Here is a 57671-nt window from a genome sequence, read left to right as displayed (position 1 = left end):
CGGTCCGGCCACCGTGCATCGCCTTGGCGTCCAGGAGTGCGCCCATTTCCCGCAGCGGGGCCTGGACGTGGTCGTACGGGCGGCCGTTGACCGTGACGTTGCCCCCGGTCGGCGTGTCAAGGCCGAGGATCATCCGCATGGTGGTCGATTTGCCGGCCCCGTTGGGGCCGAGGAAGCCGGTCACCGAGCCCGGACGCACTTGGAAGGAAAGCTGATCCACCGCCAGCTTGTTTCCGTAGCGTTTGGTGAGCCCTCTTGCTTCGATCATCTGTTGCCGCACTCCCAGGAAGACTTCGGGGGGATGGTGCCGGACCGACTCTGGTGCCGACCGGGCTTCGAGCTTAGGCCCGAACCCCCGCTGCCGACGGCCGCCGTACGACGGGCCCGCGCTGGGACATGGGTTCGAGGGAAGTCCCGCAAGTCATCCCAGAGGACGATTGACAAGCTCAGGCCTGGTTCTGGCGAGGCGTGACCACTTCGCGCAGAATGAGCAGAACGGCCGCCGCGATCGGAATCGCGAGCAGCGCCCCGGTCACCCCGAGCAGCGCGCCGCCCACCAGAGCCGCGATCACGGTGATCGCCGGCGGCACGTTCACCGCGCGGTTCATCACGCGCGGATAGATCAGATAGTTCTCGAACTGCTGGTAGGCCAGGAAGAAGATCACGCAGGTGAGCGCCTTGCCGGGGGAGTCGAAGAAGACCACCACCGACACCACCGCCGCGCCCACCGTGGCGCCGATCATCGGGATCAGGTCGGTGATCGCGATCACCAGGGCCAGCGGCAGCGCGTAGTCGTTGCCCAGGATCATCAGGAAGATGAACGAGGACAGGCCCGCGCAGGTGGCCACGATCAGCGCGCCGTTCACGTAGCCGCCGATCCCGGACAGGATCTCGTCGCCGAGCAGCCGCACCCGGGCCCGGCGCGACCTCGGGAACAGGTTGTACAGGTGCTCCTTGATGCTGGGCAGCGCGCCCAGGAAGTACAGCGTCAGGACGATCACGGTGAGCGTGTCGAACACCGACGTCAGCACCATCTTCCCGAAGCCCCACAAACCGCCCGCCACGTTCTCCGCCGTGTTGGCGTTGGCGGCCCAGTCCTTGGCCCGGTTCACCAGGTCGTACTTCTCGTCCAGCTGCCGGAATCTCTCGTTGTTGCGCAGCTCGGTGAGGCTGTCGGGAATCGAGTTGATCAGGCTCGACGTCTGCTCGACCAGCGGCTGGGCGATCGCGGTGACGAAGGCCGCGGCGAAGACGACGAACCCGAACGCGACGGTGCACACCGCCCAGCGTCGGGGCATGCCGCGCTTTTCGAGGCGTTCGACGAACGGGTTCAGCCCCGCGGCCAGGAAGAACGAGATCAGGATGATGATCAGGACGTGCTGAATGCCCATCACGGCCCGGGCCAGGAACCACGCGGTGATCAGGCCGAGTCCGCCGATGAAGCCGATGTAGAACGGCGAGGAACGGTGCAGCGGGCGACCCGGCTCGCCGAACCGCGAGCCGACGCCGGTCCACGGCTGGACCCGGGTGGGGGCCTTGGCGTCGTCGGGGACGGGGGAGGGTACGCCGGGGGCGGTCGGCGCGCCGGGTTCGGCCGCCGGGCCGGGTTCGGCCGTCGCGATCTGGGCGGGCACCCGGGCGGGGGCGGCGTCGGTGCTCTTGCCGGCCGGTTGGTCGCCGACCGACGCGTCGCCGGAGGCCGGCGCCCCCGCCGGGTCGGCGGTGCCGGTTGTACGCCCCGCGTCTGTCGTCGTGTCGACCGTGCCGCCGGTACCGCCCCCACCCGGGGTCGCTACGTCGGCCGCCGTGCCTGCGGTACCGCTCGGGCGCGGTGCGGTCGTCCCGTCGATGGTGCCGCCGCTGTCGCTACCGCCCGGGGTTGCCTCGTCCGCCGTGCTCCCCGTTGGCGTGCCGCCCGGGGTCGGTGCGGCGGCTGTCGTGCCCCCGTCCGCGCTCGGCGCGGTCGCCGGCGATCCCGTGGATGTTCCGTCCCCGGCCGGTGTCGGCTTCCCCGGTCTGCGGCGCGGTCGGATGTTGCCCAGTCGACCCATGGCCCCGTACTCCTCGTCCCCTGCCCGGGCCGTCGGCGGCCCGGATCCGGATGTGCCCTGCCGACGCGTCCGGGATCACGTCATGAAAAATGCGGCCGGGCGGCGGACGGGTCCCCATGGAACCCGTCCGCCGCCCGGCCGCCGAAGCCGGCCGAAATACCAGTTGCCGATGCCCCGCCGAGGCGCGTCAGCGGCTCTGCTGAGCCGGCACACCCGGCATCTTGTCGTCGTCGTCATCGATGCTGACACCCGCGGCGGCGACGGCCGCGCCGGTGAGCGTGGCCAGCATCTCCCGCACGTTGGTCAGCTGCGCGTTGATGCTGTCGCGGCGGTGGGTCAGCGCGGCCAGCTCGCGCTCGGACTCCGAGCGGATCCGGTCGGCCTTGGCCCGCGCGTCGGCCACGATGTCGTCGGCCTGGCGCTGCGCGGTCTCGATCGTCTGACGCGAGCGGCGCTCGGCGTCGGTACGCAGCTTCTCGGCCTCCAGGCGCAGCTGTTCGGCCCGGTGCTCGACCTCGGACAGCCGCTTCTCGGCCTTGGCCTGACGGGCCGCCAGGTCGCGCTCGGACTGCTCGCGGCGCTTGGCCAGGTTCGTCTCGAAGTCGGCGGCGGCCTGGGCGGCCTTGGCCCGGGTCTCCTCGAAGAGGGCCTCGGCCTCCTCGCGCTTGGCCGACGCGTCCTTGGCCGCCTCGCCACGCAGCTGCGCGGCGTCGCTCTTGGCCTTGTCGAGGATCCGCGAACCCTCGTCCTCGGCCTTGGCCTTGCGCTCCTTGCCGTACTGCTCGGCGTCGGAACGGACCTGCTGCGCGGCGGCCTCGGCCAACTCGCGGTGCTGATCGGCGGCGCGGCGGGCCTCCTCGCGCAGGTCCTTGGCCTCTTCCTCGGCGAGGCGGAGGATCTTCTCCACCCGTGCGCCGAGGCCCGCGTAGGACGGTTCGGCGTCGGCGAGTTGGGCCTGCGCGTTCTGGCTTTCGAGGTGCAGTTCCTCGATCCGCTTCTCCAGCGCCGAGATCCTCGCGAGCGCGCTGTCACGGTCCGACACGAGCTTCGTGATGCGGTCGTCGACCTGCGAACGCTCGTACCCACGACGGACGATGTCGAAGCCGTGCGGAGAGTTAGTGTCGCTCATGGGGTTCCTGTCGTATGACGGGTGCGGTGAATGAGGTGACGGGTGGAATCCTGGCACGAATCGGGCGGAGCATCGACCTGACCGGGAGATAAGAACCGGCCGGCATCGCTCAATCGGATGACGACGAACCGGAGCCCTTCGCCGCGGGGCCCTTGCCCGACGAGGAGTTGCCCTTGCCGGCCCCGAGGCCCGCGGGCGCGGCGAGCGCGTCCAATACGCCCTGCACGCGCGACATCTCGGCGGTGATGTCCTTGCGTCTGCGGTTCAACTCGTCGAGTTTGCGCTGTCCGTCGGCGCGGTGACGGTCGGCTTCCTTACGCGCCTCGGTGCGCAGTCGCTCCGCCTCCTTCCGCGCCTCGTCGAGAACCTTCTCGGCGTCCGCGGCGGTCTTGCGACGGACCGCCTGCGCCTCCCGCTGGGCGGCGGCCACCTGTTCGGCCACCTTCGCCCGCAGGTCGTCCGCGCCCTTCTGGGCGTCGGCGAGCCGCTGTTCCGCTTCCGAGAGCAGCGCCTCGGCCTTCTTCACCGCGGCAATACGTACCCTATCCGCCTCGGAACCGGCCTTGTCGCGAATCCGCTCGGCTTCCTCGGCCGCGGCCACCTTCATCTTCTCGGCGTCCACGCGGGCCTCGCTCACCTGTTCCTCCGCGGCGGCCACCAGGTCGTCGACCCGCTTGCCCGCCTGCTTCAGACCCTCCGCGGCCTGCCGGCGGGCACGTTCGACGACCTGCTCGGCCTCGCGGTCGGAACGCTCGCGCGTGGCGGTGGTGTCGCGCCGGGTCTCGCCGATCATCGCGTCGGAGTCCTGGCGCGCCTTCTCTATCACCGCGGTCGCCTCGGCGCGCAGGCGTTCGTCCTCCGCCTCGGCCTCGGCGATCAGCAGGTTCGCCGCCTCGGTCGCCTCGGCGACGCGCTTCTCGGCCTTGCGCTCGGCGGTGCCGACGATCTCGGTGGCCCGGCCCTTGGCCCGAACCAGCAGCTCCTCGGCGTCGTTCGTGGCCCGCTCCAGCTCGGCGCGGGCCTGCTCGCGCAGTTGCGCCGCGGCCTCCTCGGCCTCGCGCAGCTCCTTGTTCGCCGCCTCGCGGCCGGCCGTACGGGTCTTCTCCGCCTCGCGGTCGGAGTCGGACTTCATCCGGTCGGCGTGCTTGCGCGCGGCGGTGACCGTGGCGTCGGCCTCCGCGCGGGCCCGGACCAGCGTGGTCTCCGCGTCGTCGCGGGCCTTGGCCAGGTCGCGTTCGGCGAGCGCGGTGAGCCGGTCCGACTCCTCCCGGGCGGCGTCCTCGATGCCCACCACCGCGGCGCGTACCGCCTCGGCCTCGGCCTGCGCCTCGGCGACCGCGCGGGCCGCGTCCTCCTTGGCCAACCGGGCCTGGGTGGTGGCGCTCTCCAGCAGGTCGGTGCCCCGCGCCTCGGCCTTCTCCAGCAACTCGCGGGCCCGCGCCTTGGTGCGATCGCGCAATTCGGCCGCCTCGTCGCGCGCCTCCTCCAGCGCCTGGGCGCCCTGGGTACGCAGCCGGAGCGCCTCGGCCTCGGCCTCCTCGCGCAACCGCGTGGCCTCGGTGTCGGCCTGCTCCAGCCGGCTCAGCGCGGCCGTCTCGGCCTCGTCGCGCATCCGCTCCGCGTCCGCGGTCGCCGCCTCCAGCGCGGCGGCGGCCTCCTCGCGCAGCGTGGTCGCCTCGGCGTTCGCCGAGGCCAGCGTCGCGGTCGCCTCGGTGTGCAGGCGCTGCGCCTCGCTGCGCGCCGCCTCCAGCGCCTCGGCGGCCTCCCGGCGCAGCGTCCCGGCCGCCTGCTCGGCGTCGGCGCGCACCTGTTCGGCATCGCGCTCTGCACGCTCCAACAGCGCGCGGGCGGCGGTCTGCGCCTCGGACCGGGCCCGGTCCGCGTCGGTCTCGCCCTGGGTGCGCATCGTGTCCGCGTCGGCCTTGGCCGCGGCCAGCGCGGCGGTGGCCTCCTGGCGCAGCGCGCGCGCCTCGCCGTCGGCCTGCTCCAGGATGCCGAGCGCGGTCTCCTCGCCCTCGGCCCGCATCCGCGCGGCGTCCTTCTCGGCCTTGTCCAGCGCGGCGCGCACGGTCGCGGCGGTCTCGGTGCGCAGCGTGTGCGCGGCGGCCTCCGCCTCGGTGCGCATGCGCTCGGCCTCGGCGTCGGCCTGCTCAAGCACCGAACGCGCGGTCTCGGTGGTCTCCTCGCGCAGCGTGCGGGCGGCCGTCTCGGCCTCCGTGCGCATGCGCTCGGCCTCCTCGTCGGCCTGCTCCAGGACCGAACGCGCGGTCTCGGTGGTCTTCTCGCGCAGCGCCTGAGCGGCGGCCTCCGCCTCGGTGCGCATCCGGGTCGCGTCGGTGTCGGCCGCGGCCAACCGGGCACGGGCCTGCTCGGTGCTCTCCTCGCGCAGGGCCGCCGCCGCGCTCTCCGAACTCTCGCGCAGCGCTCGCGCGGTCTGCTCGGTCTCCTCGCGCAACGCGCGGGTCTCGGCTTCCGTCCGCTCGCGCAGCGCATGGGTCTCGGCCTCGGTCCGCTCGCGCAGCGCGCGGGTCTCGGCCTCCGCCTCCTCGCGCATCGAGGACGCGTCGCGGCGCGCGGCCGAACGCATCTGGTCGGCCTCCTCGCGCGAGTCGGCGAGGGTCTTCTCCGCCTCGGTACGCGCGTCGGTGAGCGCCTTGTCGGCCTCGCGGCGCGAGTCGGTGCGGACCTTCTCGGCCTCTTCCCGGGCCTTGCCGATCAGTTCGTCGGCCTTGACCGCGGCCGACTGGGTACGGGCGCCCGCCTCGGCGCGAGCGCGCTCCATCGTGGCCTCGGCGTCGGCCCGGGCCCGATCCAGCGCGGCCTCGGCATCGGCGGCCGACTGCTCGGCCCGGGCCCGCAGTTCCTCGGTCCGGGTGTGCAACTCGGCGGCCTGCCGCTCCGCTTCGGCGCGCATCGCCTCGGCCCGGGCCTGGGCCTGATCGCGCAGCTCGGCCGCGGCCAGCTCGGCGGAGCGGATCAGCTCCTCGGCGGCGCGGTTCGCGTCGGCGCCCGCCTTCTGCGCCTCCGCCCGGGCCTTGGCCACCAGTTCCTCGGCCTCGGCGTGCGAACGACCGGCGTTCTCGGCGGCCTCGGTACGCACCCGCTCGGCCTCGGCGCGAGCCGCCTCGACCCGCTCCGCCGCCTGCGCCGCGGACTCCTCGCGCAGCTGCTCGGCGGCGGCCGCGGCCTCGCTGCGCAGGGTCTGCGCCTCGATCCGGGCGCGCTCCAACTCCTCGGCGGCCTCGGCCTGTTGGAGCTTGGTCATCTCGCGCAGGCGATGTGTGTCCGCGATCGCCTTCTCGCGCAGCTTGCCGGAGTCGGCGCGGGCCGCCTCGAGCAGTTCCTCCGCACTCTCGGCCGCCTGGGCACGCACCTGCTCGGCGTATTCGCGCGCCTCGTGCGCCAACCGGTCACTGGACACGCGGGTGCGCGTCTCGACCGCCTCGGCGTCGGTTTGGGCCCGGGCGCGCAACTCGTCGGCCTCGGTGCGGGCCTCGCTCTGTACCCGCTCGGCCTCGGATCGGGACTTGGCCATCAGGTCGTCGGCGGCCCGCGCGGCGGTCTCCAGGCGCTCGGCCGCGCCGGCCTCGGCGTTGGTGAGCAACTGCTGTGCCTCGGCCCGCAGTCGGTCCACCTCCTGCCGGCGGCGCTCGATCTCCGCGCGCGCCCCGGCCTCCAACTCGTCGACCCGGGCCAGGGTTTCCTCGCGGGCGGTGTCCAACTCGGCGCGGGTGTCGGTACGCAGTGCCTCGGCCTCGGCACGGGCCTCGTCGCGCAGCCGGTCCGCCTCGGCGATCGCCTCGGCGCGCAGCCGCTCGGCGGCGCCGCGGGCCTCGGCGGTGAGCTTGTCCGCCTCGGCGCGGGCCTTGGCCAGATGTGCCTCGGCGTCGGTCGCGGCCTTGCCGAGCTTCTCGCCCGCCTCGGCCTCGGCGCCCTGGAGCAGTCGTTGGGCCTCCGCCTGGCGGCGGTCCGCCTCGCCGGCCGCCTCGGCCCGCAGCCGTTCGATCTCGAACTGGGCAGATTCGAGCAGTTTCGCGGTGTTCTCGGACGCGCCCTGGGCGCGGGCGCCGGCCTCGCCGGTGACCCGCTCGGCCTCGGCCCGGGCCTCGCCGATGATTCGGGCGGCCTCCACCCGGGCGTCGCCGACCAGGCTCTCCGCGCGGGTGCGGGTCTCGGTGCGCAACTGCTCGGACTGGTCCACGGCCGCGCTCGCCCGGGCCTTGGCCTCGGCGACCACCCGATCCGCGTCGCTCTGCGCACGCGAGAGCAGCGACTCGACCTCGGCGCGCGTGCTCTCGTTGGTGCCCGCCGCCTGCTCGCGGGCGGCGGCGGCCACCCGCTCGGCCTCGGCGCGGGCGTTGTCCAGGAGTTGGCGGGCGCGCTCCTCGGCCTGGGCGCGCAACTGCTCGGCCCACGCGACGTTCTCGTTGACCCGGGCCTCGGTGGCCTGGCGTGCCTGGGCCAGTTCCTCGTCCAGGCGCCGGCGGCGCTCCATGACCTCGGCCTGCCACTCGGCTTCGAGCCGGGCGGAGCGGGCGGCGGCCTCCTGGAGCAGGCGCTGGGTGGTCGCGCGCGACTCCTGCAACTCGCGCTCGGCATCGGCGCGGACCTGGTCGGCCTGCAGTTGCGCGTTGCGCAACATCTGCTCGGCCTGGCCGCCGATGCTGTCGAATCGGGGTGTGGCGAGCTGGCGGCGAAGGTCATGCAGCTTCGCGCGGAGAACCTCGACCTGATAGCCGAGGTCCTCCGCGTGGGCGACGGTGTCGTCGCGCTCCTTCTTCAGCCGCTTGATCTCGTCGTCGAGCTGTTCGAGGTGCTCGTCGACTTGGTAGCGGTCGTAGCCCCGCACTGTGGGGTCCCACTCCATCCCCTGGCCGCGTACGTTTCAGTACTGCAAATCGGCCGTTTCCGACCGGTTGGTGACGAAACGACCCCGACAACCATCCGGAACCGCCCGTACCGCATTGACTACCAGGGAGAATGGTCTCAGATCCAGGGACCGCCGTCAGACGTTACGAAAGCGGTTGATGGCGTCGATATGCCGCGCGCGCATCTCGACGTCCCGAACCCCCAGGCCCTCCTCCGGTGCGAGACACAGTACGCCCACCTTGCCCTGGTGCAGGTTCCGGTGGACGTCCCGGGCCGCCTGACCCGTCTCTTCCAGAGCGTAGGTGCGCGACAACGTCGGGTGAATCCTACCCTTCGCCACGAGCCGGTTGGCCTCCCATGCCTCCCGATAGTTGGCGAAGTGCGAGCCGACGATCCGCTTCAGGCTCATCCACAGATAGCGGTTGTCGTATTCGTGCATGTAGCCCGACGTCGAGGCGCAGGTCACGATGGTGCCGCCCTTGCGGGTGACATAGACCGAGGCGCCGAACGTCTCGCGGCCCGGGTGCTCGAAGACGATGTCCACGTCCTCGCCGCCGGTGAGTTCGCGGATGCGCTTGCCGAACCGGTTCCACTCGCGGGTGTCCTGGGTGTGCTCGTCCTTCCAGAAGCGGAAGTCCTCGGCCCGCCGGTCGATCACCAACTCGGCGCCCATGTCCCGGCACAGCTGCGCCTTGTCCTCGGAGGACACCACGCAGATCGGCGTCGCGCCGCCGGCCAGGGCGAACTGGGTCGCGTACGAGCCCAGGCCGCCGGAGGCGCCCCAGATGAGCACGTTGTCGCCCTGCTTCATGCCCGCGCCGTTGCGTGAGACGAGCTGGCGGTACGCCGTCGAGTTGACCAGGCCCGGCGAGGCGGCCTCTTCCCACGACAGGTGCGCCGGCTTCGGCATCAGCTGGTTGCTCTTGACCAGGGCGATCTGGGCGAGGCCGCCGAAGTTGGTCTCGAAGCCCCAGATCCGCTGCTCGGGGTCGAGCATGGTGTCGGCGTGCCCGTCGGGGCTCTCCAACTCGACGGACAGGCAGTGCGCGACCACCTCGTCGCCGGGCTTCCAGGCGTTGACGCCCGCGCCGGTGCGCAGGACCACGCCCGCGAGGTCGGAGCCGACCACGTGGTACGGCAGATCGTGCCGCTTGGACAGGTCGGATGCGCGGCCGTACTTCTCCAGGAAACGGAACGTGGAGACCGGCTCGAAGAGCGAGGTCCACACGGTGTTGTAGTTGATCGCACTGGCCATCACGGCGACGAGGGCTTCGCCGGGGCCGAGTTCGGGCAGCGGCACGTCGTCGACGTGCAGCGACTGGCGCGGATCCTTGTCCCGCGATTCCACGCCCTCGAACATCGTCTCCTCGTCCTTGTGGACGGTGACGGCGCGGTACGAGTCGGGAAGCGGGAGCGCTGCGTACGCCTCCTTGGGGGTGTCCCCCGCGAGGATGGCGTCGAGGATCTCCTTCATCGTCGGCCTCCATGGGTCGGCGGTTGAAGCATGAGAAACATGAGGGATTGCCGAGCTTCGCTGAACTTACTCGCTGGTAACGCTAGGCGTTCGGCATAAAAGCGACAAGGGGCGAAGTCACAGGAACTGCGCCGCCGCTTTGACGATCTGTCTGTTGACGAGCCGCCGGCTCCGCGGGATGGCGCGGCCGGTCGGGCGCCGCCGCGGGATGCCGCAGGTCGGCGCGCTGTCGTGCGCTGTCACGTATGGTCGCGCGCGGTCGCGCGCTGTGTGCGAGTGGCCGCGTGATGTCGCGGGCCGGATGCCGGGCCCGGTGGTCGACGCCGGGCCCGGTGGCTCAGTGCTCCGTGTCGGGCGCGGCCGAGGTCACCAGCTCGGTGAGCACGCCGTGACAGTCCTTGGGGTGCAGGAACGTGATGCGCGAACCCATCGAACCACGCCGGGGCTCGTCGTACAGCACCCGGACGCCCTTGGCTCCGATCGCCGCCGCGTCCCCGTCCACGTCGGCGGTGCCGAACGCGATGTGGTGCACACCCTCGCCGTTCTTGGCCAGCCACTTGCCGACCGCGGAGTCCTCGCGGATCGGCTCCAGGAGCTGGAGGTAGGACGCGCCGCCGTCCGAGGTCTCGTTGATCTTGAGCATCGCCTCGCGGACGCCCTGCTCCTCGTTGATCTCGGTGTGGAACACCTCGAATCCGTAGGTCGTTGTGTAGAAGTCCACCGTCTCGTCGAGGTTGTGACAGGCGATGCCGATGTGATCGATACGCGTGAGCACCATGGCCTCCCGAGGCCGTCGAGAAATGCGGGTTACCTGCGAGTAGATACCCGACCCTTCGTCACGAGACTATGGGCGAGAGCACACCCGATTCGTGCCGGGCGTGAGGGTGGGTTCCGTCACATCGGGGCCCCCTGCACCGGTCGGCGCCCTTCCGGGTAGGTTCCGGAACAACTTCACGTCCGTCGCGGGGATGCCGCACGTCGCCCGGCCCGCCCGGCGATGGCACCCCGACCATAAAGTTGTGGAGGCCACCCTCATGGCCGGTTCTGTCATCGTCGCCGGGGCCCGTACCCCCGTGGGTCGACTGCTCGGCTCCCTCAAGGGCTTCTCCGGCACCGACCTCGGCGCCATCGCGATCAAGTCCGCGCTCGAGCGCGCGGGCGTCACCGGGGACCAGGTCCAGTACGTGATCATGGGCCAGGTGCTCCAGGCGGGCGCCGGTCAGATGCCGGCCCGACAGGCGTCGGTCAAGGCCGGCATCCCGATGAACGTGCCCTCCCTCACCGTCAACAAGGTCTGTCTCTCCGGCCTGGACGCGATCGCGCTGGCCGACCAGCTGATCCGCGCGGGCGAGTTCGACATCGTGGTCGCGGGCGGCATGGAGTCGATGACCAACGCCCCGCACCTGCTGCCCAAGTCGCGCGAGGGCTTCAAGTACGGCGCGGTGGAGATGCTCGACGCCATGGCCTACGACGGCCTCACCGACGCGTTCGACAACATCCCGATGGGCGAGTCGACCGAGCACCACAACACGAAGCTGGACATCTCGCGCGAGGAGCAGGACGCGGTGGGCGCGCTCTCCCACCAGCGCGCCGCTGCCGCCGCGAAGAACGGGATCTTCGACGCCGAGATCGTGCCGGTGGAGATTCCGCAGCGCCGGGGCGAGCCGGTCGTGTTCGCCGCCGACGAGGGCATCCGCCCGGACACCACCGCCGAGTCGCTGGGCAAGCTGCGTCCGGCGTTCAGCAAGGACGGCACGATCACCGCGGGTACGTCCTCGCAGATCTCCGACGGCGCCGCCGCGGTCGTGGTGATGAGCAAGGCCAAGGCCGAGGAGCTGGGCCTGGAGTGGCTGGCCGAGATCGGCGCGCACGGCAACGTGGCGGGCCCGGACAACTCGCTCCAGTCGCAGCCCTCGAACGCGATCAAGCACGCGCTGGGCAAGCAGGGCCTGACCGTCGACGACCTGGATCTGATCGAGATCAACGAGGCTTTCGCGGCGGTGGCCGTGCAGTCGATGCGCGACCTCGGGGTGAGCACGGACAAGGTCAACGTCAACGGCGGCGCGATCGCGCTCGGCCACCCGATCGGCATGTCCGGCGCCCGCGTGGTGCTGCACCTGGCGCTGGAGCTCAAGCGCCGCGGCGGCGGCACGGGTGCGGCGGCGCTGTGCGGTGGCGGTGGCCAGGGCGACGCGCTGATCCTCACCGTCCCGGGCGCCTGAGCCGGTTCGGTTCGGACCGGTCCACAAGCGTGAACCGGTCCGGATCGTACGGCTGAGCGACCGTACGGTTTCGTGTGATCGATCCACCTGAAACGATCTCGCAGTCGCGGGGCGCGCACTGCGGTGTGACGGCTCGCCGACTGCGGGGTCGTTTCGGCATATCCGAGCAGGGAAGCGGTGGCGCATGAGGTCGGGGATGGATGTCGCGACGTTGGTGGCCCAGGCCCGGGAGGGCAAGCCGCGGGCGGTGGCCCGGTTGATCTCGATGGTCGAGGACGCCTCGCCGCGGCTGCGTGAGGTGATGGCCGCGCTCGCGCCGCTGACCGGCAACGCCTACGTGATCGGGCTGACCGGCTCGCCCGGGGTGGGCAAGTCGACCTCCACGACCGCGCTGGTGAGCGCGTACCGCCGGCTGGGTCGGCGGGTCGGCGTGCTCGCGGTGGACCCGTCCTCGCCGTTCTCGGGCGGCGCGCTGCTCGGGGACCGGGTGCGGATGCAGGACCATGCGACCGACCCGGGCGTATACATCCGCTCGATGGCCTCGCGCGGGCACCTCGGCGGGCTGGCCTGGTCCACGCCGCAGGCGCTGCGCGTGCTGGACGCGGCGGGGTGCGACGTGGTGATCGTGGAGACGGTGGGGGTCGGCCAGTCGGAGGTGGAGATCGCCTCGATGGCGGACAGCACCGTGGTGCTGTTGGCGCCGGGCATGGGCGACGGGATCCAGGCGGCCAAGGCCGGGATCCTGGAGATCGGCGACCTGTACGTGGTGAACAAGGCGGACCGGGACGGTGCGGCGACGACCGCGCGTGAACTCGGCCACATGCTCTCGCTCGGCCAGGCGCGGGGGCCGGGGGACTGGCGTCCGCCGATCGTCAAGACCGTGGCCTCGCGCGGGGAGGGTGTGGACGAGGTGGTCGAGGCGCTGGAGAAGCACCGGGCCTGGATGGAGGCGGGCGGCGAACTGCGGCTGCGGCGTCGGCGGCGGGTGGCGGACGAGGTGGAGGCGATCGCGGTCACCGCACTGCGGGCTCGGATCGGCGACCTGCGGGGTGGGCGGCGGTTGGAGGAACTGGCCGACCACGTGCTGTCCGGGTCCATGGACCCGTATTCGGCCGCGGACGAACTGATCACGGGGCTGGGAGCCTAGCGGCTTCGCTGTTCGCGTGGTGGGCCCGGTTCGACTTGCCGTCCTCAAACGCCGGACGGGCTGGGTTGCTTCGGTCCGGCGCGCGGGCTGCGGTTTCGCTGTTCGCGTGGTGGGCCCGGTCCGGCTCGCCGTCCTCGAACGCCGGACGGGCTGGGGTTGCTTCGGTCCGGCGCGCGGGCTGCGGTTTCGCTGTTCGCGTCGTGGGCCCGGGTCGGCTTGCCGTCCTCGAACGCCGGACGGGCTGGGGTGGTCGGGCGGGCTCGTGGGCTGCGGTGCGGTTGACCGCAGCTCAAGCAGGGGAGCCGAGCAAATTCAGCCCGTCCGGCGTTTGAGGACGGTCGGCCGAGTTGGGTCGACACAGGCGTCAGCCTGTCCCGCGTTTGAGGACGGTCGGCACGAGTGCGTCGACACAGGCGTCAGCCTGTCCCGCATTCTTCTGTGGAGGGGCAGACCGCGGCGCGGGCGGCGGGGCGCAGGTGTGCGGCCACCGCGCCGAACGCTTCGCCGACCACCTGTTTTTGGGCGGGCGTCATGACGTCCATCAGGTGCTCGCGGACGCTCTCGACGTGCGTGGGCGCGGCGGCCCGGAGCGCGTCCCAGCCCTCCTCGGTGAGCACCGCGTAGGCCCCGCGACGGTCCGTCGGGCAGTTGCGGCGCGCGACCAGGCCCGCGTTCTCCATCCGGGTCATCTGGTGCGAGAGCCGGCTCTTGGACTGCTGGGTCGCCTCGGCCAGATCGCTCAGCCGCACCTCCTGCCGCGGGTGCTCCGAGATCTGCACCAGGATCTGGTAGTCGTGCAGGGACAGGCCGTGCGTGCGCTGGAGTTCGCGTTCCAGCCGCGCCGGCAGCATGTTGATCACGGCGATGATCTGGCGCCAGACGTGCTGGTCTTCATCGCTCAGCCATCTGGGCTCGGCATCGGTCATGAACCAAGAATACCGGAGTTAGTTGAAACTTGAATGACCCTTTGGTTGCCGCGCGTCGTGCACACGCTGTGAGACGGCCACGTGACCGATCGGTAACCTCCACTACGCTCGGCGCGTGCCGAAGCCACTGAACCTTCCCTTCGATCCGATCACGCGTGCCGACGAGCACTGGCGAGAGCACTGGGGCGAGTGCCCGCCGATGGTCGCCATTACCTCGATCATGCGTGCCCAGCAGATTCTGCTCGCGGGCGCCGACGCGGTGCTCAAGCCGTACGGCCTGACTTTCGCCCGCTATGAGGCCCTGGTCCTGCTCACCTTCAGTCGGACCGGCTCGCTGCCGCTGTCCCGGATCGGCGAGCGCCTGATGGTGCACCCGACGAGTGTGACCAACACGATCGACCGCCTGGAGCAGGCCGAGTTGGTCGCGCGTCGGCCGAACCCGCGCGACGGTCGGGGCGTACTCGCGGTGATCACGGACAAGGGCCGCGACGTCACCGAGCGGGCCACCCGGGACCTGACCGCGCGCGAGTTCGGGCTCGGCGCGTACACCGCCGAGCAGTGCGCCCAGCTGTTCGACCTGCTACGGGTGTTGCGGGTGGACGCCGGCGACTTCGTGGTCGAGGCGGAGGCGAAGGACGAGGCAAAGGACGAGGGCACGACGGGGGAGGGGGCGGATTCGGGGACCCCGGTGCCGGCGACGTAAGCTGCATGCGCCATTGTGAAAAGCGGTCGACGACCACGTCGAGCCCGCCGTTACCGAAGGTGCTGCCGTGAAGCCTGCCGTATTGACCCGCTACCGAGTGATGGCCTGGATCACCGGGTGCATGCTCCTGGTCCTGTGCCTGTGCATGGTCCTGAAGTACGGGTTCGACACCGGCGAGAAGGCGACGCTCTACGTCAGCCAGGCACACGGTCTGTTCTACATGATCTACCTCGTCGTAACCTTCGACCTCAGCAGCAAGATGAAGTGGAAGTTCGAGCGCATGCTGCTGATGATGCTCGCAGGCACCGTTCCGCTCGCGTCGTTCTACGCCGAGCGCAAGGCCGTCGAGGCGGTCCACGAGCGCGGCCTCGCCACCGCTCCCGCCGGCGCCTGAGCCGCTCGCAGTCAGCCCGTTCCGTACCCGCTTCCCCCCGAGGATCCCCATGCTTTCCACCGCCTCCGGCCGCTTCAAGGTGATCTCGATCGCCGAGGGTTGTTCGTTCCTGATCCTGCTCGTCTTCGGCTCGCTGCTGAGCCGGATCTCGGACATCAACCTCGTCATGCCGCTGGGCCTGCTGCACGCGGTCCTGTTCATCCTGTACCTGCTGGCCATGATGGACGTGCGCACCAAGCTGTCGTGGGACAACAAGACCACGCTGCTCGCGTTCGTCGCCGCGATCCCGCCGTTCGGCCCGTTCGTCTTCGACTACAAGATGAAGCACAAGCTGGTCGAGCCGACCGCGGCGCCGGCCACCGCCTGACCGGTCGCCGCCGCGCTCGCGGCACCGCCCACGAAGCCCCCGACACCTCGTCGGGGGCTTCGGCGTTATCGGGGGCGTGGGCATGTTTTCGGGGGTGCTTGGACATTTACTAGGACGTCCTAGTAATTTTTCCGGTGCCGCGCGGGAATGGGTCCTACGACGACGGCATCGGACGGGAGCCACGTGAACACCGAGGACATCGAAGAGGGTCGGCGGCGCTGGCAGGACCGCTACGACAAGGTCCGCAACGACGGCATGCGCCGCACCACGCTTTCCGAACTCGAGGTCGAGCCGGTCTACGGCCCGCCCGCGGACCAGCCCTACGCCGGCTTCGAGCGGATCGGCTGGCCGGGCGAATTTCCGTACACCCGCGGCCTGTACGCGACCGGCTACCGAGGCCGGGCGTGGACCATCCGGCAGTTCGCCGGCTTCGGCAACGCGGAACAGACCAACGAGCGCTACCGGATGATCCTGGCGGCCGGCGGCGGCGGGCTCTCCGTCGCCTTCGACATGCCGACCCTGATGGGCCGGGACAGCGACGACGAGCGCTCGCTCGGCGAGGTCGGGCACTGCGGCGTCGCGGTGGACTCGGCGGCCGACATGGACGTGCTCTTCCGTGACATCCCGCTGGGCGACGTGACCACGTCGATGACCATTTCCGGGCCGGCGGTGCCCGCGTTTTGCATGTACCTGGTCGCGGCCGAGCGGCAGGGCGTGGACATCGGCACGCTCAACGGCACGCTGCAGACCGACATCTACAAGGAATACATCGCGCAGAAGGAGTGGCTGTTCGCGCCCGAGCCGCACCTGCGGTTGATCGGCGACCTGATGGAGTACTGCGCCGAGAAGATCCCGGCGTACAAGCCGCTGTCGGTGTCCGGGTACCACATCCGCGAGGCGGGGGCGACGGCTGCGCAGGAGCTGGCGTACACGCTGGCCAACGGGTTCGGCTACGTGGAACTCGGGCTGTCGCGCGGGATGGACGTGGACGTCTTCGGTCCCGGGTTGTCGTTCTTCTTCGACGCGCATGTGGACTTCTTCGAGGAGATCGCCAAGTTCCGCGCGGCGCGTCGGATCTGGGCGCGGTGGATGCGCGACGTGTACGGCGCGAAGACCGCGAAGGCGCAGTGGCTGCGCTTCCACACCCAGACGGCGGGCGTGTCGCTGACCGCGCAGCAGCCGTACAACAACGTGGTGCGCACCGCGGTTGAGGCGCTCGCGGCGGTGCTCGGCGGAACGAACTCGCTGCACACGAACGCGCTGGACGAGACGCTGGCGTTGCCGAGCGCGCAGGCCGCGGAGATCGCGCTGCGCACCCAGCAGGTGCTGATGGAGGAGACCGGCGTCGCGGCGGTGGCCGACCCGCTGGGTGGGTCGTGGTACGTGGAGGCGTTGACGGATCGGCTGGAGGCCGAGGCGGAGGCGACGTTCGCGAAGATCCGCGAGTTGGGCGAGAGTTCGCCGCACCCGATCGGGCCGATGACGTCGGGCATCCTGCGCGGCATCGAGGACGGGTGGTTCACCGGGGAGATCGCCGAGTCGGCGTTCCGCTACCAGCGGGCGGTGGAGAAGGGCGACAAGCGGGTCGTCGGGGTCAACTGCCACGAGGGGTCGGTGACGGGGGACCTGGAGATCATGCGGGTCAGCCACGAGGTCGAGCGGGACCAGGTGGCGATGCTCGGGAAGCGGCGGGGCGCGCGGGATCAGGCTGCGGTGGACTCGGCGCTGGGTGCGATGCGGGATGTTGCGCGGGGGTCGGGGAACCTGGTGCCGCCGATGTTGGCGGCGGCTCGGGTGGAGGCGACGCTCGGGGAGATCTGTGACGTTCTCCGGGAGGAGTGGGGCACGTACACGGAGCCCGCGCGGTTCTGAGCCCGAGCCGGGTGGCCTCAAGCGCCGGCCGGGCTGGGTTTGGCCTCAAACGCCGGCCGGGCTGGGTTTGGTTGGGTGGCCGGGTGGGCTCCTGCGGGAGTCGACCCGGCCTTCGGCCGAGGTGGCCTCAAGCGCCGGCCGGGCTGGGTTTGGTTGGGTTGGCCGGGTGGGCTCCTGGGGGAGTCGACCCGGCCTTCGGCCGAGGTGGCCTCAAGCGCCGGCCGGGCTGGAATTGCTTGGGTGGGTTCCTGGGGGAGTCGACCCGGTCTTGGGTTGGGTTCGGGGGCGGTGGGCTTACGTGGTGGCTGGGAGTAGGCCGGTTACTACGAATGTGGTGAAGCGTTGGACCCAGTTGTCGGAGGCGGGTTCGGCGCTTACCAGGATGTGTTGGACCACCGTGCCGGCGATTACGTCGAAGATCAGGTCTACGTCTATGTCGCCCGGGGCGGTGATTTCGCCTCTGGCTTCGGCTCGGGCCCTGCCTTCTGTGACCAGGCGTTTTTGGGGGTCGACGATCTCTTCGCGGATGCGGCGCCGTAGGGCCGGGTCGCTGGTGGAGTCGGCTACCAGGCCCATCAGGGCCGTGCGCATCTCGGGGCGGCCGAGGAGTGCGGCGAAGCGGCGGACCACATCCTCGATGTCCGCGCGTAGATCGGGGCCTCGATCCGGCAGGTGCAGCGTGTCCAGCATCTCCGCGACGGCGGCGATGGCCAAGTCGTGCTTGGAGTGCCAGCGGCGGTACAGCGTGGTCTTGGCCACGCCCGCGCGCGTGGCGACGTCGCCCATGGCCAGCCCCGCCCAGCCGCCCTCGGCGAGGAGTGCGCGCGCCGCGGCCAGGATCGCGTCGTCCGCGGTGGTGCTGCGGGGGCGCCCGATGCGCTGTGGGGGCGCGCCGATCACCCGTCGTTCCGCCGGTTCCGCCGATTCGTCGTGCACGGGCGGTCATGTTACCGGCTGGTACGGTTCCCGGCCGTGATCCGCTTCGGTGGCGCAACTCACATCCGCCATTCGGGATCCTACGGTCGCATTCCGCCCGGCGCTCCCCTTACGCTACGAGCCGTAGCGAATCGCGGTGCCTGGATGGGGATTCGAGCACACGATCGCGACTGACGACCTGTCAAGGGTCGTCGTCCGTCCCGGGGCCCGCATCCTGCGGGGACCGGGACGCGACGGGAACTCGTGCGTGTGCCGGTGGGTCGCCCCGTGCATCGTTCGCCTTGCTCTCGGGGGAAGATGTCTACATGCAGCCACGGAACATGTCCATGCGCGGAGTAGTCGATCTCGGGGCGGTCAAGGCCGCCGCCGACAATGCCGCCAAGCGTGCGGCCGCCCCGGCCGGGAAGCCCGCCGCCGCGGCCGGTGGCCAACGGGTCGTCATCGACGTCACCGAGGCCACCTTCGAGACCGATGTGCTCGCGCTCTCCCAGCAGGCACCCGTCGTGATCGACTTCTGGGCCGAGTGGTGCCAGCCGTGCAAGCAGCTGAGCCCGCTCCTGGAGCGGTTGGCCGAGGAGTACGCCGGCCGCTTCGTGCTCGCCAAGATCGACGTCGACGCCAACCCGCGCCTGGCCCAGGAGTTCGGGATCCAGGGCATCCCCGCCGTGATGGCGGTGCTCGGCGGCCAGCTCGCCCCGCTGTTCCAGGGCGTGGTGCCCGAGCAGCAGGCGCGCCAGGTGCTCGATCAGCTCGTCCAGCTCGGCGAGGAGCGCTTCGGGCTGACCGGCGTGGTGGTCGACGGCGCACCGGCCGAGGCTCCCGACGACGCCGAGTCCGAGGAGGAGCCCCCCGGCGACCCGCTGCTTGCGCCCGCCGACGAGGCGCTGGAGGCCGGCGATCTGGACGGCGCGGCCCAGGCGTTCCGCAACGTGCTCTCCGACCACCCCGCGCACGCCGAGGCCAAGCTCGGCCTGATCAACACCGAACTCCTGCTGCGCACCCAGGGTGTGGACGCGGACAAGGCCCGGGCGGACGCCGCCGAGCACCCGGACGACGTCGCCGTACAGACCCTCGCCGCCGACGTGGACATCCTGGACGGCCGCGCCGACGAGGCGTTCGCCCGACTCGTGGAGACCGTGCGGCGGACCTCGGGCGACGAGCGGAACAAGGCGCGGTTGCACCTGCTGGAGCTGTTCGAGATCGTCGGCGCCGACGACCCCCGGGTGCCGAAGGCGCGCATGGCCCTTGCGGGCGTGCTTTTCTGAGTCTGCGTCAGCGCCGCGGTCCGGCTCCGAGCGCCGCGGTCCGGCTCCGTCGGACACCGGTCCGAGCGGCGTTTCGAGCGCCGTTCCGGCCGCCGGCCGCACTCGCTCGCTTTGTCGATGAAGCCCCGGTCGTTCTCGATTCCGAGAGCGGCCGGGGCGTTGTCTTTACCCATCTTTGACTATGGGTCATTTCCCTCGCCCTGCGTGTCTTTTGGTGACCTCCCGGTGATCCGTTAACGGACTTATCCCGCGAAATCGGATCGGCGGACATGCGTCTCGATACCGCGCTGTGATCCGGTGGCGAGCGGCGTTCGACGGTCCGCGTTACCCGCCGGTAACGAACCTCTTGTGTGCCGACCCGGTCGTGAAAGATGATCGGGCCGCTCGATCCGTGTCCCATTCGCCCCGGCAGCCGGTCGGTGGCGCGGACGCGGACCTCCCCATCCAGGCCGCGCCGGTCCTTCCCGGGACAGGCAGGCCCTCCCTCCATGCCCCGCCACGTGCGGCCCTGGTCCGCATGAGGAGGGGACTCTGTCCCGAGGAGGACCATGGACAAGAAGGTTCAGACGGGTAGCGGCAAGACCCGCTGGAAGCGATTCGGCATCGTGCTCCTGCCGGTCGCGGCGATGACCGTGGGTATGTTCGCGGGCGTCGCGAACGGTGTGGTCCCGGTGAACATCACCGTGGGCGGCGGCAACTTCAAGGTCCGCGCCGACAAGATGGAGGCGACGGACTTCTCCCAGTTCGGGGACTTCCTCAAGCGGAACAAGGGCGCCGACGTGCCGGTCGCGACCGCCGCGATCGGACACGCCGACATCACCAACCTCTGTCAGTCGGTCAAGGGGCCGTTCGGCATCGTGCTTCGGATCGAGGCCGGCGGCAAGGGCACCAAGGCCGAGGCCGACAACATGACCCTCTCGATGGACGGCCTCGACGGCGACGCGGTGTTCGAGAACATCGACATCGGCGTCGACGCGTCGACCATGGCCAAGGGCTCGGGGGGCAAGGGTCCGGCCACCATCGGCAACGGCCACCCCACGATGTTCGGCCAGCAGGCCAACAAGGCGACGTTCACCGACGTCAAGCAGTCGGCCTGGCTCGTGCAGGCGGGCCGGTTCTACCTCAAGGACCTCCACCTGGAGGTCGGCGGCGGTAGCAAGGAGTGCTTCTGACGTTCCGTCGGCTGTGGGCGCCTCGTCGTCCACAGCCGGTCAGTCGTATCGAGGCGGCATTCCAGGGAGTTGAACAGTGACCGCAGAACAGCGGCATCCCCATGCGGTCGTGCGCTGCCGGCGCGCGTTTCGGGAGTGGCGATCGGCCCGGCCGTTCTGGGCCGGACTCTTCACCATCCTGGCTGCCGGACCCATCCTGTGGGCCCCGTACGCATCCGTCAGCGCGGGTGACGTCACGGTCAGGCTGACGCAGTTCGGCGGCGTCTCGGCGCTGTTCATCGGCGCCATCCTGATCATGTGTGGAATCGCGCTCTGGTTGACCCCGGCGGCGCGGGTCTACCTCGGGATCTTCGTGATCCTCGTATCGCTCGTGTCCTTCATCGTGGCGACCTTCGGCGGCTTCGGCGTGGGCATGTTGCTCGGCCTCGTCGGTGGCATGCTCGCGACCTCCTGGACGTACAACGAGCCGTCGGACGACGAGGACGACGAGCGCCCCGGTGACGACGACGCCGGCGACGGACACGACGGCAGCGCCGACTTCGACGACACGCTCGTCGAGGACGGCTTCCTGGCCGACGCGTTGAGCGGGAAGGCCCCCGATGCCTCGGGGGAAGCGTCGACCGGGTCGGAGACCGACCGGCCCGGTGACAAGGCGGCGGGAACGGCCGCACCCAGGGTCACGCTCGCGGTGATCGTGGCCGCGATGGCAGGCGTGGTCGGACTGGTCGGGATCGCGAGCGCGTCGCCCAGCGACCCACTGCCCGAGAACCCGTACGCGGACGGCCCGTGCGCCTCCGCGAGTCCCACCACATCGGCGGGTTCGGCGTCGGCCGCGCCGAGCACGTCGAGCGCGGCGCCGAGCAGTACGGCCGCCACGTCCGCGGGTTCGACCCCCGCCGGCAAGGCGCCGCAGACGCGGTCCGCGGCGGGGCAACCCACTGCGGCGCAGAGCCCGGCGGCCGACCCGAGGGCCGGCACGTCCAAGGCGCCGGAAAGCAGGGAACCGGCTTTCAAGCTGCCCGAGTTGAAGCTGCCGGAGTTGAAACTGCCCGAGTTGACGCTGCCCGGCCTGCCCGGCCTGCCCGGGCTCGGCCTGCCCGGGATCAAGCCGTCCGCGCCGGCGTCGTCCGCGCCGGCGTCGACGGCACCCGCCGCACCCGCCGCGCCGTTGGCGGCCTCGGGCGGCTCGACCTCGGCCTCGGCCACGCCGCCGGCGGCCAAGTCGACGCCCTCCGCTTCGGCGTCGGGCAAACCCTCGACCAAGCCCACGACGACGTCGGCCAAGCCGTCGGCCACGTCGTCGTCGGCCGCGCCGAAGGACGGCAAGTCGCCCTTCCCATGCCCGGTCCAGGGTCCCGTGAACGCCAAGAGCGGCAACGGGATCCCGCCGGTCGCGGTGGACCCCCTCGTCCTCAAGTCCAGCCTGCTGGCCATGGCCGGGCTGAACTACGAGGGCGTGGTCAAGGTCAAAACGCTCACCGGGGTCGAGGAGAACGCGCTCAAGTTCACCGTGTCCAAGGGCATCGACATCTGGAACATGTCCATGACGGTGAAGGAGGAGGGCGGCAAGGACGTCGTCATCTCGTCCGACGAGGGCAGCAAGTCCTGGATGGACGCGGACATCGCGACGACGATGTACGTGAAGTACCTCAAGGGCAACATCTTCGGGATCATCCCGATCACCTTCACGCCCGAGAGCCCGCCGCCGATCAACGTGCCGATCGTCTTCTTCACGAACGTTGAGAGTTCGATGTACGCCCAACTGGGCGGCAAGTTGCACATCCCCGGCTACGGCCTCAACAAGGTCAACGTGAAGTAGTCGGGTCGAGTCGATACGAGCGGTCGACGCACCGAACCACCGATGCGCCCCGGAACCCACGCGGTTCCGGGGCGCATCGGCGTGCGGGCCGGTTGATGCCGGGTGCTACGCGTCCACGTGGCGTTCGCGGAACAGGGCCAGGATGTTCTCGGCGGGCAGGCTCGGCCACAGGGTCACCCGGCCGTTGCGGCGGTCGATGATCCACTGGCCGGCGCCGACGTTGGCCATCGGGTCGGGGTCGGCGAAGATCGGCTGGACCAGCCAGCCGTACTCGAACTCGCTCATCACGAAGTCGACCGGCGCGTGCGGACCGCCGCCGACCACGTGCCGTCGAGCCTTGTCCCGGGCCTCGCGCTCGTCGATCGGCTTCGGGGGCAGCGGCTCCCGGGCGGGCGTCAGGTTCAGGCGGGTGGGCCGCCGGCCCTCGATCAGCGCGATCAGCGCGCCGTCGAACGTGTCGGCCACATGCCACAGGTCGCCCCACCACAGGTACACCGCGCCGCGCGGATCCATCGCCAACCGGCCGCGTCCCAGGTCGTATTCGCCGACCGGGGTGAGCGGCCGGCCCAGCGCCGCGCCGTACGCCGCGAGCACGTCGCCCGCGTACAGCCCGACCAGCGGGTCGATCCGGAACGGCATCCGGGACATGTCCGTGCCGGGCCCGTACTGATGCACCGTCATCCCGCCGAACTCCCACAGTGCCTTGATCGCGCTCGGCGGGACATCGATCCCGGCAGTGCCCAACGCCCGGTACCAGCGCAGCAGTTCCTCTTCCGGGATGTGGATGCCGGGCTGCCGGCCGGTGGCCGTCAGCACCTGGGCCACGGCCTCGGGAAAACGATCGCTCATGACGCGGGCACCTCCAGGATCGTCACGCCCAGATCGGCCAGCGCGGGCGCGCAGGACGAACACGGCGGGATCGGCCGCTCGTGCGCGGGGTCGTTCGGCTCGCGCAGCAGGATCGCGGCCAGCGCCGCGCCGCGCAGCAGGTGCCGCATCCGGTCGAGCACCGCCTCGTGGTCGGGGTCGTGCACACCCTCGGCGGCCAACGACGCCTCCGCCTCGACCGCGACCTCGGACAACAACGCCGCGTCCGGGCAACGCCCGTGGAACACCGAGCGCATCGCGGGCTCGGTACGGTCCAGGAGCGCGGTCACGGCCGGGTGCAGGTCCACGAGCGTGGTGTGCGCGCTCACCGCCGTCATCGGCTCCCGGCCGGGGCGCTGCAACGCCGCACCGACGCCGGGCGGCAGCTGATTGTCGAACATCGGTCTCGTCCGTTCCCTTCGTGATGCCGCGTCAGGGACGCAGGTCGGCGGGCAGGCCCGCGCCCGCGTGGTCGACGACGATCGGCCGGTAGTGGCCGCCGGCGGCCCCGGTGCGGGCGATCTCGTCGAGTTCGCCGGGCACTTGGACCAACGCGTCGGCCAACAGCGTGCCGACGTCGTCGGCGAGCCGGGACAGCAGCGCGACGGTCGCCTCCGGGGTGTCGCCCTGTCGGGCGTAGCGGTCGTCGTTGTCCCAATACCAGACCGAACCGGCGTCCTGCCCCTGGGTCTTGAGCACCAGCGCGCCGCCCTGGACCCACGCGACGGCCAGGAAGTCGGCGGTCAGCCGGTCGGTGAACCGGGCCGCCACGTCCAGCAGGTCGTACGGGTCGTATGCGCCGTAGAGGTTGAAGAACTGCTGGTCGAACACGAACCCGTGGCGCGGGTGCACCGCCGGGCGGGCCGGCGGGCCGGCGCCGTTGTCGATCAGCAACGCCCGGTAGGCGTCCGGGAGTCGGTACTTGAGGTACTTGCCCTCCAGGTGGGTCAGGTCGACGTCGGTCAGCGGTCGGCCGACGTGCAGCGTGACCGGCACCCGGGCCTGCTCGACCGGGCTCCACAGGCCGGTGCGGTCCCGGTCGACCGACGTCATCGTGGCCACCCCGCCGTGGTGGCGCATCGCGTTCTTGACGTCCACCGGGATCAGGTACAGCCGGCGCGCGTGCGGCGCGTGATGCCAGGTCCAGCCGCGCGGGGTCGCCGTCTCCACGAGGTCCCGGTAGAGCGGATCGCCGGTTCCGGCCGCCGCGAGGTTGGCCGCGAGGACGTCGGTGACCCTGGCCTCGTCGACACCGAGCCCCGGCGGGATCGGCGCGGCCTCGATCACCACCCGCGCGTACGGCAGGAAATCCGGGAATCCGTACAGGTCGACGAAGACCCCGTCGGGGTAGACCCGACTGCGCGAGGTGCGGCCGAAATCGACGATCGAGCCCGCGAATTCGGCGGCCGGCGAGTCGCCGGCCGCGGCACCGATATCGGTCATGGCGCGGTCCGTTCCGGATCTGCCGAATCCAGGAACGGGGAGGTCGGGTCGATCTCCCACAGCTCCAGGAATTGGGCGAAGGTATCGGCCACCCGGCGGAGCAGGTGGGTCGAGATGTATTCGGGGGTGTATTCCTCGTCGGTGTCGAGGGTCGATTCGCTCCAATACCAGAGCGAGCCGCATTCGGGTTCGGTCACCTTGATCGCCACGATTCCGGTGGTGAGGCGGGTGACCGGTAGATAATCCCGGGTGAGTACATCGCGGCAATAGCCGTGGGCGTAGAGCAGTTCGGTCTGCGGATCGCCGCCGGTGCGGTGGCCGTAGAGGTCGTCCTCCGGGTCCAGGCCACGCGGCATGAGCTGGGCGGCGACCGGGAAGTCGGCACCGTTGGTGGCGGCGAGCCAGGCCCGGTATTCGGCCGGCAGGGCGAACCCGAGTTTTTCCTCGAGTTCGCGCAGGGCTTCTTCCGAGAGGGTTCCTCGCGGCGTCAATTCGACGGTCAAGGCTGGACTCCAGGGTTGCCGGACGCGGGATCGGGGGCCATGGCGCTGGCGATACCACCGTGATGTTTCACCGCGTAGTGTACTGCGAACGGTATGAGCATCATGGTGCGTGTGCCCTCGACGTGGTGCCAGACGTATCCGGGAGCGCTGCGGCCCGGGCGGACGCCGGCCCACATCGGATCGTTTCTGAATTCCGCATTGGCCTGGCGAATATCGAGCTTGCGCTGGTCGTCGTTCGCTTCCTGGCGGGCTTCCTTGAATTTCTTGGTGCCGTCCGGGCCGGGCGGGAAATCGCTGCGCTCGGGCGGGGCGACGACGGTGTGCGGAAGATTGATGGTGCGCACCGCGTAGGTGGTGAAGTCCGGATAACCCTGCAGGTTGATGTAGACGCCGTCGGGGAAGTGGTTGTCCAGCGTCGGGCTCGCGAAGTGCACGATCTGGCCCGCGTATCCCGAGTTGATCGGGTAGCGGGGAGCGCCGGTCATGTCCCGGCCGCGCAGTGCCAGGTCGTTCATGCGCTGCGCCAGGTCCGGGCCGGTCAGCAGTCGTCCGTCGGCGCCGCGCAGGAGGCGGTCGAACTCGTCCCTGGCCTGGCGCTCGGCGCTGGTCAGCTCGTCCGGGTTCGGGTGGTTGACCAGCGCGTCGATGCCGGAGGCGTCGAACATCCGGCGGATCGTGGCCCGATTGAGGTTGTTGCGGGGCGGTGTGCCGGTGTCCGGGTGCGGGTTGTTCGAGCGGGCGCTCTGCGGCATCTCGAACTCGGCGTCGCCGCGGTGGGTGTCCCAGGTCAGATTCGCGCGGTCGGCCATGAAGGACGGGTCGCGCGTGACGTCGAGGTCGTAGGGCGACTGGCCGCCTCGGACGTCGTCCGGCTTCGGCGGGTTCGGGTTCGGCGTCGGCGAAGTGGTGGGTGATGTGGGGGAGTTGGCGTTGATCGCGGCGTTGGGGTCGAAGTTCTCCGCGGCCGGGCGGGTCGCCATGAAGTCGCCGACTTCACGCTCGATGTCGTCGCGCCGACCGTCGTGCGTGGTGGGTCGATCGCCGGTCGGACTCGCCGTGGTCGCGGGCTCGCCGAGCGGGCGCGGATTGGCCTGCATCGGCGGCGCGAGGGGCGGCGTGGTGTCGATCGGACCGGGCGGATTGGCCTGCGTGTGCCGCGGCGGCGGGGGAGTGGCCGGGGTCGGAGCGGGGGTGGGGTTGGGATTGGGTCCGGATTGACCGGGGTTGGGGACGTGGCTGCCGGGGTCGACGGGGCCGGTCTGGATGGGTTGTTGGTTGTGCGGTGCAGGGTGGACCGGGCCGGTCTGGAAGGGTTGTTGGTTGTGCGGCGGTGCGGGGTGCACCGGGCCGGTCTGGAACGGCTGCGGGTGGTGCGGCGCGGGGTGAACCGGTTGCTGGTTGTGCGGGGGTGCGGGGTGCACGGGGCCCGTTTGGAAGGGCTGCTGGTTGTGCGGGGGTGTCGGCTGGACCGGGCCGGGCTGGATCGGTTGTTGGTTGTGCGGCGGGGCAGGTTGTACCGGTGGTTGTTGGGTGTACGGGTTGGGCTGCAACGATTGTTGGGTGTGGGGGCCGGGCTGGTTGTACGGGCCCGGTTGTTGTTGCTGGGTGTAAGGGTTGGGCTGGACCACCGGCTCGTGGGTGAACGGGGCCGGTGGCAGCGGCTGTTGCTGGTGGGCGTACGGGCCCGGTTGCATCGTCTGGAAGTGCGGGGCGGGTGGCACCGGCGGCGGCTGCATGTACGGGTTGGGCTGTACCGGCGGTGGTTGGTGCTGGGTGTAAGGGTTCACCGGTGGTTGCTGCTGGTTGTGCGGCTGCGGCTGCGGCGGCGGGGGTGGGGCGACCGGTTGGGTGACGGGCGGGGCCGTCATGGGGACCGGTCGGGCGTTCGGGTCGAGCGTGATCGCGGAGACGGTGATCGCGTTCGGGTGCGGCAGGTTCATGATCTGATTCGTCTGCGGGTCGATCCAGAGGATGTCGCCACCCACGTTGATCGCGGCCCAGGCGTGCGAACTGCGCACCACCCGGACCGAACCGTCCGGCTGGACCTCGTTGCGCGGGGGCCATTCGGTGACGATGTACGAGATCGAGCCGGGGCCGGAAGTCCGCAGGGCGGCATCGATCCGGGCGAAGGCGGCACCCGGGTTCGACGAGCCGTCCGGGTTGAGGTCGAGCCGGTTCCAGGGCGCGCCGGTCTCCTGCTCTGCGCGCTGCATGCCGTTCGTCTCGCCGCCGTTCTCACCCGGCACGCGGGCCGCGGACACCTCCGGTCGACCGAACCAGGTGTTGCCGAAGGCCAGTACGCCGTCAAGGCAGTTGATGCCTCGGCCGGGCACCTGGTGGCCGCCGTCGTTCTGCAACCGGAACCAGCGGCCCTGGCGCGGGTCGGGGTGCACCACGGGTGTGCCGTCGGGGTGGCGAGGTACCGCGTTGTTCAACGCGCTTACATCGCTCCAGGTGGGCGGGAGCAGGCCGCCGGGCTGGTTGAACGGACGCCCGGCGGACAGCGGCGGGCGGCCCGCCATCGGACCGCCGGACGTGGGCGGCGGCGCGTGGTGCGGCATCGGTTGCGCGTAGGGATTGTTTGCCACCGGGGTGTTGCCGTACGGCGTCCCGTTGTAGGGGGACGGCGTGTTGGGGTTCGGGTGGAACGGGCCGCCGCCCTGGAACGGGGGAGCCGCCGGGCCGGGGTGGTTCGGGCCGGTGTCGATGTCCGGGCCCCGGCCGAGGAGGACGCGCATGCGGTCGCCGAGGCTCTGGAGGGTGTTGCGGAACGGGCCGGTGTGATCGGGCCGTACGGGGGCGCCGGGCGGCGTCGTGGTGAGCGGGCCACCCGGCTGCGGGGTCGCGTCGATGGTGGTGTCGCCGTTGCCGTCCCGGACCGGGGCGGGCGTCACGTCCGGGGTCGGGTGGGATGCCGGGTCGGGGTCGCCCACGGGGTCCGGGGTCGGCGTGGCGTCCCGATCCGGGGAGGGATCGGTGTTCGCCTCCGGGGTGGGCGTGCCGTCCCCGTCCGGGGCGGCCTCGGTGTGCCGATCCGGCGTCGGGTCGGGGGACGGGTCCGGTGTGGTGTCCTGACGGGGGTCGGAGTCCGGGGTGACCTCGGGGGTCGGGTCGGGCTTCGTGTCGGGACGGGTGTCGGGCGCGGTGTCGGGCTCCGCGTCCGAGTGGGTGTCCGGGGTGACGTCCGAGGCGGTGTCGGTTTCCGGCGTCGGTCGCGCATCCGGGGCGCCGTCGGGAGTGTTGTCCGGCTGCGCGTCCGGGGTCGAGTCCGCGGTCGGATTCGGTTCCGTGTGGGGCGACTTCGGTGTCGTGTCCGCACTCGACTCCGGCGTGGTGTCCGGGGTGTCGGTGTGGTGGTCGGGTGTGGTCGGCGTGGTCGAATCGGCGTCCGGGCGGGCCGGGTTCGGCTGTCCGGTGGGGTCCGGGGTCGGGTCGGCCGGGCGCGTGGTCGGGGGCACCGACATGTCGATCGGCCGCGCGTTCGCGTCCACGGGCAGCGCCCATACGCGGATCTGGTCCGGGTACGGCTCGGGCATGACCTCGCCCGACTGCGGGTCGACCCACAGGACGTCGCCGTCCACGTTGACCGCGGCCCACGCGTGCGAGACCCGGCCGGTCTCGATCGTGCCGTCCGGTTGGATCCGCGGTTCGGTCGGTCTGGAGGTGACGATGTACGTCAGCGCGCCCGGCCCCGCGTCGCGCAGCCGCGCCTCGATCTCGCCGTACGCGCCGGAGATGTCGGTACTGCCGTCCGGGCGTTGGCCCAGGGGCGTCCAGTTCCCGCCGATCTCGCGCTGGGCCCGCTCCGGTGCCCTGGTCTCGCCGCCGTTCTCACCGGGGATCCGCGGCGCGGCCACCTCGGGGCGGCCGAACCAGGTGTTGCCGAAGGCCAGCACGCCGTCCATGCAGTTGTTGGCCCGACCGGGCACGTCGATGCCCCCGTCGTTCTGCAGCGGGAGCCAGCCGTCGACGCGAGGATCCGGGTGCACCACGGGGGTGCCGTCGGAGGCGCGCGGGACGGCGTCGACGAGCGCCGACTGGTCGCGCGCGCTCGGCGGCATCAGGCCGCCGGTCTCGTACAGCGGGCGGCCGTCGTTCAGCGGAGGGCGGTCGGCCAGCGGCCCGGCCGGATTCTGCGGCGAGTCCGGCTGTGGGGAGGCCGGGCGGGAATTGCCGTACGGCGTCGAGTCGTAGGTGGTGCCGGAGTCGGAACTCGGCCGGAACGGATCGGAGTTCGGGCCGGCATCGGTGGTCGGGCCGGTGTCCGGGGCGACGTTCGGGGAGGCGTCGGGGCCTCGACCGAAGAGATTGCGGACGCGGTTGCCGAATCCGTCGAGGGCGTCGCCGAGCCGCCCGGCCGGGGCCGGGCTGATCGAAGCGCCGCGCTGCGGGCCGACGGGCGGCAGGTGCAGCACGGTGACGCCACCGTCCGAGCCGTCCCGCGTCGGCGAGGCATCCCGGCCCGGGCGCGGCGAGGCATCGCCGCTGTGCGAGTCGGCCGAGGGATCGGCGCTGAGATCGGTGCCCCGCTGCGGATCCGGCGTGGCATCCGGCCGACCGTCCGGCGCGGCCTCGCCGTCCGGATCGGGCGAGCCGTCCCGGACCGGTTCGCCGGCCGGGTCGGGCCGGGTATCCGGAGTCGCGTCGGACCTCGTGTCGGGCCGACCATCCGGCGTGACATCGCCGTCCGGATCGGGCCGGGCGTCGGGCGTGGTGTCCCCGGTCGGGTCCGGCTGGGCGTCCGGTGTCGTGTCGGACGTCGGGTCCGGTCGAGAGTCCGGCGTGGTGTCGCCGGTCGGATCCGGCCGGGCATCCGAGTCCGGGCGTGCGTCCGTGGTCGGGTCCGGGCCGGGCTCGGTGTGGGTGTCCGGCCGGGTGTCCGGCTTCTGGTCCGTGGTCCGGTCCGGCGTGGGGTCGGTGGCCGAGTCCGGGCGGTGGTCGGTGTGCGGCGTGGTGTCGGGGGATGTGTTCGGGTGGGCGGGGGTGCCCGAGCCCTCCGTGCGTTGACCCGGAATGCGGTTCGTGGTGTCCGGCGAGCCGCTGCTCGGCACGTTGTGGTTCGGTGAAGTGCTCTGTCCGGCACCGGAGTTGGTGGTCACACCGACAGGCCGGGTCGCCGCCGGACCGGACGCCGTGTTGTTCGCGGTCGTACTCCCGTTGCCCACACCGGAGTTGCCCGTCGTGGCCGACCCCGCGCCGGGGTGCGCGTTTCCGGCCCCGGCGGCAGCCGTACCCGTGGCCGCGGCCGTAGTCGTCGCCGACACGTTGGTCGTGGTCGAACCCGGCCCGGATGGCGATGGCCCGCCACTCGACGTCGAGCCTGCCGAGGACGGCCCGGCCGCGACCGGAGCCCCCGTCGCCGCATTGGCGGTCTGTACCCCGCCACCGCCGTGCGGCGAACCGCTCGCGGCCGGCGAACCACCCACTGCGGGCGCGCCGCTCGCGGCGGGCGAGCCACCGGCGGGCGCACCGGCAGGCGCGGGCACGCCACCCGGCTGACCGCCGCCCGGCGGCGGAGCCTGCACGTAGGTCGTGGTGTTCTGCGCCGGCCCGCCGCTGTGGGCCGGCGCGCCCTGCGCCGGTGCGGAAGGCACCGTCGAGGTATCCGCCGTGGGAGGCGGGGCCGTCGACGCACTCTGGGTCGCGACCGGAGCGTGTGCGGGCCGGTGGTCACCGCCGGAGTTCCCGGAGTTCCCGGAGTTCCCCGAATTCCCACCGGGGTTTCCGGAGTTACCTCCCGAGTTCCCGGAGTCGCCACCCGAGTGGCCCCCGGAATTCCCGCCCGAGTTCCCAGAGTTGTTGTGCGGCGAACCCTGATTCCCACCGGATCCACCGTTGGACCCGTTGGACCCGTTGGACCCGTTCGATCCGTTCGGCCCATTGGAGTTGTGCGACCCCCCGGAGCCGTTCGACCCGTTCGACCCACCGGACCCGTTCGACCCGCCCGAACTCCCCCCGTTCCCCCCGCCGTTCCCCGATCCCCCACGATCCGGGTTCAGTGTCGAATCGATTCTGTTGCCGCCGACGTTCCCGCCCGTGCCCAGGTTCGACGTGCCGATGTTCGGGACATTGAACGCGTTCGAGACCCGATCGCCCGCCTTCGACGCCGCGTGATCGGTCGCCCCGCCCAGCCCCCCGCTCGCGAAGGTCTCCCAGTTCACCGGGCCGCCGGTGGCCACCGTGCCCGCGACCTCGGCGCTCACGTTGGAGGCGAGCGACGTGGTGACGCCCTTGATGCCGGACTCGGCGCCCTCGCCGAAGACCTTCTTGCCGAGCCCGTTCACGCCGATCGCGGCCAACCCGCCCGCCGCGCCGCCGCCCGCGGCCAGCGCGGTCTGCTTGATCGAATAGCCGTCCTGCGAGCCCCAAGTCATGTGGATGAACTGGGAGATGATGTCGTCGCGCACCTCGGACAGTGCTTCGAGGGCGACGTTCTTGAGCAGTCGGCGCACCATCGACGCCTCGATGCGGCCCAGCATCCGCCGCAGCACCTGCATGAACGAGAACCGCAGCGCGGCGGTCGAGGCCGCCGCGGTACCGGCGGTGATGCCGAGGGTGATCGGCGCGGCCGCGATCTGGGCCAGGATCGCCGCGCCCTGGATGGTGGCCATCGTGACGAACTCGATCTTGGTGGCGTAGATCGTGTCACTCGTGTCGTCCGCGGCGCCGCCGAGTGCCTTGGACGCCGCCTCCAGGGCCGGGAAGAACGCCTTCTCGCCCTTGCTCAGCTTGTCCCACATCCGAAGGAAGGCTTCCATGCCCTTGCCCTCGTTGGCGGCGTTGAGCTTGTTCACCGCCGCGGTGAGGTCCCCCGCGACCTTGCCGAGTTCGGTCGCGGCGTGCTCCCACGCCTTGCCCAGGGCCTCACACTTGTCCTCGTCGCCCTCCGGCCAGTCGACGCCGACGAGCAGTTCGAGGACCTTCTCGACTATCTCCCCCGCTTCGACCGCCATCAGGCTTTGCCACCGAAGCTCTCACGGTTGTGGTCCTCGGTCTTCTGGTAGTTGCCGGCGGACGTGTCGAGACCCTTGCCGATCTCCCCGAGACCCTTGGCGAGCGCTTCGAGTGCTTCCAGCACCTTGTCCCGGGCGGGCTTGTACGACTTGGCGAAGCCGTCGCCGAGGTCGTCGTCCCCCCAGCACTCGCCCAGGCCCTCGATGGACGTCTTGAGCGTCGTTCGGATCTCGGCCACGCGGCGTCCCGCGTCGGTGAAAGCCTTACCCGCCGTCTTGAAGTCCGAGGGGAGGGCCTTGTACCCCGTACCCGCGTCCGCCGTCATGTGAGAACACCCCCGTGTTCCATGTCTCTCTGGCTGTCGCATCGACCCCGGCAGGTTCCGGAGGGACGTCTTCCGGGGGCATGAAGGCAAGACACTAATTCACGATTCGCCGGAGTGTCACGTTTCCGGGAGCCGACCGCGAGCCTTCCGGAAGCCGACCGCGAACAGACCGCGAACAGACCGGAAGCCGACGTCGCCCCTGCAACGTCGGCTTCCGGAAGCCACATCAACCCCTATTCGGGCACAAACCACACAGCGGCCAGCGGCGGCAGCGTCATCGACGCGGAGGCCGGTCGCCCGTGCCACGCCACGTCCTCGGCCCGTACCTCTCCCTGGTTGCCGACATTGGCGCCGCCGTAGCCGGCCGCGTCCGTGTTCAACACCTCACGCCACCGGCCCGCGTGCGGCAGACCGACCCGGAAGTCCTCCCGGACCACCGGGGAGAAGTTGCACACGCACACCAGCTGTTCGCCGGCCGCGCCGTGCCGGACGAACGACAGCACGTTGGACGCCGCGTCGCCGCCGTCGATCCAGGAGAAGCCCTCCGGGCGGGTGTCCTGGGTCCACAACGCCGGCCGGCTCCGATAGACCGAGTTCAGGTCGCGGACCAACTCCCGGATGCCCTGATGCTCGGCGTGGTCCAGCAGCCACCAGTCCAGGCCGCGCGCCTCGGACCACTCCGCGCCGTGGCCGAATTCCGAGCCCATGAACAACAACTGCTTGCCCGGGTGGGCCCACATGAAGGCCAGGTAGGCGCGCACGTTGGCCATCTGCTGCCAGCGGTCGCCCGGCATCTTGTCCACCATCGAGCGTTTGCCGTGCACCACCTCGTCGTGGCTGATCGGCAGGATGTAGTTCTCGCTCCACGCGTACATCAGCGAGAAGGTGATCTCGTTGTGGTGGTGCTGCCGGTGGATCGGCTCCTTCTGGATGTATTCCAGCGAGTCGTGCATCCAGCCCATGTTCCACTTGAACCCGAAGCCGAGTCCGCCGCTCTCCGTGGAGCGGGTCACCCCGTCCCACGCGGTGGACTCCTCGGCGATGGTGAGCACGCCGGGTACCCGCCGGTACAGCGTCGCGTTCATCTCCTGGAGGAAGGCCACCGCGTCCAGGTTCTCCCGGCCGCCGTGCTGGTTGGGCGCCCACTCGCCGTGCTCGCGCGAGTAGTCCAGATAGAGCATCGAGGCGACCGCGTCCACCCGCAGCCCGTCGATGTGGAACTCCTCGCACCAGTAGACCGCGTTGGCCACGAGGAAGTTGCGCACCTCGTGCCGGCCGTAGTCGAAGACCAGGGTGCCCCAGTCGGGGTGCTCGCCCCGGCGCGGATCCGGGTGCTCGTACAGCGCGGTCCCGTCGAACCGGGCCAGCGCCCACGCGTCCTTGGGGAAATGCGCCGGCACCCAGTCCACCAGGACGCCGATCCCGGCCCGGTGCAGCGCATCCACGAGGTGCCGGAACTCGTCGGGATTGCCGAACCGCGAGGTGGGCGCGTAGTACGAGGACACCTGATAGCCCCACGATGGGCCGTACGGGTGTTCCGCCACCGGCAGCAGCTCCACATGGGTGAAGCCCATCTCGGTCACGTAGGCGGGCAACTGCTCGGCCAGTTGGAGGTAGCTCAGGCCTGGTCGCCACGAGCCCAGGTGGATCTCGTACACGCTCATCGGCGCGATGTGGTGGACCGTCTCGGCCCGCTTCTCCAACCACTCTTTGTCCGACCACGTGTAGGTCGGGGTGTGCACGACCGACGCGGTGGACGGCGGCAGCTCGGTGGCGAAGGCCAGTGGGTCGGCCTTTTGCCGGGAGACCCCGTCCCGGCCCAGGATCTCGTACTTGTACTTGGTGCCGTCGCCGACGTCGGGCACGAACAGCTCCCAGACCCCGGAGGAGCCCAGCGAGCGCATCGGGTGCGCGATGCCGTCCCAGTAGTTGAAGTCGCCGACCACCCGCACCCCGCGCGCGTTCGGCGCCCAGACCGCGAACGAGGTGCCGGTGACCGGGCCGTTGGCGGTCTCGTAGGAGCGCACGTGCGCGCCGAGCACGTCCCACAACCGCTCGTGCCGGCCCTCGGCGATCAGGTGTATGTCCAACTCGCCCAGGGTGGGCAGGAAGCGGTACGGGTCGTCGGTGTGCAGCTCGGTGCCGTCGTAGCGGATCTCGAGCCGGTAGTCGGGCACCTCGGTGCCGGGCAGCAGGCCGGTGAACAGCCCCTCCGCCTCGTGGGTGAGCGGCACCCGATGCTCTCCGGTGACCACGATCACCTCACGGGCCCACGGGCGCAGCACCCGCACCACCACGCCGTCCACGCCGGGCACGTGCGGATGCGGGCCGAGCAGCCCGTGCGGATCGTGATGGCCGCCGTCCACCAGACGGCGCAACTCGTCGGCGGCCAACGGTGGCACCCCGGGCCGGCCGGTCGGCCGGGGGCGGGCACGCCCCGCCGAACGCTTGGCAGGACGGCCGGCGACCCCGCCGTCCTCGGTTGACGCGCTGTCCTGACGGGCCGTCACGGATGGGACCTCCTGAGACGTTGGTACGGAACGGGAATCGACGATGCGTCAGTGCGGCAACGGCGCACGTTCGGCCAGGCGCCGGATCGCCGACATCGGCACCGGCAACCACGAGGGGCGGTTGCCCGACTCGTACATGACCTCGTAGACGGCCTTGTCGGTCTCGAAGGCCCGCAACAGCACGGGTTCGGAGTGCGGGTCGAACGAGCCCGCGTCGGCGTACCCCGCACAGAAGGCTTCCCGATTGCGGGTGGCCCATTCCTCCGCACGGCGTACCAGGTGTGGCGCGGGCGTCCCGCGCCCCCAGAATCCGCCGCCGCCGGCGAGCAGGTGTCGGGCCGCGTAGTCGAACGAGCGCAACATCGCGGCGATGTCGCGCAGCGGCGAGTGCAACGAGCGCCGTTCGCGCAGCGGCCGGGCCGGCTCCCCCTCGAAGTCGAGCAGCACCCACCGGGTGGCGGTGCGCATCACCTGGCCGAGGTGGAAGTCGCCGTGGATGCGCTGGAGCGGCACGGGGTGACCGTCGCGGCCCAGCGCGCGCAGATCCCGGTACGCCTCGCGCAGCCGATCGGTGAACGGGGCCAACTCCGGCACCGCCTCCGCCGCCGCGTGCAACCGGCGCTCCATGTCGTCGGCGATCGCGGTCAGCTCCGGCTCGCCCGCCACCGCGGTGGGCAACGAGCGGGCCAGGTCGGCGTGTACCTCGGCGGTCGCCGCGCCCAGCCGGAACGACTCGCCGGCGAAGTCGCCGCCGGTCTCGTGCGCGTGCGGCCCCGCGCCGCGCACCTCTTGGCCCGCGTACAGGTCGCGCACCGAGGTCTTGGCCAGCTCCCAGCCGTCGGTTCCGGTACGCAGGTACTCCTGGAGCATGCCCAGCGTGGTCGGCTCGCCGTCCGCGTCCGGGAAGGGCATGTCGAACCAGGCGATCGGCGCGGGGATCCGGCGCGAGCCCGCGCCGGCGAGGGCCAGCGAGACCTCCAGGTCCGGATTGACCCCGGGCACCACCCGGCGGAACAACTTCAGGATCACGTCGTCGCCGAAGATGATCGACGTGTTGGACTGCTCGGCGCCGATCACCAGGCCGACGTGTTCGGGATCGGGCGCCTGGGCGCCGGGGCGATGGAAGGCCAGCGGGCCGACGGTGTCCGCCGCGACGAACCGTTCCGGCAACCACCGGGTCAGCTCCGCGTCGTGCACACCGTCGTAGAGGCTGCTGCCGTTGGGCAATCGGCCGATCAGGGCGTGGGTGAGCCGGTCCGGCAGACCGGCGCGCACGCCGAGGAGGAGTTGGTAGTGCTCGGGTGCGCCACCGTGGTCGACCCGCAGCAACATGTGGTGCAGCGCGGGATCGCCGGAGACCACTTCGAGACTGTGGACCACGCCGACCCCACGAAGAGGCCGGCCTTTGCCGGCGAACCATCTCTGCTGCGGCAGCCAGTCGCGCAGCAGAGCGATCACGGCGGAGGCAGTCGGATCGTGGGGTCGGGTGGAATCCGTCACAGCGTCATTTCTCCACGGGTGAGGCGGAACCAATAGAAACCGTGCCCCGCGAGGGTGAGCAGATACGGCAGCTCGCCGATCGCGGGAAACGTCACCCCCCCGAGCAGCTCGACCGGTTCATACGTCTCGAACTGCCGCAGATCCAGCTCGGTCGGCTGGGCGAAGCGCGAGAAGTTGTGAACACACAGCACGATGTCGTCCTCGAATTCGCGAAGGAACGCCAGCACGCTGGGATTGGACGAGGTCAGCTCGTTGTACACACCGAGCCCGAAGGCCGGGTTCTGCTTGCGCACCTCGATCATCCGGCGGGTCCAGTGCAGCAGCGAGGAGGCGTTGGACATCTGCGCCTCGACGTTGGTGACCTGGTAGCCGTAGACCGGGTCCATGATGTTCGGCAGGTACAGCCGGCCCGGGTCGCACGTGGAGAAGCCCGCGTTGCGATCCGGCGTCCACTGCATCGGCGTGCGCACTCCGTCGCGGTCGCCGAGCCAGATGTTGTCCCCCATGCCGATCTCGTCGCCGTAGTACAGGACGGGCGAGCCCGGCAGTGACAGCAGCAGTGCCGTGAACAGTTCGATCTGATTGCGGTCGTTGTCGAGCAGCGGCGCGAGCCGGCGGCGGATGCCCACGTTGGCCCGCATGCGCGGATCCTTCGCGTACTCCTTGTACATGTAGTCGCGTTCCTCGTCCGTGACCATTTCGAGGGTCAACTCGTCGTGGTTGCGGAGGAAGATGCCCCACTGGCAGTTGTCCGGGATGGACGGCGTGCCGGCCAGGATCTCCGAGACCGGGTAGCGCGACTCGCGGCGCACCGCCATGAAGATGCGCGGCATCACCGGGAAGTGGAACGCCATGTGGCACTCGTCGCCGTCGCCGAAGTAGTCCACCACGTCCTCGGGCCACTGGTTGGCCTCGGCCAGGAGCACGGTGTCCGGGTACTTGTCGTCGATCTCCTTGCGCACCCGCTTGAGGAATTCGTGGGTGGCGGGCAGGTTCTCGCAGTTGGTGCCCTCCTGCGCGAACAGGTAGGGCACCGCGTCGAGGCGGAAGCCGTCGATGCCCAGGTCCAGCCAGAAGCGCAGGCCGGCCAGCATCTCCTCCTGCACACGCGGGTTCTCGTAGTTGAGATCCGGCTGGTGGCCGAAGAAGCGGTGGAAGAAGTACTGCTTGCGCACCGGGTCGTAGGTCCAGTTGGACGACTCGGTGTCGACGAAGATGATCCGCGCGTCGCCGTAGGCCTTGTCGTCGTCGGCCCACATGTAGTAATCGCCGTACGGCCCGTCCGGGTTGTTCCGCGACTCCTGGAACCACATGTGCTGATCACTCGTGTGGTTCATCACGAAGTCGATCACCACCCGCATGCCGCGCTTGTGCGCCGAGTCGACGAACTCGACGAAGTCGGCGAGGTCGCCGAACTCGGGCAGCACGGCGGTGTAGTCGGCCACGTCGTAGCCGCCGTCGCGCAGCGGCGAGGCGAAGAACGGCGGCAGCCACAGGCAGTCGACGCCCAGCCACTGGAGGTAGTCCAGCTTCTGGGTCAGTCCCTTGAGGTCGCCGACCCCGTCCCCGTTGCTGTCCTGGAAGGATCGGACCAGGACCTCGTAGAAGACGGCTCGCTTGAACCACAGGGGATCGCGATCCCGCGACGGGGTGTCGTCGAAGGTGTCGCGGACGGGTTCGTTGACGATCACGGGCTGTTCCTCCGGACCGAGAAGAGATGCGCGGGCTCGTGCGCGGGATCGAGACGCACGTAGTTGTGCCGACCCCAGCGGTAACCGGCTCCGGTGAACTCGTCGTGCACCGCGAAGGTGTCCTGCCAGTCCAGGCCGAGGGCGGGCAGGTCCAGGTGGACCGTCGCCTCGTGGGTGTGGTGCGGATCGAGGTTCACCACGACCAGGACCAGGTCGTCGACGTCACCCACCCGGGTGCGCTTGGAGAAGGCCATGACCGCATCGTCGTCCACGTGATGGAAGGTCAGGTTTCGTAGACGTTGCAGGCTCGGGTGCCGGCGGCGCACACGGTTGAGCGTGGTGATGTACGGCGCCAGCGAGCGCCCCTCGCGTTCGGCGCGGGCCCAGTCGCGCGGACGCAGTTGATACTTCTCCGAGTCGTGGTACTCCTCGCTGCCCGCCTTGACGGCGACGTGCTCGTACAGCTCGAAACCCGCGTAGACGCCCCACGTGGGGGAGAGCGTGGCGGCGAGCAGGGCGCGGACCTTGAACGCGGCCGGACCGCCGTACTGCAGATAGGCGTGCAGGATGTCGGGCGTGTTCACGAAGAAGTTGGGCCGCATGTAGGCGGACGCCTCACCGGTGGTCAACTCGGTGAGGTATTCCTGAAGTTCGTCCTTGCCGTTGCGCCAGGTGAAGTACGTGTACGACTGCTGGAAGCCGACCTTGGCCAGGGTGCGCATCATCGCCGGGCGGGTGAACGCCTCGGCCAGGAACAGCACGTCGGGATCGGTCGCGTTGATCGTGGCGATCACCTGCTCCCAGAACATCACCGGCTTGGTGTGCGGGTTGTCCACCCGGAAGATCCGTACGCCGTGCGCCATCCAGTGCCGCAATACCCGCAGCGTCTCCTCGACCAGACCGTCGAAGTCGGTGTCGAAGTCGATCGGGTAGATGTCCTGGTACTTCTTCGGCGGGTTCTCCGCGAAGGCGATGGTGCCGTCGGCGCGGTGCCGGAACCACTCGGGATGCTTCTCCACCCACGGGTGGTCGGGGGAGACCTGGAGCGCGAAGTCGAGGGCGACCTCCATCCGCAACTCGCGGGCCCGGGCCACGAACGCGTCGAAGTCCTCGATCGTGCCCAGGTCCGGGTGGATCGCGTCGTGCCCGCCCTCGGGCGAGCCGATCGCCCACGGCGAGCCGGGATCGTGCTCGCCGGCCACGAGGGTGTTGTTGGGACCCTTGCGGAAGGCGGTGCCGATCGGGTGGATCGGCGGCAGGTACACCACGTCGAAGCCCATCGCCGCGACCTGCGTCAGCCGTTCCATCGCGGTGCGGAAGGTGCCGCTGCGCGGGGGCCGGCCGCCGGTGGGATCCACCACCGCGCCCTCGGAACGGGGGAAGAACTCGTACCAGGAGCCGTACAGCGCGCGTTCGCGCTCGACCCGCAGCGGATAGCGGGCCGAGGAGGTGACCAACTCGCGCAGCGGATGCCGGGCCAGCACCTCGTCCAGGTCGGCCGAGCGCGCCGCGGCCAGCCGCTCGGCGGGCGAGCGCGTCTCGTCCCGCAGCGCGTCCACCGCGGCCAGCACGACCGCTTGCCGACCGTCCTTCTTCGGCACCCCGGCGGCGGCCCGCTCCAGGAGTTGCGCGCCCTCCTCCAGGACGAGTCCGACCTCCAGGCCCGCCGGGATCTTGATCCCGGCGGCGTGCCGCCAGGTCGCGATCGGGTCGCCCCACGCCTCGACGGCGTAGGACCACATCCCCTCGGCGGTCGGGGTGACCGTCGCGTGCATCCGGTCGGTTCCGGGCGCGCCCGGGACCATCGGGGTGAGCGCGCCGGCCCGGCCGCGCGGGTCGCGCAACACGACGCCCGCGGCCACCGCGTCGTGGCCTTCGCGGAAAACCGTGGCGCCGACGCGGAAGGTCTCGCCCGGGATCGCGCGCACCGGGCGGGTGCCGCCGTCGACCACGGGTTCGACGTCGATGATCGGGATCCGCCCGATCCGCGGCGCGGCCGGCTTGGCCGTCTTGGTCGACCCGCCGCCGCGCCCGGCGCCCGCGGCGCCCGCGGTCCGTCCGGATTTCCCGGCGCGCGCCGGTGACTTCGCGGCGGTCGACGTCGCGGTGGTGTCGGCCGGCGCGGTTGCGGGCCGTGTGGCCCGCGACCCTCCGGCGGTCGTCTTCCGTGCCGCGGCCTCGTCGGCCGCGACCTGCCCCGCCCGGGGTGCGCGAGCGCCCCCGGGGTCCTTCCCAGCCGAACTGGTCATGCCGAACTCCTGTACCCACGGACGGGCGTCCCGTGCGCGTCGCGCGCGATGCACCCGTACGGAAACCCACTCGATACCCCGATTGCCGGACCCGGGAGTGGCGACGAACCGACCCGGCGGCGACCGGTGGGATCGCTCGGGTCCACCTCTCACCGCTGCGCGGCGGCCATTGCTCGTGACGCGACCACCAGGCGGGGACCGGGTGGGGCCCGGCCCGCGACCGTGGACGGCGGATGTCTGGTGTGTCCGCGGTACGGCGGGACGGAAGGACCCGGCTGTTCAACGATCGTCAAGTCGATCGGGGCACGGTCCATATGGTGTAAAAACGCCCCCAGACCCATCCGCAAGATCTTGCCGGCTTTGCAAGCGCACTGCATCCACTGTCGCAAGTTCTGCCGCCTTCCGGCTAGGGTCGCAGCGTGAGAGCAATCCGCAGATTCACCGTGCGTACGGTTCTGCCCGCTCCGCTGGAGCCACTGGGTGAACTGGCAATGAACCTCCGCTGGTCCTGGCACGCGGAGACCCGCGCCCTGTTCGAGTCGATCGACCCGGACACCTGGGCGGCGGTCGGCCGGGATCCGGTCCGCCTCCTCGGCACCGTGCCGAACGACAAGCTCGGCGCGCTCGCCGACGACCGCCGCTTCCTTGCCCGCCTGCGGGTCGCAGCCGAAGACCTGCACGAATACCTGACCGGACCTCGCTGGTATCAAACCCTCTCGGACACCGGTGGGAGCCTTGCCGCACCACCGGCGGCCATCGCGTACTTCTCGCCGGAGTACGGCATCACGGCGGCACTTCCGCAGTACAGCGGGGGTTTGGGCATCCTCGCGGGCGACCATCTCAAGGCCGCCAGCGACCTGGGCGTGCCCATCGTCGGGGTCGGATTGATGTACCGCCACGGCTACTTCCGACAGTCGTTGTCCCGAGACGGTTGGCAGCAGGAGCGTTACCCCCTCCTTGACCCCAACGAGTTGCCGCTGACCCTCCTTCGGGGTGGCGACGGTGCACCCGCACGGGTGGTCATCGGACTCCCGACGGGTGAGTTGCACGCGCGGATCTGGAAGGCCCAGGTCGGTCGGGTGCCACTGCTCCTGCTCGACTCCGACATCGAGGAGAACGAGCCCGCCGAACGCGAGGTGACCGACCGGCTGTACGGCGGCACGAGCGAACACCGCTTGCATCAGGAGATGCTGCTCGGCATCGGCGGGGTGCGGGCTTTGCGGGCTTTTTGCGAGATCACCGGCCATCCCGCGCCCGAGGTCTTCCACACCAACGAGGGCCACGCCGGATTCCTGGGCATCGAGCGCATCCGCGAGTTCACCGGGACCGACGGGCTGGACTTCGACGCGGCCCTCGAAGCCGCCCGGGCGGGCACGGTGTTCACCACGCACACGCCCGTGCCGGCCGGCATCGACCGGTTCGGTCGCGATCAGATCCAGCGGCATTTCGGCGGCGACCTCGCGTGTCCGGGGGTTCCGGTGGATCGGGTCCTCGCACTCGGCGCGGAGACCTACCCGGACGGTGATCCGGGCGTGTTCAACATGGCCGTGATGGGCTTGCGGCTCGCCCAACGGGCCAACGGTGTGAGCAAGTTGCACGGACGGGTCAGTCGGGGCATGTTCGACGGCCTGTGGCCGGGCTTCGACACCACCGAGGTACCGATTACCTCGATCACCAACGGCGTACACGCGCCCACGTGGGTGGACGGCGACGTCACCGACCTGATCGCACGCGAGGCGGGCGTCGAACTCGCCGAGGATCCGGCGGCGTGGGCGGCGATCGATGGGCTGTCGGCGGGCTCGTTGTGGGAGTTGCGGCGCGCGCTGCGGGCGAAGCTGGTCGCCGAGGCCCGGCTGCGGCTGCGTGCGTCGTGGCGGCAACGCGGCGCCGGCGAGGCGGAATTGGGTTGGATCGAGGGGGTGCTCGATCCCGACGTGCTGACCATCGGGTTCGCTCGCCGGGTGCCCTCCTACAAGCGGCTCACCCTGATGCTGCGCGATCAGGACCGGCTGCGTTCGATGTTGCTGCATCCGGAGCGTCCGGTGCAGATCGTGATCGCCGGCAAGGCGCACCCCGCCGACGAGGGCGGCAAGCGGCTGATCCAGGACCTGGTGCGGTTCGCCGACGGCGAGGACGTCCGGCATCGGATCGTGTTCCTGCCGGACTACGACATCGCGATGGCGCAGCACCTGTACCCCGGGTGCGACGTCTGGCTGAACAACCCGTTGCGCCCGCTGGAGGCGTGCGGCACCTCCGGGATGAAGGCCGCGCTGAACGGCTGCCTGAACCTGTCCATCCTGGACGGGTGGTGGGACGAGTGGTACGACGGCTCGAACGGATGGGCGATTCCGACCGCCGACGGGATCACCGACGTGGATCGTCGGGACGATCTGGAGGCGGCGGCGCTCTACGACCTGATCGAGAACTCGGTCGCGGCCAGGTTCTACGACCGGGGCCCCGAGGGCCTGCCCACCCGGTGGCTGGAAATGGTCCGACACACGCTGGCCACGCTCGGCCCGAAGGTGCCGGCGGACCGGATGGTCAAGGACTACGTCGACGTGCTGTACGCGCCGGCCGCGCTGTCGGGTCGGGCGATCACCGGGTCGGCCGCCCGGGAGTTGGCCGAGTGGAAGGCGCACGTGCGGCGGTCCTGGCCGGGCGTGCGGGTCGATCACGTGGAGTCGGGCGGGATAGGGGACGCCCCCGAGGTCGGCAACACGCTGAACCTGCGGGTCTTCGTCTCGCTGGGCGAACTCGCCCCCGCCGACGTGGAGGTCCAGGTCGTGCACGGCCGGGTCGACGACGCGGACCGGATCGTGGACGGCACCATCGCGCCGCTGAAGGCCGGTCGCCGGGACGAGCACGGCCGCTGGTTCTACGAGGGTTCGCTCGCGCTGGACCGGACCGGGCCGTTCGGCTACACGGTGCGCCTCATGCCCACGCACCCGCTGTTGGCCGGCCCCGCCGAACTCGGCCTGATCGCGATCCCGCCGGAGAGCGAGGGCTTCGCGGAGGGCATCGCGCTGCGCTGACGCGGTGATCGCGGGCTCGGGCCCCGGCGTCCTTCGGGACGGCGGGGCCCGAGGCGTTTTTCGGCCGGCGCTGGCCCCGCGCCCGCGGTTCCGTCCCGGGGTGGTGATTGAACTCATACCGCGTGACCGCCACGACCGGGGCGGGCAATGGAGTCATCCCTTTGGTAGCGCAGCCACTTAGGGAGATCCATGTCGACGACGGCAGCAGGGGCCACATCCGGTTCGAGCGCACACAGACCTCGTTCGCGACGACGGATCCGCCGGGCCCTGCCGGCGCTCGCGGTGTGCGTCGCGCTCCTGGGCGCGGGAGCGTGCAGCGGGAGTGACGGGAAGAAGGGCGGGAAGGACGCGAAGGACGACAAGGTCGCGCCCATCGCGCAGACCAAGGCCCCGGACGGCGCTCCCAAGGTGTCCCAGGCGGTGGTCACGATCCTGCCGAAGGACGGCGCGACCGAGGTGGCCACCGACGGCGCGCTGAAGGTGAGCGCGAGCGCCGGAAAGCTGACCCAGGTCACCGTGACCGGCTCCGAGGGCGGCAAACCGGTCGAGGGCACCATCTCGCCGGACGGGGCGAGTTGGCAGCCCGCGGCGGCCCTGCAGACCGGCACCAAGTACGCGGTGTCCGCGACCGCGACGGACGCCGCCGGGCTGGTGTCGGCACTGCAGTCCTCCTTCACCACGCTCACCCCGGCGAACACCAACTACGGCGTGTTCAACATCGACGCGAACGAGACGTACGGCGTCGGCATGATCGTCTCGCTGGAGTTCACCAAGAAGGTCACGGACAAGGCGGTGGTGAACCAGTCGGTCAAGGTCACCTCGGAGCCCGCCGTCGAGGTCAAGGGCCACTGGTTCGGCAACCAGCGGTTGGACTTTCGCCCGGAGAAGTACTGGAAGCCCGGCACGAAGGTGACCCTGCACCTGGACCTGGACGGGAAGCAGACCTCCCCGGGCGTGTACGGCAAGCAGAAGAAGGACGTCACCTTCACCGTCGGCCGCGCGCAGACCAGCGTCGCCGACCACACCGCGCACACGTTGACGATCACTCGCGACGGCGCGCTGCTCAAGAAGCTGCCGGCCAGCCTGGGGGACGCGGAGAACCCCTCGTGGAACGGCAAGATGACGATCATGTCCAAGGAGCCCACGGTGCACATGGACTCCCAGACGGTCGGCCTGGCCAAGGGCGTGTACGACATCAAGGACGTCCCGCACGGCATGCGGCTGAGCAACACCGGCACCTACGTGCACGGCAACTACTGGCGTACGGACCCGCTGCCGTTCGGCAAGGAGAACACCAGCCACGGCTGCGTGAGCCTGCAGGACGTCAAGGGCGGCGGCGACCCGAGCATGAACGCCGCGTGGTTCTACAAGGAATCGCTGATCGGTGACGTGGTCGAGGTGATCAACTCGCCCCGGAAGACGGTCGACCCCGACAACGGCTGGAGCGGCTGGGCGATGGACTGGGCGGGCTGGACGGCGGCGAACTGATCGGTTCGATCGCCCGAACTCGCGCAGCGCGCAACCCCGAAGGGGGCGGTGCCGGTGTCCCGGCGCCGCCCCCTTCGGGGTTGCTGGTCGTGGTGTGTCCCGATCGGCTCGGTCAGCCGCGCGGCTGGTCCGGGCGGTAGTGCTGCCCGTACGGCTGCCCGGGGTAGGGCTGTTGCGCCTGGTAGGGCTGCTGCCCCGGGTAGGGCTGCTGTCCGGCGTACGGGGCGGGCCCGTAGCCACCGGCCATCTGCGGCTCGGTCACGAGCGTGCGGTCCGTGTCCGGGTGGCCGTACGCCGTCGGCGCGTGCGCCCCGCCTCCGTGCCCTTTGTTGCTCCGCCGCGGCCACCACAGGCCCCGGCCCAGGATCGCGGCGATCGAGGGCACCAGCACGATCGAGAGCAGCATCGAGGAGAGCAGGATGCCGACCGCGGTGGCGAAGCCGATCTCGGCGGTCGCGGGGCTGGCCGCCAGGCTGGCGAAGGAACCGGCCAGGACCAGACCGGCCGTGGCGATCGCCGGCGCGGTGTGCCGGACCGCCTCGGCCACCGCCTTGCGGGCCGGGACCGGCTTGTCCATCTCCTCCCGGAGCCGGTCGCTCATCAGGATGTTGTAGTCGGTGCCCAGCGCGACCACGAACAGGAACAGCACCAGCGGCAGGGTGAAGTTCACCCCGGGGCGGTCCAGCATGTGCTGGAAGACCAGCGTCCCGGCGCCGAGCGTGGCCACGAAGCCCAACCCGACCGCGAGCATCAGCACCAGCGGCGCCAGCAGCGAGCGCAGCAGCAGGAACAGGATCAGCGCGATCAGGATCGCGGCGACCGGGAAGACCAGCTTGAGGTCCTTGTTCACTGCGGTGGCCACGTCGGCGAAGATCGCCGCCGTTCCGGTGATGTGTGCCTCGCTGCCCTCGGGCGTGTTCTTGGCGATGGTGCCGCGCACCGGGCCGGTGATCAGGTCACGGGCCTTTTGGGTGTCGGCCTTGGCGGCCAGGAACACGTCGATCCGAGCGGCCGACTTGTCCGGGTTGAGCACGGGCTTGGCGACCTGGCCGACACCCTCGACCTTGCCGAGCGCGCCGGTCAGCCCGGTGAGCGAACGTTCGTCGAGCTTGCCGCCCGCCTTGGTCTGCACGTAGACGGTGTGCGGGTCGGACACGCCCGCGGGCAGCGAGCGGGAGATCTCGTCGGCGGTCCTGGTGGCGTTGGTGGTGGGCTGACCGTGCTGGTCGTAGCTCATCTTCACGCCGACCGCGCCGGCGCCGAGCGCACCGAGCAGGACCAGGCTGCCGATCAGGTAGCGCACCGGACGCGCGCTGATGTTCTCGCCCAGTCGGGCGGCGAAGCCCGCCGGACGCTCCTTCTTCCAGGCCCGGGCCGGCCAGAACATCGCCCGACCGGTGACCGCGAGCAGCGCGGGCAGCAGGGTGAGGCTGCCGAGCAGGGCGACCAGCACCGACACAGCGATGGCCGGGCCGAGCACCTTGAACTGCCCGAAGCTGGCGATGCCCAGGGTGGCGAACGCCGCCACGATGGTCAGCGCCGCGCAGGTGATGGCGTTGCCCACCCGGCCCGCGGTGTTGGCGGCGGCCTCGCGCTTGTCCATGTCCGGGTTGGCCCGCAACTCCTCGCGGAAGCGGAACATCAGGAACAGGAAGTAGTCGACGACGATGCCGAGCAGGACGACGGTGATCAGCGACGGCACCGACGGGTCGACCTTGATGTCCAGGAGCTTCGCGCTGCCGGCGACCGCGCCGGTGGCGACGCCGCCGATCAACGCCACCGCGAGCAGCGGCAGGATCGCCGCCAGGATGCTGCGGAAGACCACCACGTTCAGCAGGATGATGAGACCCATCGTCAACGCGCCGACGAGTGCCTCGGTGTCCTTTTCCTCGTCCGTGCTGTCGACCGTGCTTGCGATACCGCCGGTGAATCCGACCCGGAATCCGGCGGCCTGGTAATCGGTTTTCGCGAGATCGCGAGCATCCCGATACACGTCCTGGAGACCGGTGTCGTTCGCATTGCCGCTCAATGACAGGGTGAGCAGTTGGAACGTCCCGTCGGGCGCGACCACGCCGACCGTGTAGCGCGGCGTCTGGGAGAAGTCCTTGGCGAACTGCTCCGGCTCCGCCTTGATGCGCTTCGCGGACAGGCCGGCAGCCGTGTCGGCGATCTTCTTCTGGTCCTGCGGGCCGAGCTTGGCGCCGTCGGCGCGGGCCACGAGCACGGTCACCGCGTTCGGGTCGGGCTTTTCGTCGAACTTCTTCTCGGCGATCTGGATCGCCGCCGCGGAATCGTATTTCTTCGGCAGGAAGTCGCCGGTCGACGAATCGGTGACACTGTTCATCAACGGCTGGCCGACGGCGGTCAGGGCTATGCCGACGATCGCCCAGACGATAATCGTCATCCATCGATGACGTGTGGCGAACGCGGTTGTTCTACGGATCATTTTCCTTCTCCGCCGTCGGATCGAAACATGGGAGTTCGATGCGGAACTCCGGAATGCCTCAAGCTGATCATGCGAAACCCCCCTCGGGCATCGACCGGGGGAAGGGGAGTGGACCGGGACCACGGTCCGGGCGGATCGCCGAACCAGGACTCCGGTCCGGGGCGCGGATCATCTGCGATGAGGTTCAGAAAACCGGGCACGGGCGATGGAATGGGACGACCGGGCGGACGGGCGGGGCGGGCGGGGTAGGAGGACGCCGGCCGCGGCGCGGGCGAACGAACGGCACCAACCATGAAGGAGGCCCACGCATGGGCTTCGAGCACCGCTCAGCGGCGGGGCCGGCGACGATCACCACGATCGGGGCGCCGGCCGCGGAGCCGGCGGCCGGTCCGGGTATCGGGTCGGCGGTCGAGTCGGCCGGGGCGGGTTCGGATGCCCGTCCGAGGCCGGGGCCGGGGTGGTACCCGGGGCTGGTCGGGCTGGTCCGGCGGCGGATCCGGGCCTGCCGGCGCACCCGTGCGGACCTGCTGATCGTGCTCGGCTGCGGGGCGGCCGACCTCGCCTCGTACATCGGCGCCGGTCATACGGCCGCGCCGCACGCCTCCGTGATCGGCGCGCTGCTGATCACGGCGGGCGCCGGTGCGCTGTTCTTCCGCCGGCGCCGGCCGATGCCCGTGCTCGGCGTACTGGTCGCGCTCTACGTGGCGTTGTCCGCGATCGTCACGATGCACGCGCACAACTTCTCCGTGTCGGTCGCGGTCGCGCTGTACACGGTGGCCCGATACCGCGGCGCACGTGCCATCGGTGCGGCCGGTCTCGCCGCGCTCGCGGGTCAGGCGGCGCACACCACGCAGGAGAACTCGGCCACCCCGCTGATGGTGCTCGGCGACACGCTGTTCGTCGCCCTGGTGATCGCGGTGGGCGTCTGGGTGCGCCGGTGGCGCGAGCAGGTGACGCTGAACCGGCGGCTGCTCGCGGAGCGGGCGGTGACCGAGGAGCGCCGGCGGATCGCGCGCGAGCTGCACGACATCGTCGCGCACCACATCACCACGATGTACCTGATGTCCGGCGGCGCCCGCGCCACCCTCGCCCGCGATCCCGAGATCGCCCGGGAGGCGCTGGTCACGCTGGAGTCGTCCGGCCGCACCGCGCTGCGCGAGATGCGCCAACTGCTCGGCGTGCTGCGCAGCACCGACGCGGCCGAGGATGCGCCCTCCGAACCCCAACCGGGGATCCGCGAGATCGATCGGCTGCTCGCCGAGTCGCGCGCGGCCGGGCTGCCCGTCGAGTTCGAGGCGCTGGGCGAGCCGCGTCGGGTGCCGTTGGCGATCGGGCTCACGCTGTACCGGATCGTGCAGGAGGCGCTGACCAACGCGCGCCGGCACGCGGGTGACGCGCGGGTCTTCGTACGGCTCGAATACCGGTCCGACCTGGTCGCGGTGGAGGTCTGCGACGACGGTGACGCGGGCCGCGGGGGCACCGCGGTCGTGGGAGGCGGGTACGGTCTTCTCGGTATGCGCGAGCGTGTTGCCGTGCATGGTGGTGTGCTCGAGACGGGCAGGCGTCCCGAAGGCGGATTCCGGGTGGCCGCACTCGTGCCCCTGCCGCCGGCGGAGCCAGGAGAGGACTTGAATCGATGAGCGTGGACGCACCCCCGGTCACCGTGCTGCTCGCGGACGATCAGCCGCTTGTGCGTCGGGGCCTGGCGCTGATCCTGCGCTCCGATCCCGGCATCGAGGTGATCGGCGAGGTCGACGACGGCGCGCAGGCGGTCGAGGCCGCGCATCGGCTGCGTCCGAACGTGATCCTGATGGACATCCGCATGCCGGTGCTCGACGGCGTACAGGCCACCGCGCGGCTGACCGAGGAACTGCCCGAGTGCCGGGTGCTCGCGCTGAGCACGTTCGACATGGACGAGTACGTGGTGGGCGCGCTGCGCGCCGGGGCGATCGGCTTCCTGCCCAAGGACGTATTGCCCGAGGACCTGATCGCGGCGGTGCACACGGTCCACCTGGGCGAGGCCGCGGTCGCGCCGCGGCTGCTCACGCGCCTGATCGAGTCCTTCGTCAAGGCCCCCTCGGCCCCGCAGCCCTCGGCGACGGGCCTGCGCGACCTGACCCCTCGCGAGGTGGAGGTCCTGCGCCTGATCGCGGCGGGCCTGGACAACGCCGAGATCGCCCAGACGATGAGCATCGGCGTCCAGACCGTCAAGAACCATGCCACGGGCCTGTTCGCCAAACTCGGCGTCCGCGACCGCGCCCAGGCAGTCGTCTTCGCCTACGAATCGGGCCTGGTCCAGGCGGGCCGGGCGACGTAAGGGATTCACGTTTGCGAAATTGTCTAGATGATGGTGTCATCTAGACATGCTCTTTCGTGTTCCCCGCCTCGACGACCGGGATGCGCGCGCTCTCCAGGAGATCGAGGAGATGCGCACCCGTCTGCGGCACATGCTGCGCCCCGAACTCCGGTGGTCGGGGCAACTGCGGCGGAATCTCACGGCCCGGGCCATCGCCGGTTCCAACACGATCGAGGGATACGCGGCCTCGGTGGACGACGTCGAGGCGCTGTTGTCGGGGGAGGAGCCTTTGGAGGCTTCCGAAGAGACGCGTGTGGAGGTCGAGGCGTATCAGCGCGCGATGACCTACATCCTGGGCCTTTCCGACGCGGGGGAGGACTTTCGTTACGACATGGGGCTGCTGAACGGTCTGCACTTCATGATGCAGGGTCACCACGTGAACAAGCGCCCGGGTCGATGGCGCAAGGGCCCCGTTCACGTCACTTCCCCGGAGGACCCCGCGGTCGCCGCATACACGGCGCCCGAGCCTGGTCGGGTCCCGGCGCTGATGGGGGAACTGGTGGCCTGGCTCAACGAGGGCGACCTCGAATCACCGGTCCACGTCCGGGCCTCCATGGCCCACCTGAACCTCGTGAGCATCCATCCCTGGCCCGATGGCAACGGTCGGATGTCGCGCGCCGTGTCCACTCTGATGTTCTCTCGTGAGGCGCTGATGCCCGCAGAGTTCTCCTCCATCGAGGAATGGCTGGGCTATGGGCAGAACACGTACGCGTACTACGGCGTTCTTCAGCAGGTGGGTGGCCCTACCTGGGACCCTTCCCGGGACGCCCACGCCTGGATTCGTTTCTGTCTGGGTGCCCACCACCGGCAGGCTCAGATGGCGGGCAGGCGGGTGGACCTGTACTCCCGGGTCTGGTGCGAGCTCACCGAACACGCCGAACGAGCCGGTCTCGACGAGCGCGTGGCGTTCGCCCTGATGCCTGCGGCGTTCGGGAACAAGGTTCGACGGCCGGTGTATCAACACGATGCCGACATCAGCGAGCAGTCCGCCGTCCGCGACCTTCGGGAACTGGTGGCCCAGGGGTGGCTGGAACCCCACGGCAAGGCCCGGGGCAGGCACTACACCGCCGCGCGCCGAATGACGCCGATTCTCGAGGACGTGACCAGGACCATGCCTGCGTTCAGCGACCCCTACCGCGACTGATCCGCCTGGGCCGAACAGGTGACGGAAGTGCATCAAGTCGTGAGTGTGGGGGGCGCGGGCGGGCGCGGCGGGTTGGGATGGGATGTGCGGGGGCCGGAGTCGATCCGACGGATGAAGGTGTCACCCCATGTACGACTCGGCCGAGCCCGGCGGCAACCCCTACGCTCCGCGTCTGGTGGCCGCCGGGCAGACGTTCGACGTGATCGAGGTGGATGCGCGGCTGGGGCGCGAGGTGGTGAAGCACCTGCGGGCGGCGGGAGTTCGGGTCGGACCGGTGATCCACGACCGGCGCTGCGCGAAGATGGGCTTCCTGGTTCCGGTCTCGGGTCCGGATCGCACGCGGCTGCGGGATCAGCGCGGGCCGAGTCGGCACGGTCTCGGGGCCTGGGTGACCTTTCCTCCGCCGCGTGGTGGATCCGGGCCGCTGGTCTGGTACATCGCGCCGAGCGAGAACGCCGTGCCCACTCCGCTGGGCCCGCTCGACGCCGCCATCGCCCGCGCGGCGGCGTCCTTGATCGAGCACGACTGAGGGCCGGGCGCCCCTGCGGAAAGCTCTCGTCAGCGGTGGGAGCGCGCCCATACGATGCGTGCCTCGGTTGCGGAGACAGGGGTGGCGAATGGTTCCCGTGGGTCGGCGGATCGACGAGTTACGCGGTGAGGTGGCGGGCCATCTCGGGGCTCGGCGGCGGATCCGGCAGTGGATCGCCATCGGGTTCGTACTCGGGCTGCTGATCGGCGCGGGGGTCGCGGCGGGGGCGGCGGCGCTCTACTGGCCGGAGAAGGACCAGCCGCTGAAGATGATGATGCGTGAGCGGGAGATCCCGGTGAAGGCGGCGCCGGTGCTCAGCGGGCAGACCACGTTCACCGCACAGGGGCTGACCTGCGGCATCGAGTGGATCACCGGCACCCACGCCGAACACTTCGCCAAGGGCCGGCTGTGCCGGGTCAAGATCTCCATCGCCAACAACTCGCTGGCCACCGTGCAGGTCGCCAACCTGGAACAGCGCCTGGTCCTCTCGGACGGCACCCAACTCGGCATGGACCTCGAATCGATGGAGATCAAGCGCCAGTTGCGCGAATTCACCCTCGGCGCCTCCGACACCCTGGTCGAAGACCTGTGGTTCGACCTCCCCAAGAACACCACCCCCACAGCCCTCCTCCTACGCACCAACGCCGAAGCCCCCCAGGGCCGCGCCGACCTCCCCCAAAAGGACTGGTCGAAGAGGTAACGGCCGCACGACGGCATTTCGGAGTGTGGGGCCTTCATCCAAGTAGCATCGGGTATGTCCGATCGAGCGGAAGGAGAGCCATGAGCAGCCTTCCCGCGTTCGGCCGGGTGTGGACGCCCGAGGACGTTCTCGCGATCCACGCCGGTGGCCGGCGGGCCGAATTGCTGGACGGAGCCCTGTTGTTGTCCCCGGCCCCCTCCCGCCGGCACCAGATGGTCTGCCGACGACTGGCCGTGCTGCTCGAAGCCGCCGCCGAGGACGCCCGCGTCGATTGCGTCGTCTACGAGAACATCAACGTGCGCCAGGACGACGACTTCACCCGACCCGATGTCGTGGTGGTCGCGGGGGCCACCGCCCGGGTCGGTGAGGAATCCGACGAGGACGACGTCTGGCTCGACCCGGAGCACGTGCTGCTCGCGGTCGAGATCGTCTCGCCCGGACAGGCGGGTCGCGACGGCGTCGACAAGCTCGAGAAGTACGCGTCGTGGGGGATCGAGTACTACTGGGTCCTCGAACCGAACGACTCGGTCCTGGACGCCTTCGAACTCCGCGACGGTGCCTACGCGTTGGTGACCCGCACCGAGGGGCCACACGCGGCGACGCCCCCCGCGCCGTTCACGGTGAACGTCCGCCCGGACGAACTGCGCAGGTTGCGCCGACCGCGTGGGTCCGGCGGGCGGGATAACCCTTGGGCCGGGGCGCGTGGGGGATCGTAGGGTGCGTGTATGGGCGATGAGGCTGAGGCCGCGAGGCGGGTGCGGGAGTTGGCTCGGGGGTTTGCGGAGCGGTATCCGGAGTTGTTGCGGCGGTTGAAGGAGGCGTGAGTTCGGTGTACTTGCTCACTGCCGCCGATGCGGTCGCCGTGGCCGAGGAGACGACCGGGAATCCCGGGATTCGGGATGTCGCGTTGATCGAGTCCGGTGTGGCTCGCCCGGGGTCCTCGGCGTTCGGGGTGGACGCCTATCCCGATCCCTGGTCGAAGGCGGCCGCGCTGTTGCATTCGATCGTGGCCAATCACCCGTTCCTGGACGGCAACAAGCGCACCGGGCTGGTCGCCGCCGTGGTCTTCCTCGAATACAACGGCATCGATGTACACCCCCTCGACGAGGACGCGCTGTTCGATCTGATCGTTGCCGTGGCGGACGGCTCGATGGGGGACGTCGGGGAGATTGCGGCGGCGTTGCGGGCCGGGGTTGGTGGTGAAGGGTGCCGGACCCCCTAACATCGGGGCGAGTCGGCGCCTGACGGGGGCGCGTCGTCTAGAAAGGCCTGCGTGTGACGCACTCGGGGATCGAGCGCAAGCCGATGTTCGTGTTCGGCTGGATTCCGCTGCCGAAACGGGTGGCCGAGCGCTACTTCGTGCCCGACTATCGGCTGATCGGGCGCGATGTGACGCTGGAGCGGGTGCGGGCGATCCGCTCCTGGCTCGGGCTCGGCGTGCTGGTGTGGATCGCGATCACCTATGGGGGCACCGACGATGCCGCCCAGGGCTGGATGGCGAGCTTCATCGCCTCCATCTTCGTGGCGATCATCGCCTGCCCGATCGCGGTCGGCATCATCATCGCGCTCACCCGCTCCGACGTGCGGACCGAGACGCGCAAGAGCCTGATGTTGCCGCTGCGTTCGCTCGCTCTGTTCGTGGTCGTCTCGGTGGCCACGCTCGGCGGTCTGGGCTCGTTGGCGTACGGCTCCAAGCAGGTCAACGCCGGTGCCAGTGTGCAGGCGTTCTTCCTCACCGTGCTCGGCCTGGCCGTGTCCCTGTGGGTGTTGCGCTTTTGGTTCCTCGCCGTACGCGCCATCCCGCAACACCTGTTCCGCGCCGTGGACGGGCACCCGCTGCTGCCCGCCGTGATCGCGCCCTGGCTGTCGTGGTGTGGCGCGCTGATCGACCTCGGGGACGACGGCGGCAAGGGCGCGCTGCCGACCGCGGTGCGGCTGATCGGGTCGCTGGGCGGCCCGATCACGATCACGCTGATGTCGATGTGGGAGATCCGCCGGGTGCGCAGCCGCTACGGCGTGACCTTCCGCGGCGGCCCGCACCCGACCCGTCGCCCCGAGCCGCCGATGCCGCCGATGTCGTTCCCGCACCAGACCGGCCCGTGGGCCGCGCCGCAGCCGGCCAACCCGTGGCAACCGGCCCCGCCGTATCCGCCGTACCCGTCGCCGCAGGCCAACCCGCATCAGCACCCGGCCTGGCAGCAGCAGCCCCAGTACCGCCAACCTCCGCCGCCGCCGTGGGGCCCGCCCCGAGGCTGACCCACCCGCCCCGGCTCAGTGCGTCAGCAGCCGCTCGCGCAACCGCGCGACCTCGGCGTCGGAGACCCCCAGGCCGTCCCGCACGTAGCCCTCGACCGACCCGTACCGCTCCTCCGCCGCCGCGAACGCCGTGTCCAGATACTCCACGTGCACGTCGAACACCGGCGCCAGGTGCGCCGGGTCGAAGCCGCGCTCCGCGATGTGCTCCAGGATCGCCCGGTTCTTCTCCGCGAGGTGCGCCGCGCTGGCCAGATAGTCCTCGACCACGATCGCCCGGGGCACCCCGAGCAGCGTGAGCAGCACGGCGGACGTCCAGCCGGTCCGGTCCTTGCCGTGCGAGCAGTGGAACACCGTCGACGCGGGCTCGTTCGACATGCGCGCGAACACCGAGCGGTACGCGGCCCGAGCACCCTCGCTCGTCACGAACCGCCGGTACACCTCGCACATCAGCTCGCGCCCGGCGGTGCCGCCGAGCAGTTCGCCCGCCCGATCCGGGTCGGCGAACACCTCGCCGAACAGCTCGTCGTTCTCCCGCCCCATCACGTCCGCGATGAGCAGCTCGGCGCCGGCCGGCACCCGGTCCGGCTCGCGGTCGCGCTCGGTCGCCGAGCGCAGGTCGATCACCAGGCCGATGCCGAGCCGCACCAGCGTCGCGGCGTCGGTCGCGTCCACCTCGCCGAGGCCGTCGGAGCGGTACACGAGGCCCGTGCGCACCTTGCGACCGGTCGCGGTGGCGTGCCCGCCCGCGTCACGGAAATTCGGGGCGGTGACCAGGATCGGCGTCGGGGACGTCATGGTGCGCGGTCCTTCGCTTCGAGGGGGATGTCGGGCCGGTCCGGCGGACGGCGGGACGCCACACGCGTGCGCAACTCCGTCGGTATCTCCACCCTACGCGAGCGTACGGCCTCCATCGCTCGCCCCTATGTAGGCGCCCACACCGCGTGCTCCACCCGCAGCAACATCGCCGACCGCCCCGCGAGCCGCAGCCCGCTACCGCCCGCGACCGGCTCGCTGTACCGGGCCATCGGATCCCCCTCCAGCGCGGTGTCGAGCACCACCTCGTACGAGTGCGCCCACGGCTCGTCCGGCAGGGTGAATCGCATCGGCTGCGACGACGCGTGCAGGATGAACAGGAAGCTGTCGTCCACGATCCGCTCACCGCGCGGGCCGCGCCGGTCGATGTCCAGGCCGGACAGGTACATCCCCAGCGTCGCGGTCGGCGCGAACCAGTCCCGGCGGGTCATCTCGCGCCCGGCGGGGGTGAACCAGGCCAGGTCGCGCAGCCCGTCCGGGGCGACCGGCTGCCCCGAGTAGAACGCCCGGCGACACAGCACCGGATGCGTGCGACGCAGGTGGATCAGCCGCGCGGTCAGCTCGACCAGCGGGCGCCACTCCGGCGAGTCCAGGGCCGACCAGTCCAGCCAGGACAGCTCGTTGTCCTGGCAGTAGGCGTTGTTGTTGCCCGCCTGGGTGCGCCCCATCTCGTCGCCGGAGGTGATCATCGGCACGCCGGTGGACAGCAGCAGCGTGGTCATCAGGTTGCGGATCTGCCGCTTGCGTAGCGACACCACGTTCGGGTCCGCCGTCTCGCCCTCGTAGCCGTGGTTCCAGGACCGGTTGTTGTCGGTCCCGTCCCGGTTGTCCTCGCCGTTCGCCTCGTTGCGTTTGCGCTCGTAGGTGACCAGGTCGCGCATCGTGAAGCCGTCGTGCGCGGTGACGAAGTTGATCGAGGCATACGGGTTGCGCCCGTCGCGCTGGTACAGGTCGGAGGAGCCGGACAGCCGGTACGCCAGCCCTCGCACGTCCGGCCGGGCGCCGCGCCAGAAGTCCCGCACCGCGTCCCGATACTGGTCGTTCCACTCGGTCCACAGCGGCGGAAACGCGCCGACCTGGTAGCCGCCCGCGCCCAGATCCCACGGTTCGGCGATCAACTTCACCCGGGACAACACCGGGTCCTGCGCGATCACGGTCAAAAACGAGGACAGCTTGTCCACGTCGTGCGTGGACCGGGCGAGCGCGGCGGCCAGATCGAACCGGAAGCCGTCCACGCCCATCTCGATCACCCAGTAGCGCAGCGAGTCGGTGATCAGCTGCAACACGTGCGGCTGGACCACGTTGAGCGTGTTCCCGCACCCGGTGTAGTCGGTGTAGTGCCGGCCGCCCCCGGCCAGGCGGTAGTAGCCCCCGTTGTCGATTCCGCGAAAGCACAACGTCGGCCCGCCCGGCCCGCCCTCGCCGGTGTGGTTGTAGACCACGTCCAGGATCACCTCGATCCCGGCCGCGTGCAGCGCGTGCACCATGTCCCGGAACTCGTGCACCTGGCCGCCGCGCCCGCCTGCCGAGGCGTACGCCGCGTGCGGCGCGAAGAACCCCACCGTGTTGTAGCCCCAGTGGTTGGTCCGCCCGCCGCGCAACAGGTGTTCCTCGGAGACGAACTGATGCACCGGCAACAACTCGACGGCAGTGACCCCGAGCCGGACCAGGTGGTCGATCGCGGCCGGGTGGGCCAGGCCCGCGTAGGTGCCGCGCAGCCGCTCGGGGATGCGCGGGTGGCGCGCGGTGAAGCCCTTGACGTGCAGCTCGTAGATCACGCTCTCGGCCCACGGGATCTTCGGCCGGCGGTCGTGCGACCAGTCGGCGTCGTCGGCCACCACCACCGACCTGGGCACGAACGCCGCCGAGTCGCGATCGTCGCGCACGGTGTCGGGTCCGCCGTACACATGCCCGAACACCGCGTCGTCCAGCCGGAATTCGCCGTCCACGGCGCGGGCGTAGGGATCCAGGAGCAGCTTGGCCGGATTCCACCGCGCGCCGCGCTCGGGCTCCCAGCGCCCGTGTACCCGATAGCCGTAGCGCTGTCCGGGCCGCACGCCGGGGACATAGCCGTGCCACACCCGAAAGGTCTGCTCGCGCAGCGGCAGCCGCGTCTCGCGCGACGTCCCGTCGGGGCCGTCCTCGAACAGGCACAGCTCGACCGCCTCGGCGTCACCCGCCCACAGCGCGAAGTTGGTGCCGGCGCCGTCGAAGCGCGCGCCGAGCGGCAGTCGACGGCCGGGCCACGGCGGCGGCAGTCGGCCGTTGCCCGACCGCACGTCACCGTGTACGGCGTCGAGCGGGTCGCCGAGCACGCCGCGTGCGTCGACCTCGGGGTCCGTCGATTCCCACTCGAGTGTCACGGCCGCCTCCCATCCCGGTCACCAGGATGTTCCCGCCGGGCCCCCTCGCATACACGTACACGCCGCGGCGGGGGGCACCCCCCCCGGGAGGCCCCCCCCCCGGGGCCCCGCGGCCCGGGGGGGGGGGGCCCGCGGGGGCCCAAAAAACACACGGGG

The 57671-nt window shown here is 70.7% G+C and carries 40 protein-coding genes (1 of these 40 running past the window's edge); 19 read left to right on the top strand and 21 right to left on the bottom strand.

Annotated features, from left to right (window positions below):
- From ACWGR4_RS44610 to mce, 6 genes are all read right to left on the bottom strand, one after another.
- Positions 1 to 268, bottom strand: partial view of an ABC transporter ATP-binding protein gene (locus tag ACWGR4_RS44610; protein WP_379995028.1) — the beginning only. It extends 833 nt beyond the left edge of the window; 268 of the gene's 1101 nt are visible here — the first part of the coding sequence; the start codon lies at positions 266 to 268; its stop codon lies beyond the left edge, outside the window.
- Positions 269 to 446: 178 nt separating this feature from the next.
- Positions 447 to 2051, bottom strand: coding sequence for an AI-2E family transporter (locus ACWGR4_RS44605; RefSeq protein WP_452134001.1), 1605 nt, complete (start codon positions 2049 to 2051; stop codon positions 447 to 449).
- Positions 2052 to 2238: 187 nt separating this feature from the next.
- Positions 2239 to 3180 carry a coiled-coil domain-containing protein gene (locus tag ACWGR4_RS44600; RefSeq protein ID WP_020555437.1) on the bottom strand — a complete coding sequence of 314 codons (942 nt, stop codon included), beginning with the start codon at positions 3178 to 3180 and terminating at the stop codon, positions 2239 to 2241.
- Positions 3181 to 3289: 109 nt separating this feature from the next.
- Positions 3290 to 8047, bottom strand: coding sequence for a hypothetical protein (locus tag ACWGR4_RS44595; RefSeq protein WP_452133131.1), 4758 nt, complete (start codon positions 8045 to 8047; stop codon positions 3290 to 3292).
- A gap of 138 nt (positions 8048 to 8185) precedes the next feature.
- Positions 8186 to 9523 carry a crotonyl-CoA carboxylase/reductase gene (gene ccrA, locus ACWGR4_RS44590; protein ID WP_379995034.1) on the bottom strand — a complete coding sequence of 446 codons (1338 nt, stop codon included), beginning with the start codon at positions 9521 to 9523 and terminating at the stop codon, positions 8186 to 8188.
- Positions 9524 to 9860: 337 nt separating this feature from the next.
- Positions 9861 to 10298, bottom strand: a complete 438-nt coding sequence (gene mce, locus ACWGR4_RS44585) for a methylmalonyl-CoA epimerase (RefSeq protein ID WP_379997255.1) — start codon at positions 10296 to 10298, stop codon at positions 9861 to 9863.
- Positions 10299 to 10557: 259 nt separating this feature from the next.
- Here mce and ACWGR4_RS44580 point away from each other — a divergent pair, with 259 nt between their 5' ends.
- Positions 10558 to 11745, top strand: coding sequence for an acetyl-CoA C-acetyltransferase (locus ACWGR4_RS44580; RefSeq protein ID WP_452133132.1), 1188 nt, complete (start codon positions 10558 to 10560; stop codon positions 11743 to 11745).
- A gap of 196 nt (positions 11746 to 11941) precedes the next feature.
- Complete coding sequence (gene meaB, locus ACWGR4_RS44575) at positions 11942 to 12892, top strand: methylmalonyl Co-A mutase-associated GTPase MeaB (protein WP_452133133.1); 951 nt, start codon at positions 11942 to 11944, stop codon at positions 12890 to 12892.
- A 416-nt stretch (positions 12893 to 13308) separates the two neighbouring features.
- Here the strand turns inward: meaB and ACWGR4_RS44570 are convergent, their stop codons facing one another.
- Positions 13309 to 13818: a MarR family winged helix-turn-helix transcriptional regulator gene (locus tag ACWGR4_RS44570; RefSeq protein ID WP_452133134.1), complete on the bottom strand. Its 510-nt coding sequence runs from the start codon at positions 13816 to 13818 to the stop codon at positions 13309 to 13311.
- A 115-nt stretch (positions 13819 to 13933) separates the two neighbouring features.
- On the opposite strand from ACWGR4_RS44570, the gene ACWGR4_RS44565 reads away from it, so the two are divergent.
- The 4 genes from ACWGR4_RS44565 (at position 13934) to ACWGR4_RS44550 (ending at position 17154) form a co-directional block, all read left to right on the top strand.
- Positions 13934 to 14521 carry a MarR family winged helix-turn-helix transcriptional regulator gene (locus ACWGR4_RS44565; protein WP_452133135.1) on the top strand — a complete coding sequence of 196 codons (588 nt, stop codon included), beginning with the start codon at positions 13934 to 13936 and terminating at the stop codon, positions 14519 to 14521.
- Positions 14522 to 14588: 67 nt separating this feature from the next.
- Positions 14589 to 14915 (top strand): DUF3817 domain-containing protein, encoded by a 327-nt coding sequence (locus tag ACWGR4_RS44560; protein ID WP_452133136.1) that lies wholly within the window; start codon positions 14589 to 14591, stop codon positions 14913 to 14915.
- A gap of 49 nt (positions 14916 to 14964) precedes the next feature.
- On the top strand, positions 14965 to 15282 hold the full coding sequence (locus ACWGR4_RS44555; protein ID WP_452133137.1) for a DUF3817 domain-containing protein: 318 nt from the start codon (positions 14965 to 14967) through the stop codon (positions 15280 to 15282).
- A 255-nt stretch (positions 15283 to 15537) separates the two neighbouring features.
- Positions 15538 to 17154 (top strand): acyl-CoA mutase large subunit family protein, encoded by a 1617-nt coding sequence (locus tag ACWGR4_RS44550; protein ID WP_452134328.1) that lies wholly within the window; start codon positions 15538 to 15540, stop codon positions 17152 to 17154.
- Between the two features lie 294 nt (positions 17155 to 17448).
- Here ACWGR4_RS44550 and ACWGR4_RS44545 read toward each other — a convergent pair whose 3' ends face one another.
- Positions 17449 to 18090, bottom strand: a complete 642-nt coding sequence (locus ACWGR4_RS44545) for a TetR/AcrR family transcriptional regulator (protein WP_452133138.1) — start codon at positions 18088 to 18090, stop codon at positions 17449 to 17451.
- A gap of 305 nt (positions 18091 to 18395) precedes the next feature.
- Here ACWGR4_RS44545 and ACWGR4_RS44540 point away from each other — a divergent pair, with 305 nt between their 5' ends.
- From ACWGR4_RS44540 to ACWGR4_RS44530, 3 genes are all read left to right on the top strand, one after another.
- Positions 18396 to 19355 (top strand): tetratricopeptide repeat protein, encoded by a 960-nt coding sequence (locus ACWGR4_RS44540; protein ID WP_126637273.1) that lies wholly within the window; start codon positions 18396 to 18398, stop codon positions 19353 to 19355.
- A gap of 548 nt (positions 19356 to 19903) precedes the next feature.
- On the top strand, positions 19904 to 20527 hold the full coding sequence (locus tag ACWGR4_RS44535; RefSeq protein WP_380040347.1) for a DUF6230 family protein: 624 nt from the start codon (positions 19904 to 19906) through the stop codon (positions 20525 to 20527).
- Positions 20528 to 20603: 76 nt separating this feature from the next.
- On the top strand, positions 20604 to 22346 hold the full coding sequence (locus tag ACWGR4_RS44530; protein ID WP_452133139.1) for a DUF6114 domain-containing protein: 1743 nt from the start codon (positions 20604 to 20606) through the stop codon (positions 22344 to 22346).
- Positions 22347 to 22451: 105 nt separating this feature from the next.
- On the opposite strand, the gene ACWGR4_RS44525 is transcribed toward ACWGR4_RS44530, so the two are convergent.
- The 10 genes from ACWGR4_RS44525 to ACWGR4_RS44480 form a co-directional block, all read right to left on the bottom strand.
- On the bottom strand, positions 22452 to 23195 hold the full coding sequence (locus ACWGR4_RS44525) for an SUKH-3 domain-containing protein (RefSeq protein WP_452131652.1): 744 nt from the start codon (positions 23193 to 23195) through the stop codon (positions 22452 to 22454).
- A complete protein-coding gene (locus tag ACWGR4_RS44520; protein ID WP_379995057.1) occupies positions 23192 to 23614 on the bottom strand; it encodes a YwqJ-related putative deaminase in 423 nt (140 codons plus the stop codon). The genes ACWGR4_RS44525 and ACWGR4_RS44520 overlap by 4 nt, the downstream gene beginning before the upstream one ends.
- Before the next feature lie 31 nt (positions 23615 to 23645).
- A complete protein-coding gene (locus tag ACWGR4_RS44515; RefSeq protein ID WP_379995059.1) occupies positions 23646 to 24656 on the bottom strand; it encodes an SMI1/KNR4 family protein in 1011 nt (336 codons plus the stop codon).
- Positions 24653 to 25159 (bottom strand): SMI1/KNR4 family protein, encoded by a 507-nt coding sequence (locus ACWGR4_RS44510; RefSeq protein ID WP_160161398.1) that lies wholly within the window; start codon positions 25157 to 25159, stop codon positions 24653 to 24655. The genes ACWGR4_RS44515 and ACWGR4_RS44510 overlap by 4 nt, the downstream gene beginning before the upstream one ends.
- A complete protein-coding gene (locus tag ACWGR4_RS44505; RefSeq protein ID WP_452131651.1) occupies positions 25156 to 32112 on the bottom strand; it encodes a toxin glutamine deamidase domain-containing protein in 6957 nt (2318 codons plus the stop codon). Before ACWGR4_RS44505 ends, ACWGR4_RS44510 begins: the two co-directional genes overlap by 4 nt.
- Positions 32112 to 32438 carry a WXG100 family type VII secretion target gene (locus ACWGR4_RS44500; protein WP_379995063.1) on the bottom strand — a complete coding sequence of 109 codons (327 nt, stop codon included), beginning with the start codon at positions 32436 to 32438 and terminating at the stop codon, positions 32112 to 32114. The genes ACWGR4_RS44505 and ACWGR4_RS44500 overlap by 1 nt, the downstream gene beginning before the upstream one ends.
- Before the next feature lie 233 nt (positions 32439 to 32671).
- A complete protein-coding gene (gene glgB / locus ACWGR4_RS44495; protein ID WP_379995064.1) occupies positions 32672 to 34948 on the bottom strand; it encodes a 1,4-alpha-glucan branching protein GlgB in 2277 nt (758 codons plus the stop codon).
- A gap of 48 nt (positions 34949 to 34996) precedes the next feature.
- Positions 34997 to 36448, bottom strand: a complete 1452-nt coding sequence (locus tag ACWGR4_RS44490) for a maltokinase N-terminal cap-like domain-containing protein (RefSeq protein ID WP_379995066.1) — start codon at positions 36446 to 36448, stop codon at positions 34997 to 34999.
- The gene (gene treS, locus ACWGR4_RS44485) at positions 36445 to 38139 is read right to left on the bottom strand and encodes a maltose alpha-D-glucosyltransferase (RefSeq protein ID WP_078975378.1); all 1695 of its coding nucleotides are present in this window, start codon (positions 38137 to 38139) and stop codon (positions 36445 to 36447) included. The genes ACWGR4_RS44490 and treS overlap by 4 nt, the downstream gene beginning before the upstream one ends.
- Positions 38136 to 40388, bottom strand: a complete 2253-nt coding sequence (locus tag ACWGR4_RS44480; protein ID WP_452131650.1) for an alpha-1,4-glucan--maltose-1-phosphate maltosyltransferase — start codon at positions 40386 to 40388, stop codon at positions 38136 to 38138. Before ACWGR4_RS44480 ends, treS begins: the two co-directional genes overlap by 4 nt.
- Positions 40389 to 40807: 419 nt before the next feature.
- On the opposite strand from ACWGR4_RS44480, the gene glgP reads away from it, so the two are divergent.
- On the top strand, positions 40808 to 43420 hold the full coding sequence (gene glgP, locus ACWGR4_RS44475) for an alpha-glucan family phosphorylase (protein WP_452131649.1): 2613 nt from the start codon (positions 40808 to 40810) through the stop codon (positions 43418 to 43420).
- Between the two features lie 189 nt (positions 43421 to 43609).
- Positions 43610 to 44908 carry a L,D-transpeptidase gene (locus tag ACWGR4_RS44470; protein ID WP_452131648.1) on the top strand — a complete coding sequence of 433 codons (1299 nt, stop codon included), beginning with the start codon at positions 43610 to 43612 and terminating at the stop codon, positions 44906 to 44908.
- Positions 44909 to 45020: 112 nt separating this feature from the next.
- Here the strand turns inward: ACWGR4_RS44470 and ACWGR4_RS44465 are convergent, their stop codons facing one another.
- The gene (locus ACWGR4_RS44465; protein WP_452131647.1) at positions 45021 to 47312 is read right to left on the bottom strand and encodes an MMPL family transporter; all 2292 of its coding nucleotides are present in this window, start codon (positions 47310 to 47312) and stop codon (positions 45021 to 45023) included.
- Between the two features lie 350 nt (positions 47313 to 47662).
- On the opposite strand from ACWGR4_RS44465, the gene ACWGR4_RS44460 reads away from it, so the two are divergent.
- The 8 genes from ACWGR4_RS44460 (at position 47663) to ACWGR4_RS44425 (ending at position 54339) form a co-directional block, all read left to right on the top strand.
- Positions 47663 to 48994: a sensor histidine kinase gene (locus ACWGR4_RS44460; protein WP_452131646.1), complete on the top strand. Its 1332-nt coding sequence runs from the start codon at positions 47663 to 47665 to the stop codon at positions 48992 to 48994.
- Entirely contained in the window at positions 48991 to 49671 is a 681-nt protein-coding gene (locus ACWGR4_RS44455) for a response regulator (RefSeq protein WP_078975373.1), read from the top strand. Before ACWGR4_RS44460 ends, ACWGR4_RS44455 begins: the two co-directional genes overlap by 4 nt.
- A gap of 46 nt (positions 49672 to 49717) precedes the next feature.
- Positions 49718 to 50854 carry a Fic family protein gene (locus tag ACWGR4_RS44450; protein ID WP_452131645.1) on the top strand — a complete coding sequence of 379 codons (1137 nt, stop codon included), beginning with the start codon at positions 49718 to 49720 and terminating at the stop codon, positions 50852 to 50854.
- Positions 50855 to 50981: 127 nt separating this feature from the next.
- Positions 50982 to 51383, top strand: coding sequence for a hypothetical protein (locus tag ACWGR4_RS44445; protein WP_379995081.1), 402 nt, complete (start codon positions 50982 to 50984; stop codon positions 51381 to 51383).
- Positions 51384 to 51471: 88 nt separating this feature from the next.
- Positions 51472 to 52083, top strand: a complete 612-nt coding sequence (locus ACWGR4_RS44440) for a hypothetical protein (RefSeq protein ID WP_452131644.1) — start codon at positions 51472 to 51474, stop codon at positions 52081 to 52083.
- 80 nt (positions 52084 to 52163) lie between these two features.
- On the top strand, positions 52164 to 52799 hold the full coding sequence (locus ACWGR4_RS44435) for a Uma2 family endonuclease (protein ID WP_452131643.1): 636 nt from the start codon (positions 52164 to 52166) through the stop codon (positions 52797 to 52799).
- A gap of 113 nt (positions 52800 to 52912) precedes the next feature.
- Complete coding sequence (locus ACWGR4_RS44430) at positions 52913 to 53305, top strand: type II toxin-antitoxin system death-on-curing family toxin (protein ID WP_452131642.1); 393 nt, start codon at positions 52913 to 52915, stop codon at positions 53303 to 53305.
- A 53-nt stretch (positions 53306 to 53358) separates the two neighbouring features.
- The gene (locus ACWGR4_RS44425; RefSeq protein WP_379995088.1) at positions 53359 to 54339 is read left to right on the top strand and encodes a hypothetical protein; all 981 of its coding nucleotides are present in this window, start codon (positions 53359 to 53361) and stop codon (positions 54337 to 54339) included.
- Between the two features lie 15 nt (positions 54340 to 54354).
- Here ACWGR4_RS44425 and ACWGR4_RS44420 read toward each other — a convergent pair whose 3' ends face one another.
- Both ACWGR4_RS44420 and glgX read right to left on the bottom strand, forming a co-directional pair.
- Positions 54355 to 55134, bottom strand: coding sequence for a tyrosine-protein phosphatase (locus ACWGR4_RS44420; protein WP_452131641.1), 780 nt, complete (start codon positions 55132 to 55134; stop codon positions 54355 to 54357).
- 125 nt (positions 55135 to 55259) lie between these two features.
- Entirely contained in the window at positions 55260 to 57467 is a 2208-nt protein-coding gene (glgX, locus tag ACWGR4_RS44415; protein ID WP_452131653.1) for a glycogen debranching protein GlgX, read from the bottom strand.
- Positions 57468 to 57671 lie beyond the last annotated feature (204 nt).

This window comes from Embleya sp. NPDC055664 (assembly GCF_053618075.1).
Note: the sequence above shows the minus strand (reverse complement) of the source record. Positions and strands in the feature narration are given on the sequence as shown.

Excerpts from the sequence above, each read along its gene's own strand:
- ACWGR4_RS44605 (WP_452134001.1), bottom strand. The coding sequence starts at position 2,051 with ATGGGTCGACTGGGCAACATCCGACCGCGCCGCAGACCGGGGAAGCCG.
- ACWGR4_RS44600 (WP_020555437.1), bottom strand. The coding sequence starts at position 3,180 with ATGAGCGACACTAACTCTCCGCACGGCTTCGACATCGTCCGTCGTGGG.
- ACWGR4_RS44595 (WP_452133131.1), bottom strand. The coding sequence starts at position 8,047 with ATGGAGTGGGACCCCACAGTGCGGGGCTACGACCGCTACCAAGTCGAC.
- ccrA (WP_379995034.1), bottom strand. The coding sequence starts at position 9,523 with ATGAAGGAGATCCTCGACGCCATCCTCGCGGGGGACACCCCCAAGGAG.
- ACWGR4_RS44580 (WP_452133132.1), top strand. The coding sequence starts at position 10,558 with ATGGCCGGTTCTGTCATCGTCGCCGGGGCCCGTACCCCCGTGGGTCGA.
- meaB (WP_452133133.1), top strand. The coding sequence starts at position 11,942 with ATGGATGTCGCGACGTTGGTGGCCCAGGCCCGGGAGGGCAAGCCGCGG.
- ACWGR4_RS44570 (WP_452133134.1), bottom strand. The coding sequence starts at position 13,818 with ATGACCGATGCCGAGCCCAGATGGCTGAGCGATGAAGACCAGCACGTC.
- ACWGR4_RS44555 (WP_452133137.1), top strand. The coding sequence starts at position 14,965 with ATGCTTTCCACCGCCTCCGGCCGCTTCAAGGTGATCTCGATCGCCGAG.
- ACWGR4_RS44550 (WP_452134328.1), top strand. The coding sequence starts at position 15,538 with ATGCGCCGCACCACGCTTTCCGAACTCGAGGTCGAGCCGGTCTACGGC.
- ACWGR4_RS44540 (WP_126637273.1), top strand. The coding sequence starts at position 18,396 with ATGCAGCCACGGAACATGTCCATGCGCGGAGTAGTCGATCTCGGGGCG.
- ACWGR4_RS44535 (WP_380040347.1), top strand. The coding sequence starts at position 19,904 with ATGGACAAGAAGGTTCAGACGGGTAGCGGCAAGACCCGCTGGAAGCGA.
- ACWGR4_RS44525 (WP_452131652.1), bottom strand. The coding sequence starts at position 23,195 with ATGAGCGATCGTTTTCCCGAGGCCGTGGCCCAGGTGCTGACGGCCACC.
- ACWGR4_RS44520 (WP_379995057.1), bottom strand. The coding sequence starts at position 23,614 with ATGTTCGACAATCAGCTGCCGCCCGGCGTCGGTGCGGCGTTGCAGCGC.
- ACWGR4_RS44515 (WP_379995059.1), bottom strand. The coding sequence starts at position 24,656 with ATGACCGATATCGGTGCCGCGGCCGGCGACTCGCCGGCCGCCGAATTC.
- ACWGR4_RS44505 (WP_452131651.1), bottom strand. The coding sequence starts at position 32,112 with ATGGCGGTCGAAGCGGGGGAGATAGTCGAGAAGGTCCTCGAACTGCTC.
- ACWGR4_RS44500 (WP_379995063.1), bottom strand. The coding sequence starts at position 32,438 with ATGACGGCGGACGCGGGTACGGGGTACAAGGCCCTCCCCTCGGACTTC.
- ACWGR4_RS44480 (WP_452131650.1), bottom strand. The coding sequence starts at position 40,388 with ATGACCAGTTCGGCTGGGAAGGACCCCGGGGGCGCTCGCGCACCCCGG.
- ACWGR4_RS44470 (WP_452131648.1), top strand. The coding sequence starts at position 43,610 with ATGTCGACGACGGCAGCAGGGGCCACATCCGGTTCGAGCGCACACAGA.
- ACWGR4_RS44465 (WP_452131647.1), bottom strand. The coding sequence starts at position 47,312 with ATGACGATTATCGTCTGGGCGATCGTCGGCATAGCCCTGACCGCCGTC.
- ACWGR4_RS44460 (WP_452131646.1), top strand. The coding sequence starts at position 47,663 with ATGGGCTTCGAGCACCGCTCAGCGGCGGGGCCGGCGACGATCACCACG.
- ACWGR4_RS44455 (WP_078975373.1), top strand. The coding sequence starts at position 48,991 with ATGAGCGTGGACGCACCCCCGGTCACCGTGCTGCTCGCGGACGATCAG.
- ACWGR4_RS44450 (WP_452131645.1), top strand. The coding sequence starts at position 49,718 with ATGCTCTTTCGTGTTCCCCGCCTCGACGACCGGGATGCGCGCGCTCTC.
- ACWGR4_RS44445 (WP_379995081.1), top strand. The coding sequence starts at position 50,982 with ATGTACGACTCGGCCGAGCCCGGCGGCAACCCCTACGCTCCGCGTCTG.
- ACWGR4_RS44440 (WP_452131644.1), top strand. The coding sequence starts at position 51,472 with ATGGTTCCCGTGGGTCGGCGGATCGACGAGTTACGCGGTGAGGTGGCG.
- ACWGR4_RS44435 (WP_452131643.1), top strand. The coding sequence starts at position 52,164 with ATGAGCAGCCTTCCCGCGTTCGGCCGGGTGTGGACGCCCGAGGACGTT.
- ACWGR4_RS44420 (WP_452131641.1), bottom strand. The coding sequence starts at position 55,134 with ATGACGTCCCCGACGCCGATCCTGGTCACCGCCCCGAATTTCCGTGAC.